The sequence below is a fragment of the Pseudomonas tremae genome (assembly GCF_001401155.1).
Taxonomy (GTDB): domain Bacteria; phylum Pseudomonadota; class Gammaproteobacteria; order Pseudomonadales; family Pseudomonadaceae; genus Aquipseudomonas; species Aquipseudomonas tremae.
The window spans coordinates 1-57,671 of sequence record NZ_LJRO01000278.1 but is presented as its reverse complement, the minus strand read 5'-3'; the positions used below and the strand labels follow the sequence as shown (position 1 = coordinate 57,671).

Sequence of the window (57,671 nt, the reverse complement as noted above, 5' to 3'; positions counted from 1 at the left end):
TCGATAACGTGGAAGAAGTGAACCCGCGCTGGGTTCGTGCGCTGCAACAGATGCACCAGCAAGGCGGTCGCATGCAGACGCTGCTCAACGACCTGCTGTTGCTCGCCAAGCTGGAAGCCACGGATTACCCTTCGGACAACAATCCGGTAATCGTCAAGACGCTGCTCAAGACCATCACGGCTGACGCCAACGCCCTGTCAGGCAGCAAGAACCAGCAGATCCACCTCAGCCTCGAAAGCGACATGCGCCTCAAAGGCAGTGAAAGCGAGTTGCGCAGCGCGTTCTCAAATCTGATTTTCAACGCGGTCAAATACACCCCGGCAGAGGGCGTCATCCATATCCGCTGGTGGGCCGACGAACGTGGCGCGCACCTGAGCGTGCAGGATTCCGGGATCGGCATCGAAACCAAACATTTGCCGCGCCTTACTGAACGCTTTTATCGCGTCGATACCAGCCGCGCTTCCAACACTGGCGGCACCGGACTTGGCCTGGCCATCGTCAAACATGTGTTGCTGCGCCACCGCGGCAATCTCGAGATCAACAGCGTTCTTGGCAAGGGCAGCGTATTTACTTGTCACTTTGCCAGCGGCCAATTGTCCAAACCCTCGAACGACGACTAGGCAATCGTGCTTTCAGCCGCTACATTGCCGGGTTCATGGCGTCTTGTGACGCGACAATACCCTCTTCCTGTCAATACGGACCCTGCAAAACCCCATCATGGACCCTTCCCCTAGTTTTAACCTGTCTTCACTCTTCGCCGACTTCGGCATGATTCTTTTTGCGCTGTTTCTGGTCCTGCTCAACGGCTTTTTCGTTGCGGCAGAGTTCGCCATGGTCAAACTGCGCTCGACCAAGGTTGAAGCCATCGCCGACAAGAACGGCTGGCGCGGACACATTCTGCGCAAGGTTCACGGCCAGCTGGATGCCTACCTGTCAGCTTGCCAACTGGGGATCACTCTCGCCTCGCTCGGATTGGGCTGGGTCGGCGAGCCGGCCTTTGCACACCTTCTGGAGCCGTTGCTCGCTGCATTGGGCGTGGACACTCCGGAACTGATCAAGGGCGTGTCGTTCTTCACCGCCTTCTTCATCATCTCCTATCTGCACATCGTCATCGGTGAGCTGGCCCCCAAATCCTGGGCCATCCGCAAGCCAGAGCTGCTGTCGTTGTGGACGGCGGCTCCGTTGTACTTCTTCTACTGGCTTATGTACCCGGCAATCTACCTGCTCAACGCCAGCGCCAATGCCATTCTGCGCATCGCTGGCCAAGGTGAGCCCGGCCCGCATCATGAACACAGCTACAGCCGTGATGAACTGAAACTGATTCTGCACTCCAGCCGTGGCCAGGACCCCAGCGATCAGGGCATGCGCGTGCTGGCTTCAGCGGTCGAAATGGGCGAGCTGGAAGTGGTCGACTGGGCCAACTCCCGCGAAGACATGGTCTCGCTGGATTTCAATGCGCCGCTCAAGGAAATCCTCGCCCTGTTCCGTCGCCACAAATTCAGCCGTTATCCGCTGTACGACGCCGAACGCGGCGAGTTTGTCGGGCTATTGCACATCAAGGACCTGCTGCTGGAGCTGGCGGCGCTGGATCATATTCCAGAGTCCTTCAACCTGGCGGAGCTGACTCGTCCGCTGGAGCGCGTTTCGCGGCACATGCCGCTGTCGCAGTTGCTGGAGCAGTTCCGCAAAGGTGGAGCACACTTTGCCGTGGTCGAAGAGGCTGACGGCAAGATCGTGGGTTATCTGACCATGGAAGACGTGCTCGAAGTGCTGGTCGGCGATATTCAGGACGAGCACCGCAAGGTAGAGCGGGGCATTCTGGCCTATCAGCCGGGCAAGCTGCTGGTGCGTGGTGACACGCCGCTGTTCAAGATCGAACGCTTGCTGGGCATTGACCTGGACCACATCGAAGCCGAAACACTGGCAGGCCTGATCTACGAAACCCTCAAGCGGGTGCCGGAAGAAGAAGAGCAGATGGAAGTCGAAGGCCTGCGCATCATCATCAAGAAGATGAGAGGCCCGAAAATTGTCCTGGCCAAAGTGCTGAAACTGGATTGATACACACAGCGTGAGAGTTCCACATTCTCGCGTGTAGCGCGGCACATATCTATATGACGCAGAGCGTCATGAACTGCATGCCAACGCGGAGCATTGGCACGATAGGGTTCTAACACCTATCGCTCCGCACGCTCCAGCGTGGGAATGCCGTTCTGGACGCGCTCTGCGTCCGACCTTGAACGTGCGTGAGGGCATATTTAGGACGCAGAGTTATGTGAGTGCAGGCAGCTCTGCGGCTAATTCCCGCCCACCGCAAAGTTGGGCAGGCTCTGCACCGGGGTGGCGAATTCGTAGGGGATCGATACCAGTTCACTGCCGTTATTGCGCTGTACGACAAAGTGCAGGTGCGGGCCGGTGCTGTTGCCGGTATTGCCTGAGCGTGCCAGCGCAGTGCCCACATTGACCCGCTGACCTTCACGGACGCTCACAGAACCCTGCATCAGGTGCAGATAAACGCCCATCGTGCCGTCTTCATGCAGGATCCGCACAAAATTGCCCGACGGATTCGAGCCACGCCCAGACTGGCTATTTTCGATCTTTACCACCGTGCCGCCACGCGCCGCGATGATCGGCGTGCCTTCAGGCATGGCGATGTCCATCGCGTAACGACCCTTGATCCCGAAATGACTGTATTTGCCATTCGGTCCCTGGGTCAGACGGAATGGACCGCCAATCCAGGGCAGTGGGTATTTATAGGCCTGTACCCTGCCTTTCGGGTCGCCCAGCGTCGAGGTCAGCATCGACGCGTAATTCATTGGTTTGCTCGCCACTTTGGGGCTCAGCACCACAACCCGCTGGTTGCTGCGTGCCGGAATCGTACGACGCAATGTCGTTGAAGAGCCAGCGACGCCCAGCACGTTGGTCACACTGGAGAGCCTGACCTCGACTTCGACCGGCGCATACAGGTCGTTGCGAACATACAGGCTGTGTATGCCCCGGTCGCGTCTGACACTCAAATGCACCTGCTGATCGATACGCTCGACCATGCGGTCGCGAAACACCATCACCGATGCACCTGGCGTAGGGCGATCCGAAAACGACACCACGCCACCCGCATCGGTAAATTTATAAATCGTGACAGCACCCACCGACTGGACAGTCAACGTCAGGGCAAACAGGACGAGCAGGCGTTCAAGCATCGGTGAGGGTCGGGTTCATGGGCACTGAACGCCAAGCCTATCAGCCTTGCCGGCAGAATAGGACTCGGCGGTATCAATCGGACATGAATAACGCGTCAACAAAGCCGCGCCAGCGATCAACTGCCCTGGTAGTCCTTCAGGTAGGTGACGGAAAACTGTGCCTCCGGAAAGTCCAGCTTCAAGCGAGGTAAAACGAATCCGCCACAGGAGCGGCACGTGTCCATCACAGTGAACACTTTGATATGCGTCAGACGGGTAGACGCCATGTCTTCCTTGAAAATGGTTGCGATAAGACGCTCTGAATCAAGGTGACGCTCGAATTTACTGACCACCAGTCGACCAGCATCGCGTATCACTGGCAGGCTGGTGAAACCCGGATCCGGCGCGCGTCCCGCCATCCGGGCCCGCGCATCTCGATAGATCACACCGTCAATGACCCGCTCGGTCTCATCGACAAGATCGAGCTTAAGCTTGAGGCTTTTCGCTCTGCGCCCCCCGGAAAGCGCGTAATACACGATCCGCTCACCGGCCTCGGTATGCGCCTGCAGGAAAGAAAGGTTGGCTCCCTTGACCTGATTCATGATGCTGCGTGCTGCCTTGGGCTTCACAATGCTCTCCAGGCCCAACCTCTCCCATCGGACCGGCGAGCCCTGTGCAGGCAGCAGATGGTTCAGGACCTCCACAATATGCTGCTGTTCCGGCAAGCTTCTTTGGATGACTTTCTGAAAGTCCGGAATGCTGTCTCTGGTCAGCTCCACGAATCGTTTCTGAATGAGCTCGCCAGAGAGGATATTGGCGGCGTACCCCATAAGCCTGTTTTTTTGCTGATTGGCGGTACACCACTCAGCGTACTCCTCGTAGCGGGTGATCTGTTTCCCCCAGGCAACGCTCCATGCTTCTCGCCCGGCGTCGTCCAGAAGATCAAACAGCAGCCGCGCAATGTTTTCCTGATCTTGTTCGGCATGTGGAAAGTCACGGACCAGTCGGTACTGTTCGGATAGGCGAAGGTATTCGCTAATCTCCTCAGCAACGGTCACGCGAGAAAACTTCAGCTCGGTCGAACCCTCGACAACGACTGGCGCCTTGTAGAACACCCCGCTGTCAGGTTCGATGAAAATCCAGGGCATCCCATCGGTGTCGAAACGGATGCCGCGCAATGTACGGGCATCGTTGATGCCGGAAGCGATGGGGCCAACCTCGACAACCGGCATGTGCTCATAGATCCATTGCGCATCAGAAACGACGAAATTCTCCGGCAGCCCCAGCAATCCTTCGCTTGCAAGCACGCCTGCAAGTTCGGGCAGGTACACAGGCGCTTCCGGCAGGGCAAACAGCGCCCGCTCAGCATCGGCAAGCGGCATGACCACTTTCCCGGCAGGCGCTTGCGTTGAAGTAGAAGCGACCACTTCTCCGGCATCGGCCCATTTGCAGATCTTGCCTTCGTTGACAAATACATCAATGGACTCGTTACCAGACTTCAGCCTGTCCAGCCTGAACTCGCGAGCGTCCATGGCGTTGCTGGGGTATTTGCCGGTACGTTTGGGTGAAGTCGAGCCATCTCTTACAGGCTCCGGTGTTGGTGTTTTCAGCCTTACACCATCGGTACACGGCAGCGAGATCAGATCGCGTCGGACCCGGCAGACGTTTTCGGCCTCAAGCAACCATTCCGAGCGTTGTGAAAGTTTCTCGGCCTTGAGCTTACGCAGCGCAGCATCGGGCGCATACGCGTCCAGGCGGTAGAGGTGATCATCGACACGTATCTGGAAAACACCCGCGTCTCTTTCGCTTGCAAGCACGTGGCTGTCTTCGGCAATACAGACCTCGTAAAAACCATCCTCAACTTCAATAAGCGGGGCGATAGCCGGGTAATGGTCAGGGCCAATGCGCTCCTGCGCTGAAAAAACCGAAAATTCGCTGAGATCGTGACCGGACAAAGGCGTCAGCCTTTTCCCGAACGGCGCATCAGACAGCGGATCGGATAACCTGAAATCAGGCTGCTCCGGCGTACCGGTATTGCGTACGACCACACCGGACTTGCCATCCACCTTCACAAGCAGGTCTGAAACCGCGACATCCGGCAGCAGTTGCTCTGCGTTTTCGGCAAGCCTGTACATCCCCTTGTCGAGATGCATACCGGCTTCAAGTGCGGACTGCGATGCAAACACATCACGCAGAGACGGCAGCTCGTCCAGCAAAGCAGCCCAGCTTCGCGCGCCTATTCTCAGGCCCGCCTTGCCAAGGTCGTGCAGGGCGAATATCGCGCTCTGTTTTGCCAGCCCGGTGATCAGCGTTTTGACCGCAGTAGCGGCAACTCTGGCGACTGATTCCACACTCATTTCACCGGCCCGCAGGATGATTCGGGCAGTCGATCCGGCAAACTGCCCCAAAGGAATGAGCAAGAAGGCAGCATCCATCACACAGCTTATGATCAGCCCGCCTGAGCGGCCACCGGCGGAAAGATCCTTGATGCACCCGTAGAACGGAATGACCAGACGAGCAGCGAGGTCAGCGTACTCGCGCTCCTTGGCCCAGGTCTTTTCCCATTCGGTCTCGTGCAGATGCAGCACTTTGCTTTGCTCAAGGAAGTCAGCCAGCAAATGTAACGCCGCTTTGTTCGCCAGGGCCTGCAAATTACCCGGCTCATCAGCCTGGGTGAAGTAGACCAGTTCGGCAGAAGGTACGAGCATGCCTTGCTGTGGCCTGTGGTAAGCCCGCGTGGAGCGGGAAACAGAACCCGAAAGGTAGGCGTCGCTGTCCATTGGAAGCAGTGGCGTGACCCGGGCCTCTTCGATACGTCGCTGATGTGCATCTTTAAGGTGGAACGCCTCGATGATCGAAACAGTGCCAGACCACGTGACGTCCTCGACTTCATAGGTGAACGCCTGATGGACTTCACCGGCGACGCCCGCTGCCGGGATCAGCTGGAAAAAACGCTCTACCACAGAATGACCCTGAAAATCATTGAGGTGGTCGCCTCGCTGACACCGGACAAAAAGTCCCTGCGTGCCTTCTTGCGATTCGAACCGGACCCGACTGAGTTCGCATGTCGAATTCAACAGGTCAGCCCGGTCTCGCGGCTGCATTTCCGATAGCAATCGTTCGATGATGCCAGCTTGCGCGCTGACCATAGCCCCCTGAAAAAGATCGAAAGCACTGGCATAGGCTTCAGGAACCGCAGGCTGCCCCTCGATATACACCTCACCCATCATCACCAGTTCGATAACCGACGCCTGTGGTCTACCCGCAGCCAGCAAGCGGTCGATGGAGTATGAAGCTGCAACCGTGAACCCGTGCTCCTGCAATATCGGCCAGTGCTCGATGCGAATGCTCTTGTCCCAAAGCCGCCAGTCGACACCCGCCTCTTTCAACATGTGCTGTGCCAGACGCTTGCGGTCCGGAGGGCTGGACCCAAGCAAGCTGTTCAGCTCGCGAGCATGCGCCGCCTGCTGCGCGTGCAGATAAGCCAGCGCCTGGCTGACCTGCTCGGCACCAGCCTGATGAATATCGTCATTAACCGGCTGCTGAACGACGCCCTGCGCAATCGCGTAACGCAACGCCGGGACAATCAGCGTTCTGGTCCACAGGGCCTGGACATTAGCATCGGTGGATTGGCCCAGGTCAACGCTGACCTTGATCAGCTCATCGTAGGGAGTGATCTGCGAAAGGCCCGGAGACAGCGCCTCGACCAGTGCAACGCCGTGAAGGAGAGCCACACTCTGCAACGAACGACCGTATTGAAGATGATCAGGAACGCCGCCTACCAGCAACTCAGGCATCGCCTCGCGCAGGAACAGGTAGCACATGATGTCGAGCGTGCTGGACGTAGCATCGGGAAAGCCGGTGTGCGTCAGCTTCACCAGCATGTCGTGCAACTGCGTATGGCTGTAATCACAGACCCAGCCACCGCGCAGAGCCTTTTCGAGTGGCTGGCCGGCGATCTGCACAGCGCCTGCCAGGTGATCGGCGATCACTCGTCCGGCCAGTGCCTGGGTGATGAACCATGAGGTCTGTTCATCACCCTGACCGCCGTACCAACCCATGTAATCGAGCAGCGGAGCAAAGGCGGACTTGAACTGTGCCGTCTGGCTCAGCGCATGCCATGTCTCCTGGGCACTGAACCGTAACGCGCTGCCATGAGTGCCGGGTTCACACAGCAGTTCAATGCCCGATTGCTGAAGCAAAGCGCCTACATCATGAACGGTGCCCCAGATGTCCAGTCGTGGGACATCAACATTCAGGCTCTGCGCAGTGGGCAGCGGCTGGTTCGCCTCGGTGCTCGAATCCAGCACAGGCATGAGCAATACGGCAGCAAGCGCAATCAGGGACTCGAACGATAATATCGAGTGCTCATGCCTGAGGCTGATGGCCAGCGAAAGCACGCGCATTCCCGACACTTCGGTTGCATTGTGAATCGCCGTCTTGAGCCAGGGGGCATTGCCCGGGTTGACGATGCGGGTCGCCATGCTGCGCAGGTACTCGGCTCGGTTCGCGGCTGCCATGGCAGTTGCCGGATCAACCTGCAAATCGCTGTCGGCCCATTCGTGTCGGGGAATCGCTGCCAGTCCGAGTGCAATCGACGCTTGCACGTCAGGCGAAGCCAGTTGTCGGGTGAGCGAACTCGACAGGGCTTTGTCACGGTACTCGGCAGGTGGCGTCAGCCTGCCAAGGGCCTGGCAGAAAAGACCCAGATCAGAGCGTATGTCGGTGACGGGGGCTGGCTGATCGGAGGCGGTGTTGCTGGCTGATTGAAGCGCTATTGGGGGCATTGAAGTGTTTTCCAGTGGTTATTTGCATTTTCATGCGACTGGAAAAACTAAATAGAACGGCGAGTTACGGCGATAGCGGAACATGCGCACCAAAGATGCGGGAAAAGCCGACGCGGGGTGTCGTCCTGGCGCAACAAAAACTCGTCATTTGCAACGCAGCCTTCCCTCACACCTTGCAGGACCAGGCCTGAGAGCCTCGTACCCAAGGCTCTACAGGACCTGTCGATGACGATAAGTCACCTATCTTCAGACTGACGCGGGTATCAGGCGCCCGGAATGAAGTGCTTCTGCGCCGTACCGCGTGCAATCAGGCGCGACAGGTAGTCAAGCTTCTGCGCATCCTGATCCACAAAGCGGAAGGACACTTGCAGCCATTCGCTGTCGGGTTTCTGCTCGAAGGCCGCAACCGAATGCAGATAACCATTCAGACGCGCCACTTCATTGCTCTCGCCCTGCTCCAGGTCCAGAACAGCACTTTCAAGGACCTGCGGCAGGTTGTCGCTGTGACGCACTACCAGCGTTGCTTCCTTGAGCGTCAGCGCCTTGATCACGCAGGGCTGTGTGCCACTTGGCAGGCGCAGCTGGCCTTGCCCGCGGCCAGTGGGCGCTGCCGACTTGATCGCAGCAGGCGCGGCTTTGGGCGCGCTTGCAGGCGCTGCAGCTGAAGCAGAGCGAACCACTTCAGCCTTGCCACCGGTCAGTGCGCTCAAGGAGTCATTGAGCGGCGAATTCATGCGCGCCGGCGCGGTGGACATGACCGCGTCCAGCTTGCCGACCTTGGCCAGCGCTTTCTTGACCTTGGTCAGCAACTGTTCGTTGGTAAACGGCTTGCCGACAAAATCGGTCACACCCGCTTGAATCGCCTGCACGACGTTCTCCTTGTCGCCACGGCTGGTCACCATGATGAAAGGGACGGTCTTCAGGTAGTTGTCTTGCTCACGGCACCATGCCAACAGCTCAAGGCCCGACATCTCGGGCATTTCCCAGTCGCACAGGATCAGATCGAACTCTTCTTTGTTCAATAAAACCTGAGCCTTGCGCCCGTTGACTGCATCCTCGGTATGGATCCCGGGGAAATAATTGCGCAGCCCTTTCTTGACCAAGTCGCGAATGAAAGTCGCGTCATCCACCACCAATACACTGACTTTACTCATCGACGCTCCTGCGGGCGTGTTCACCTGAGGGCGAACTGCGATATGCCAACACGCCCTTTGTTTCGGCAAGCATAGCGTTGACTGATAGCCAACAGCCATATTGATTGACTGCGCCGCGACTTTTTAACCCGCAGGCGACGGAAATATTGCGCTGCACAATGAAAAACGCCCAGCGCGTGCTGGGCGTTTTTCTCGCAGGCAATCTTACTTATCGTCAGCGGCGCCCGGAACATTAGCGGTTTCGCTCGAGATACCCTGCACTTCTTCCTTCATGCGCTTGAGACCCATGTGTCGCACGTCGGTACCGCGCACCAGATAGATCACCAGCTCGGAAATGTTGCGGGCGTGATCGCCGATGCGCTCCAGAGAGCGTAGCACCCAGATCACATTCAGCACGCGGGAGATCGAGCGTGGATCTTCCATCATGTAGGTCGCCAGCTCGCGCAGGGCGGTTTTGTACTCGCGGTCGATGATCTTGTCGTATTGCGCGACCGACAAGGCCAACTCGGCGTCGAAGCGCGCAAACGAGTCCAGAGCATCGCGCACCATGTTGCGCACCTGATCACCGATATGACGCACCTCCACGTAGCCGCGTGGCGCCTCGCCCTCCTCACAGAGCTGAATCGCACGACGGGCAATCTTGGTAGCCTCGTCACCGATGCGCTCCAGATCGATCACCGACTTGGAAATGCTGATGATCAGACGCAGGTCGGAAGCCGCAGGCTGACGACGAGCCAGAATGCGCAGGCATTCTTCGTCGATATTGCGCTCCATCTGGTTGATCCGGTCGTCGACCTCGCGAACGCGCTGCGCCAGGCCGGAATCAGCCTCGATCAGTGCCGTGACCGAATCGTTTACCTGCTTCTCGACCAGGCCACCCATTTCGAGCAAATGGCTGCGAACGTCTTCGAGTTCAGCGTTGAACTGCTGGGATATGTGATGCGTATGGCTGTCTTTGTGGATCATGCTGGGTGTCCTTGGAACGTCCGGTTTAATTGCGAAAACGCAGCGGTGGTTCAGGTCTGACGAAGCACGTCCTAGCCGTAACGACCGGTGATGTAGTCTTCAGTCTGTTTTTTGGCCGGGTTGGTGAACAAGGTATCTGTATCACCGAACTCGACCAGCTTGCCCATGTACATAAATGCGGTGTAATCCGACACCCGAGCCGCCTGCTGCATGTTGTGGGTAACGATCACAATGGTGTATTTGGATTTCAGTTCGTAGATCAGTTCTTCGACTTTAAGGGTCGAAATCGGGTCGAGTGCCGAACAAGGCTCGTCGAGCAGCAGAACTTCCGGCTCTACGGCGATGGTTCGGGCGATCACCAGACGCTGTTGCTGGCCGCCGGACAAGCCCAGTGCCGACTCGTGCAGCCGGTCCTTGACTTCATCCCACAATGCAGCGGCCTTCAAAGCCCACTCGACAGCTTCGTCGAGCACGCGCTTCTTGTTGATCCCCTGGATACGCAGCCCATAGACCACGTTTTCATAAATCGTCTTGGGGAACGGATTCGGCTTCTGGAACACCATGCCGACGCGGCGGCGCAATTCAGCAACTTCCTCGCCCTTGGTGTAGATGTTGTGACCGTACAGGTTGATCGCGCCTTCAACACGACAGCCATCGACCAGGTCGTTCATGCGATTGAAACTGCGCAGCAACGTTGATTTGCCACAACCGGACGGCCCAATGAACGAGGTCACTTTCTGCTTCGGGATGTTCAGGGCGATATCAAACAGCGCCTGCTTGTCGCCGTAAAACAGATTGAGACCGGGCACTTCGATGGCCACGGTTTCGTCGGCCAGATCCAGGCCTTGTTTGTGACGCCTCAGGGCCGACATGCTCATGCCGCGGGTCGGGCTTTCGTGTTGCATGGATTGCTCCTGTGCGAACCATTCGTTCATCGGGCCACCCTCCTTGAGAGGGGGCACACGGATCAGTTGTCGAGCGCCTTGTACTTTTCCCGCAAGTGATTACGGATGCTGACCGCCGACAGGTTGAGCAAGGCGATCACCAGCACCAGCAGCAATGCAGTGGCATAGACCAGCGGACGCGCCGCCTCGACATTAGGGCTTTGAAAGCCCACGTCGTAAATATGAAACCCCAAATGCATGATCTTCTGATCGAGGTGCAGGTAAGGATAGTTGCCATCCAGCGGCAGCGACGGTGCCAGCTTGACCACACCGACCAGCATCAACGGCGCGACCTCACCGGCTGCACGGGCCACTGCCAGTATCAGGCCGGTCATCATCGCCGGGCTGGCCATCGGCAACACAATCTTCCACAGCGTCTCGGCCTTGGTCGCTCCCAGCGCCAGTGAGCCTTCGCGCAATGACAGCGGAATCCGCGCCAGCCCTTCCTCGGTCGCCACGATCACCACCGGGACCGCCAGCAGCGCCAGTGTCAGCGATGCCCACAACAGCCCTGGCGTACCAAAGGTGGGCGCCGGCAGTGCTTCGGGAAAGAACAGACGGTCCACCGAGCCGCCCAGCACATAGACAAAAAAGCCGAGTCCGAACACGCCATACACAATCGCAGGCACACCGGCGAGGTTGTTCACCGCAATGCGGATCAGCCGGGTAACCGGCCCCTGACGTGCGTACTCGCGCAGGTAGACCGCCGCCAGCACGCCAAACGGCGTCACGATCACGGCCATGATCAAGGTCATCATCACCGTACCGAAGATCGCCGGGAAGATGCCGCCTTCGGTATTGGCTTCGCGGGGGTCTTCGCTGAGAAATTCCCAGAGTTTCTGGAAGTAGAAACCCAGCTTGGCCTGGGTGTCCATCGCGTTGGGCTGGTAGGCGTGCACCACCTTGCCCAGGCTGATTTCAATTGTTTTCCCGTTGGCATCGCGCGCGGTCAGGCTATCGCGATCAAAGGCTTTATGCAGCCCCTCAAGACGCTCTTCGATAACGTTGTAACGCGCATCCAGCTCGGCGCGCTCTGCTGCCATGTCAGCCTGAGCAGCGGCATCGAGGCTGCCGGCCAGTTCCAGTTTGCGGGCGCGCAATCTCAGGCGCTCAATGCCGTGGTTGATGGCGCCAATGTCTTTCTTTTCGAGGCTATACAGTTCGTCGGCGAGCTTTTCGACGCGCTTGATCCGCTCCTGCAGAGTCGGCCAGGCTGCTTCGCCCTCAGCCACGACCCTGCCGTCCTCCTTGACGTTGACCAGGTAGCCGTAGAAGTTGCCCCACTCGCGGCGCTCCAGTGTCATCAATGTTACGGGGCGGCTTTGTTCGGTCAACCACTCCCCGATTACCCAGGTGAAGTCACTGGGGTTGAGGTCACGGTTGCCGACCTTGAGCAGTTGGCGGGTCATGAACTCCGGCCCTTGATCAGGCACCGGCAGGCCTGCGCTTTTCAGTCGGGCACGCGGCACTTGCTCTTGCTCGACGCGCTCACCGACCAGAACATGGGCTTGCTGACCAGGCACCGCATATTGCGAGGCTATCAGATCGGAAGGCCAGAAGTGCCCCAGGCCACGCACGGCAATCACCGCCAGCAGGCCAATGGTCATGATGACAGCAATGGCAACGGCACCCGCGCTCATCCAGACGCCGGGGGCGCCGCTTTTGAACCAGTTCTTGAGGGAGTTCCGTTTCACGAACTTCTACCTTCCTTTACAGCGACGAGTATTGCTTGCGCAGGCGCTGACGAATCAGCTCTGCGAGGGTGTTCATCACAAAGGTGAACATCAGCAGCACCAACGCCGCCAGAAACAGCACCCGATAATGACTGCCGCCGACTTCCGACTCCGGCATCTCCACTGCGACGTTGGCGGCGAGGGTACGCATGCCTTCAAACAGGTTCATGTCCATGATCGGGGTGTTGCCGGTGGCCATCAGCACAATCATGGTTTCGCCTACTGCCCGCCCCATGCCGATCATCAACGCCGAGAAAATACCCGGGCTGGCAGTCAGGATCACCACCCGCGTGAGTGTCTGCCAAGGTGTCGCGCCTAGCGCCAGAGAACCCAGGGTCAGGCTGCGAGGCACACTGAACACGGCGTCTTCGGCAATCGAGTAGATGTTCGGGATGACCGCGAAGCCCATCGCGATACCCACCACCAGCGCATTGCGCTGATCGTAAGTGATGCCCAGTTCCTCGCGAATCCACATGCTCATGTCGCCGCCGAAAAACCAGCTTTCCAGATGCGGGCTCATGCTCAGCGAGAACCAGCCGACCAACAGCACCACCGGGATCAGAATCGCGCCTTCCCAGCCATCTGGAACACCCAGACGAATGGAGTCAGGCAGACGGGCCCAGCAAAACCCTGCCAGCAGAATCCCTATCGGCGTAAGCAGCAGCAGGCTGAAAATCCCCGGCAGGTGGCCTTCCAGATAAGGCGCCAGAAACAGTCCGGCGAAAAAGCCGAGAATCACAGTCGGCATCGCCTCCATCAGCTCGATCACCGGCTTGACCTTGCGGCGCATGCCCGGGGCCATGAAGTAGGCGGTGTAGATGGCCGCTGCAACGGCCAGAGGCGCGGCCAGCAACATGGCGTAGAACGCAGCTTTCAGGGTGCCGTAGGTCAACGGCGCCAGGCTCAGCTTGGGCTCGAAATCGGAATTGGACGCGGTGGATTGCCAGACGTATTTGGGCTCGTCGTAATTCTCGTACCAGACCTTGCCCCACAGTGAACTCCACGACACTTCGGGGTGCGGGTTATCCAGCGCCAGCGGCAACAGCTTGCCCGAGCTTTCGATCAGAATATGATTGGCGCGTGGCGACATCGCCAGAATTCCGGGGCCCTCTGCGACCTTCTCGACCAGCAGTGTGCGATGAGCCGTGCTGTGGAACACGCCCAGCCTGCCCGAGGTGTCCAGCGCGATAAACCCTTTGCGACGCTGCTCGGCCTTGATCTGATCGATCGGGGCGCTACTCATCTTGAAATCACGGATGCGCATGAGGCGCTGTTCGCCATCCGTATCACGTGCCATGAACCACTGGGCCATGCGGCCTCTGGAGTCGCCGATGATCAGCGAAATGCCGCCCACCAACTGGGCACTGGCAGTGATCTCGGCAGTACCGTCTTCCAGCAACTTGTAACGACCGTTGAGGGAATGATCCCGCAGACTGAACACATCGGCCTGCGCCCGGCCATTGATGACATACAGCCAATGCTGGCGTGGATCGATATAAATCGCCTTGATGACAGCGGAGGTCTGCGGCAACTCGATGCGCGTCTGCTCGCGGGTCATCTCGCCGGTCATCAGGTTTTCTTTTTGCGCGAGCGACATGACGTGCAACTGAGTGCCGGTGGAACCTGCCACTTTCAGGCTGTCCGCATCCGCGCTGACCGTCACATGCTCGACCGCACGCCCCGCCTCATCCAGCACCAGCGGCGCCTCGCCGTAGGGCCAGGCGATGCTCGGGGTGATGGTTTTCTGATTGTCCGGGTAGGTGGTCAGATAAGAATGCCTGAATATCAGCACCTGCCCGTTTGACAGGCCCAAGGCGATCAGCGGCGCACCCGGCTGATCCTTGCCGATGGAAGCGACGGACACGCCGGCAGGGAGCGGCAAGGCCACGCGATGCAGTTCGGTGCCGTCCTTGATATTGAAGAAGATCACCTCGCCCTTGTCGGAGATGCGCATACCGATCAGGTTCTGCTCTTCAATCGTGATCAACAGCGGCTTGCCGGCGTCCTGCATCCAGCCAGCATTAAGTGCAGGCTCGGTGGTCAGGCTTGCACCCTTGAACAGCGGCGCAACGACGTAGGCCAGATAGAAGAAGATCAGGGTGATGGCTGCCAGCACGGCCAGGCCGCCAATAGCGACATACCAGTGGGTCAGGCGATCCTTGAATGCACGAACACGACGCTTGCGCAGCATCGCAGGCGTGTTGAAATCGATCCGCTCGGGAGGCGAACTCTGATTCATCGAGGATTTGAACAGCTCATTCATGCGCACACACCGTAACCGCCTTGTATGACAAAAACATTACAGCAAGGTGACGCAAGAAAGCCCGCTGCCCGATAAAACCGGCAGCGGACTGTTCAAATTGTGCGCAGGCCAGTCCATTTAGCCTCGCTGAATCAGGATTATCTGGCCATCACATCACTCGTACCTTGCGACAGACCGAGTTCGGTCATGGTCCTTTCCACCACTCGGGCAGGCAGCGGGATGTAGCCGTCTTTCATCACCACTTCCTGGCCCTGCCTGGACAGCACCAGTTTGATAAATTCTGCCTCCAGTGGCGCCAAAGGCTGGTTGGGCGCCTTGTTCACATAGACGTACAGAAAGCGCGACAGCGGATAAGTGCCGTTCAGGGTATTGGCTTCGTTGTCTTCGACAAACTCGCCACCCTCCTTCCTCGCCAAGGGTACGGTTCTGACGTTGGAAGTCTTGTAGCCGATACCCGAGTAGCCAATGCTGTTAAGCGAATTGCTGATGGAGCTGACCACCGAAGCCGAGCCGGGCTGTTCATTGACGTTGGCTTTGAAGTCGCCCTTGCACAGGGCTTCTTCCTTGAAATAACCGTAAGTGCCTGACACCGAATTGCGACCAAACAGCTGGATCGGCTTACCTGCCAGATCGCCGGTCACCCCCACGTCACCCCAGGTCTTCGCATCAGCTCTTGCCCCACACAGCCGGGTTACAGAGAAAATCGCGTCCACTTGCTCCAGGGTCAGGCCCTTTATGGGGTTGTCCTTGTGGACGAACACTGCAAGTGCATCCACCGCGACCGGGATGGCCGTCGGTTTGTAGCCGTGTTTCTGCTCGAAAGCCGACAGCTCTCCGTCTTTCATCTTGCGGCTCATCGGCCCTAGATTGGCGGTGCCTTCGGTCAATGCAGGCGGGGCCGTAGAGGAGCCAGCCGCCTGAATCTGGATATTCACGCTCGGGTATTCCTTCTTGTAGGCCTCGGCCCACAGGGTCATGAGGTTGGCCAGAGTGTCCGAGCCGACACTGGACAGGTTGCCCGACACACCGGAGGTCTTGGTATAACCCTTGATGGCAGGATCGACGGCAGCGAACGCATTGGCTGCCGATACTGCGGCGGTCACCAGTGTCAGTGCTGTCATCAAACGCTTGAATGTCATGCCTTGCACTCCTGGCAGGGTGTGTCGGTGCCCACCAGCCTCACCGGCCAGCGTGTGACTACTGTATGAATTGATTATGACAAAAAGATGAAAAGGCCGTCCCCTCAACAAAGGGACAGCCTTTTCTGTATTGCCACGCAGGCCGTTATTTCAGACCGGTACAATCAACGCTTTCTGACCAGCAGGAACACGCCGATGGCCATGCCCAGGCCACACAGAATCGCGACATACCAGGCCGGCCCCATCGGGCTGCTTTTAAGCATGAACGTCACGACCATCGGCGTCAGGCCACCGAAAATGGCATAAGCAAGGTTGTAGGAGAACGACAACCCGGAAAAGCGCACAACCGGCGGGAAGGCCTTGACCATCACGTAGGGCACTGCACCAATGGTGCCGACAAACAGGCCGGTCACTGCGTACAGCGGAAACAGCACCTCAGGGTGACTGCCGAGGACGTGATAGAACGTCCAGGAGCTGACCAGCAGCCCGGCACTGCCCAGCAGAAACACCCAGCCGGCCCCGAAGCGATCCGCCAGTGCGCCCGCCGCGATGCAGCCGATGCTGAGGAAGACGATTGCCAGGCTGTTGGCCTTTAATGCGGTGGCCGCCGGAAAGCCATAAATGGTCTGCAGGATGGTCGGCGTCATCAGGATCACAACGATGATGCCGGCCGACAGCAGCCAGGTCATCAACATCGACAGTGCTACGGCACCGCGATGATCACGCAAAACCGCCTTGAGCGGCACCTCTTCGGCCAAAGCCTTGCGCAGTTGCAGTTCGGCAAATACCGGTGTCTCGTGCAGCAGGCGGCGCAGGTAAACCGACATCAGGCCGAAGACCCCGCCCAGCAGAAAAGGAATACGCCATGCGTAGTCGGACACTTCAACCGGGGTATAGATGCTGTTGATCGCGGTAGCCACCAGCGAGCCCAGCAAGATGCCCGCCGTCAGGCCGGCAGTCAGCGTGCCGCAGGCATAGCCGACGCGACGGGACGGCACATGTTCGGACACAAATACCCAGGCGCCCGGTACTTCACCACCGATGGCAGCGCCCTGAATGACCCGCATCAACAGCAGCAGGATGGGTGCCCACATGCCGATCTGCGCGTAGGTCGGCAGCAAGCCCATGATCAGAGTAGGCACGGCCATCATGAAAATGCTCAGGGTGAACATCTTTTTGCGCCCCAGCAGATCGCCGAAGTGCGCCATGATAATGCCGCCCAGCGGCCTTGCCAGATAACCGGCGGCAAAAATGCCGAACGTCTGCATCATGCGCAGCCAGTCAGGCATGTCCACCGGGAAAAACAGCTTCCCGACCACCGCCGCGAAAAACACGAAAATGATGAAGTCGTAAAACTCCAGCGCGCCACCCAGAGCAGACAGCGACAGGGTTTTATAATCACTGCGGGTCAATGGCCGCGCAGGTTGCGTGGAACTTGGAGGAACAGGGGACATGACAAGGCTTCTCTTTGCTTGTTCTTTGATAGGGCATGCGACAGCTGCGCTGGCTGCTGCGGGGTGGCGTGCAGAAGCGATTGTCCGGAGCAATTGTGCAGATAGGCACCAAAATTGCGTGTACAGGCAGTCTTGTTACCTGTAGAGGTCCAGCACGATAGCAAATTGATTCGAAAAACACATGGCAAGAACGGTTCAAGTACGAAATGAAAACCCGGTAGTCGTTCTATGACGCTACGCCCGATATACTCCCGGGTCGTCAGCCGCTCTGGGAAGTTGTGCGAAAACGCCTGAATCAGGGGGTTTCGCAGAGTTTCCCTTAAAGGCCACACCCGTGCTGAGCACACAATGTTCATGCTCGGGGTGTTGAATGGCCCCCTGCTAACCGCGGCATACAATAATGAGAGTCATGGGTCAGAGGCACCCTAGGCATGATCGAGCTCGAACAAGAAGATCCAACTCCGCAAGGTGACCTTGCACTGCAAATTACCGCCCTTCCCCGCGAAACCAATGGCTTTGGTGACATCTTCGGCGGCTGGCTGGTGTCTCAGATGGACCTGGCAGGCACCGCAATGGCCAGCAAAGTGGCTGGAGGGCGTGTAGCCACCGTTGCGATTGACCGCATGGCGTTTCTGGTGCCTGTGGCTGTCGGCGAGCAACTGTCCTTTTACACCCGCACCCTTGAAGTGGGGCGTACCTCGATCAAGATGATGGTCGAAGTGTGGAGCGATGACCCAGTCACCAGCGAGTGGCGCAAGGTAACAGAGGCAGCCTTCGTGTTTGTGGCCATAGACGCCAGCGGCCGGACACGCTCGGTTCCCGCGCGGCGGTAAATCATCGTTCGGCTAGAGATTGGCTGCACGGGTAAACTCATCGAACGTGGAGCGGTCTATTTTCGTCACGGTCCTTGAGTGAGAACTTTGCATGCCAACATCCCCCGTTGAACCCTCTGTTGAATCCGTTCAGTACGATGAGCTTAATTGCTGGCGCATCCGCCACGGTGAAGCTGAACTGCTGATCGCTCAGCAAGGCGCACATATTCTCAGCTATCAAGTGGCCGGACAGCCGCCGCTGGTGTGGCTGAATGAAGAAGCTGTGTTCAAGAAAGGCAAACCGATTCGCGCGGGCATGCCCATCTGCTGGCCGTGGTTCGGCAATCTCGAACGAAACCCGCAAAGCGTGCAAGCCATGCGCAACAGCAGCGAGCCCGCCAAGGCCCACGGCGAAGTACGCGCGCTGGATTGGCAACTGCTGGGTATTGGCGAAGATGGCGATGCGCTGCTGGTGGAGTTTGTCCTGCCCGAAGCCGAAGGCCACCTGCCGGGCTGGCCGCACAACGTCGCCCTCAAACTGAGCATCCGCCTCGACCACGCCCTGAATGTCAGCCTGGTCAGCTATAACTGCGGCACAGAACCCGTCACCCTCAGCCAGGCGCTGCACACCTACTTCGCCATCAGCGACATACGCCAGGTCAGCGTCGAAGGGCTGGACGGCCTGAACTACGTCGACACTCTGGAAAACTGGGAAGAGCGCGAACAAGCCGGAGACCTGACATTCACAGGCGAAACCGACCGCATCTACAAGGACACGCCGGGCGTGCTCAGCATCGTCGACCCAGAGTGGCAGCGACGCATCCATGTTCGCAGCCTTGGTTCGAAATCAGCCATTGTGTGGAACCCGTGGGTCGAGAAAACCGCCAGGTTCACCGACATGGCGGCGGACGGCTGGCAGCGCATGGTCTGCGTTGAAACCGCCAACGTACTGGACGACGTAGTGACGCTTGCGCCGGACCAGATGCATGTACTGGGTGTGAGTATCTGGAGCGAGGCGCTCTGATCAAAACCTGGCCATCAAAGGTCCGACTCGACCACCACGCGGACCTTTGATGCATCCATCGCGTACGCAGCGTCGGCCAGGTCGTTATTGACCTTCTCGATCTTCAGCGTGCCTTCGACCCATAGCGGGGTGTAGATGTCATCCAGCTTCAGCCCCTTGGGGTAACGCACCAGTACCAGCTGGTTGGGCGGCGGTGGCGGAACGTGGATGCAGGCACCTGGATAAGGCACAAGGAAAAACAACGTGCTGTGCCCTTTGGCGTCGGTTTCGAGGGGGACAGGATAACCGCCAAGGCGAATGGCCTTGTTATTCATGGCAGGGACGGTCTTGGTCGAATACATGACCGCAGGCAAACCTTTGCTTTGTTTCAAGCCACCCTTGCTGTCGAACGTGCCCATGGCTTCCGGAGAGTTATGGTCAATCTCGGGCATGGCTTCGAGGGCTTTTTGATCCGACTTGGGCATCAGCTCAAGCCAGTCTGTCTCCGGCAATTGCGCGTGTGCAAGCCCGGATACCAGCAGAAGAGTCATCAACAGATAGCGACGCATGATAAAGCTCGGCAATGGGGAAAGAGTTGCCGCGCATTCTAGCCCTCTGCGCTGTGCAGAACAGAGGGCTGAACATTAAACGTTATTTCTTTTTGATCATGCCGTAGATAACCAGCAGGATGATTGCGCCGACCAGCGCGCCCAGGAAACCTGCGCCCTCGCCTGCATGGTAGATACCCAGTGCCTGGCCGCCATAGGTGGCTGCGAGTGAACCGGCGATACCCAGTACGATGGTCATGATCCAGCCCATGCTGTCATCGCCCGGCTTCAGGAAGCGAGCCAACAGACCAACGATCAGGCCGATAAAGATGGTTCCAATGATACCCATGCCATTTCCCTCTGTATTAAGTGAACATGCCAGAGCCTAAAGCAGCCCTGACCTAATGCTATCTGAGAACAGTGACAGGGAATGGTTCCGGCGAAATCGCGAGTTGGGGTCGAGGTGGAAAATTCTTCATGAATGGTGGGGCTGAACCGATCAAAAGCTGAACGCAAAGGATTGGCACGACAGTTAAAAAGCTTGTTCCGCATGTTACAGCGTGGGAATGCAGTTCACGATGCTCTGCGTCGCAAGGGGACGCAGAGCATCGGCACGAGCGTTATGGTTTGATCAGCGCTTCGACCTGTTTCACCTGCCGATCCAGCGTGGTACGGTCGGCACTGCGAACAGTGGCGTGACCCACTTTGCGGCCAGCCTTGAACGCCTTGCCGTAGTGGTGCAGGTGACAATCCTCTACAGCAATGACCTTTTCCACCGCCGGCACTTCGCCGATGAAGTTGAGCATGGCGCTCTCGCCGACCTTGGCCGTCGAACCCAGCGGCAAGCCGGCAACCGCCCGCAGGTGGTTTTCGAACTGGCTGCACTCGGCGCCTTCGGTTGTCCAGTGGCCGGAGTTGTGCACACGGGGTGCAATCTCGTTGGCTTTCAGGCCACCGTCGACCTCGAAGAATTCGAAGGCCAGCACACCGACGTAATCCAGCTGCTTCAGGACTCGACCAGCGTAGTCTTCGGCAAGGGCTTGCAACGGGTGATCGGTGCTGGCAACGGACAGACGCAGGATGCCGTTGTCATGCGTGTTGTGAACCAGCGGGTAGAAACGGGTCTCGCCATCGCGCGCGCGAACGGCGATCAAAGACACTTCACCCGTGAACGGCACGAAGCCTTCCAGCAGGCAAGGTACGCTGCCCAGTTCCGCGAACGTACCGACCACATCGGCTGCAGAACGCAGAACCTTCTGGCCCTTACCGTCATAGCCCAGGGTACGGGTTTTCAGAACGGCTGGCAGCCCGATACTGGCCACTGCGGCATCCAGATCAGCCTGCGACTGGATGTCAGCAAATGCCGGTGTCGGAATGCCCAGATCCTTGAACATGCTTTTCTCGAACCAGCGGTCGCGCGCGATACGCAACGCTTCGGCGCTCGGATAGACCGGCACGAACTGCGACAGGAACGCGACCGTTTCAGCCGGGACGCTTTCAAATTCAAACGTCACCAGATCGACTTCATCAGCCAGTTGACGCAGATGATCCAGATCGCCGTAATCGGCACGCAGATGCTCGCCCAGCGCAGCTGCACAGGCATCCGGAGCAGGATCGAGAAAGGCGAAGTTCATGCCCAGTGGCGTACCTGCCAAGGCCAACATGCGGCCGAGCTGGCCGCCACCGATTACACCGATCTTCATGGAAAAACCTCAGGCGTGGCGCGGGTCTGGATTGTCCAGGACGCTGTCTGTCTGCTCAGCGCGGAATTTCTTCAGCGCTGCGTGGAATTGAGGATGCTTTGCACCAAGGATGCTCGCCGACAGCAGTGCCGCGTTGATCGCGCCCGCTTTGCCGATGGCCAGCGTAGCCACCGGAATGCCGGCTGGCATCTGCACGATGGACAACAGCGAATCGACACCCGATAGCATGGAAGACTGCACCGGAACGCCCAGCACCGGCAGGTGAGTCTTGGCCGCGCACATGCCCGGCAAGTGAGCGGCACCACCGGCACCTGCGATGATCACTTCAATGCCTCGGCTTTCCGCTTCGTCGGCGTACTGGAACAGCAGGTCCGGCGTGCGGTGGGCTGACACCACTTTGACTTCGTAAGGGATGCCGAGCTTTTCCAGCATATCGGCGGTGTGGCTAAGGGTGGACCAATCGGACTTGGAGCCCATGATCACGCCAACCAGTGCGCTCATCGTCGTGCCTCTCATCGGGCGCCCGCAGGCGCGTCTTAAAACAACAAGCCACGCGGGGGAACCGGCGTGGCTTGTTGTACGAATAGTGACCGATTTAGCCGGCCAAAGGCCGCGCAGTATACCGCAAAGTGGTGCGTTTAAAGCACCTCGGATCACCTTCCGTCAGCGGCAATGCCGGGCAGGGGCGCAAGCATTGGCTGCAGTCGGTATGCGAGCCTGATAACTACCAGGGTGAAACCGAAGATTCGTCGCGCAGGCGTTGCGTCTTACATCACGAGAATCCTTGTCCTGCTTATCGAAGCAGCCTATGCGACTGTCAGCGCTGGTCAGCGTTTGTTTAACTGTTTCCACGACATTGAAGTCGCCTTTTTGACCTGACTCTCAAGGATGAGAACGTACACATGCAAAAAAATCTGAACATCTTGCTGACCCTGGCAATCTTTCTTTACCTGCCGTTTGCCAGCGCGGATGAACCCAATCTGGGCCTCTTCGTGATCATGCACGATCAGCTGACACAGCGTGAACGCGCCGAACTGAAAGAAAGCTACCTGCCCTCCCTGCTCGCCCAATTACACGACATCACCGGCCGCAGGACGACCGTCACATTTATCAAGGATGAGCCCGGCCTTACAAACTTCCACTATCGCGGGGACAACCTGGAAAAACTGCTCTACACGTTGTTCCAGGCGAGTATCGAATACGCAAACGCCAAGAACCTGCCGCGCCCCTCGGAGCGGCATAAATACGTGCTGGTGACGTCCAATAAAATCAATGGCGTGACACATGGCGTCGCGGCAACAAACTATCACGTCGCCGTGACGTCCCTTAAAGACGACAACACGCTGGCGCACGAGGTAGGCCACCTGTTTGGCGCTGAACATGAAGATGCAACGGGTTTCCCCTGCCAGACCATCATGTGGGGGAACGCCAGCACCTCGATCATCCCCTGTCATTACTTCAGCAAAGCCAACAAGGCGCTGATTCGCAGTTATGTAGCCAAGCTGGCTGTTCGCTAGGCAATCGGCCTGGCGTGAAGTACCGCGCCAGCCCCCTCATGCCTCATTCAGAAGAAGCGGCGCTTTCCAGCTTGCGCCACAGCAGGCGAACATTGGCCTTGCGCACCAGTGCGCAACGGTAAAGCCTGATCTCCAGCGGCACATGCCATTGCGGTCCGCCACACACCACCAGCTCACCGCGTGCGAGCTCGGCGCGCACACTCAGGTGCGGCACCCAGGCGATGCCCAGCCCTTCAAGCGCCATGCTTTTCAGGCTGTCTGCCATCGCCGTCTCATACACCGTCGTGAAGCGCAGATTGCGCTGGCGCAGCAACAGATTCACCGAGCGCCCGAGAAAGGCTCCCGCGCTGTAGGCGAGCAGCGGCACGCTCGCCTCGCCTTCCATATCGAACAAGGGCCGGCCATTGGCATCGGCGGCACACACCGGCAGCATTTCGGTATGCCCCAGATGCAGCGAAGGGAAGATCTCAGCGTCCATCTGCAGCGCCGCGTCGGGGTCGTAGAATGCCAGCATCAGGTCGCATCCCCCTTCGCGCAACGCATGCACGGCGTCCCCGACATTGGTGGCGACCAGTCGCGTCGCAATGTTCAGGCCTTCGTTGCGCAACTGGGCGATCCAGCGCGGGAAGAATCCGAGCGCCAGGGAGTGAGCTGCCGCCACCTGCATGACTTCGCCCTGACCACCCTCAAGATGATGCAGGTGGCGCACCACTTCGCCCAGTTGCTCGATTACCGTACGCGCCGTGACCAGAAACAGCTGCCCGGCTGCAGTCAACTCGATCGGTGTGCGTGTGCGGTTGACCAGCGTGAGCCCCAGCGCAGCCTCGAGACTGCGGATACGTCGACTGAACGCGGGCTGGGTCACGAAGCGGCGATCGGCCGCCTGGGAAAAGCTGCGAGTGGCCGCCAGGGCGCTGAAATCCTCCAGCCATTTGCTTTCCAGATTCATCAGGTCCTCCCGGACAATGGATGACTGCCTCGACAGGCGACTGCGCGTGCCCTGCAAGCACCGGTTTGAAGCGACCTCGATGGGACGTCCGGTAACGCAGTGCAGATACATGACCTGACCATCACCCGACGATATTGAACCGCAAACCAGGTGCGACATTTTGCCCTCTTTACGCTACGAGAGGAATCCAGGTCACACACCCATTATGCCGTTATTGCATAGGCCAGCGTTTAACAGCATTGGTCAAGCCGGAACGGCAGGCCCACTATTCGTGGCGTTCCGGCATTGTCCGTGCCTTTTTTGAGACTCTTCTTATCATGTCCTCGCCTGCATCATCGCGCATCGAAAAAGACCTGCTTGGTGTTCTCGAAGTACCTGCCAACGCTTATTACGGCATTCAGACTCTGCGGGCAGTGAACAACTTCCACCTTTCGGGTGTGCCGCTGTCGCATTACCCGAAACTGGTGGTGGCGCTGGCCATGGTCAAACAGGCTGCAGCGGATGCAAACCATCAGCTGGGACACCTCAATGACGCCAAGCATGCGGCCATCAGCGAGGCCTGTGCCCGTCTGATTCGCGGCGACTTCCACGATCAGTTCGTGGTCGACATGATTCAAGGCGGCGCCGGCACTTCAACCAACATGAATGCCAACGAAGTCATCGCCAATATTGCGCTGGAAACCATGGGTTTCGAGAAGGGTGAATACAAACACCTGCACCCGAACAACGACGTGAACATGGCGCAATCGACCAACGACGCCTACCCGACCGCGATCCGCCTGGGCCTGCTGCTGGGCCACGACGCGCTGCTTGCCAGCCTTTCCAGCCTGATTCAAGCGTTTGCCGCCAAGGGCGAAGAATTCAACCATGTGCTGAAAATGGGTCGCACCCAGTTGCAGGACGCAGTTCCGATGACCCTGGGTCAGGAATTCCGCGCCTTCGCCACCACCCTGACAGAAGACCTCAATCGCCTGCGCAGCCTGGCACCCGAGCTGCTGACTGAGGTCAACCTCGGCGGCACCGCCATCGGCACCGGCATCAATGCAGACCCTGGCTACCAGAAACTCGCTGTGGATCGTCTGGCGCTGATCAGCGGCCAGCCGCTGGTGCCGGCTGCCGACCTGATCGAAGCGACTTCCGACATGGGCGCGTTCGTGCTGTTCTCCGGCATGCTCAAGCGCACCGCAGTCAAGCTGTCGAAGATCTGCAACGACCTGCGCCTGCTGTCCAGTGGCCCGCGCACCGGCATCAACGAAATCAACCTGCCAGCGCGTCAACCCGGCAGCTCGATCATGCCCGGCAAGGTCAACCCGGTGATTCCGGAAGCAGTCAATCAGGTGGCCTTCGAGATCATCGGCAACGACCTGTCGCTGACCATGGCAGCCGAAGGTGGCCAGTTGCAGCTCAACGTCATGGAGCCGCTGATCGCCTACAAGATTTTCGATTCGATCCGCCTGCTGCAACGCGCCATGGACATGCTGCGCGAGCATTGCATCGTCGGTATTACCGCCAACGAACAGCGCTGCCGCGAACTGGTCGAGCACTCGATTGGTCTGGTCACCGCGCTTAACCCATACATCGGTTATGAAAACTCGACCCGTATCGCCCGTATTGCGCTGGAAACCGGCCGTGGCGTACTCGAACTGGTCCGCGAAGAAGGCCTGCTCGACGATGCCATGCTCGACGACATCCTGCGTCCGGAAAACATGATCGCCCCTCGTCTGGCCCCGTTGAAGGCCTGACAGGAATGAGCTGCGCAACCTGCTCACCAGATTGAGGGCCTAGACACCCCTCAATTTTTTGAGGGTCTGGAAGTGATTCTCCAGGCCCTTTTTTTTGCCTCCGGCACAGGACTCAGATATTGGATCCAGAGCCTTAGGTCCCTTATTTCTGCGGCATAATTCGCAGGAATATTCATTCAGTGTCGCGAATGAAGAATCAGCCTCACAAGAACGCGACTACAGACGTAAAAACTTTGCACCGGTATAGTGCGCCCCCTCAAAAGTAGCGAGGAATAACAAAAATGTTGGAAATGATTAACGACTTTCTCTCCGGTAAGGTACTGATCGTACTTATCGTTGGCCTGGGTAGTTACTTCACGATCCGCTCGCGTTTCGTCCAGTTTCGACACTTTTTCCACATGTTCTCGGTTTTTCGCGACAGTCTGCGCAGTAGCGCCGGCCAGCTGAGTTCGTTTCAGGCCCTGATGCTCAGCCTTGCGGGCCGCGTCGGTGCGGGCAACATTGCAGGCGTCGGCATTGCCGTGACGCTCGGTGGCCCGGGTGCTGTGTTCTGGATGTGGGTCACCGCATTGGTCGGCATGTCCAGCAGCTTCATCGAGTGTTCGCTTGCGCAGCTCTACAAGCGCAAGGATTCCGAGGGCCAGTTTCGTGGCGGTCCGGCGTATTACATCCAGCACGGCCTAGGTAAACGCTGGCTGGGTATGGTCATGGCCGTATTGCTGCTGGTGACCTTCGGTTTCGCCTTCAACGGCCTGCAATCCCACGCAGTGACGGACTCGTTGAAAAGCGCATTCAACATCGACACCACGACCACCGGCCTGTGCCTGGTTGTGCTGCTCGGCCTGGCCTTCATCGGCGGCATCAAGCGTATCGCGGCTATTTCCGATCTGCTGGTTCCGGTCAAGACCCTGATCTACATCGCAGTCACCATCTACGTCATCGTTCTGCAGATCGATCACGTTCCAGCCATGCTGATGACCATCGTCCGAAGCGCCTTCGGCATTGATCCAGTGTTTGGCGGCCTGATCGGCAGCGCGATCGTGATGGGCGTCAAGCGCGGCGTCTTCGCCAACGAAGCTGGCTTGGGCAGCGCGCCCAACGTAGCTGCTGTGGCGCACGTAGAACACCCAGTGGCGCAGGGTGTGGTTCAGGCGTTCAGCGTATTCCTCGACACTTTCGTCATCTGCACCTGCACCGCCCTGCTGATCCTGCTGTCGGGTATCTACGACATCGGTTATGACGGCAACGGCATCGTACTGGCGCAAAACTCGCTGGCCGCAGTGGTCGGTGACTGGGGTCGAATCTTCATCAGCGTGGCGCTGGCGCTGTTCGTCTTCACCTCGATTCTCTACAACTACTACCTGGGCGAAAACAGCCTGCGGTTTTTGTTTGGCGAGAAGCTCAAGGCCATCGTGCTTTACCGTATCGCGGTTCTGGCACTGATCCTGTGGGGTGCCGTGGTCGATCTGAAAGACGTGCTGGCCTTTGCAGACATCACCATGACCATGCTGGCGTTCGTCAACCTGATTGCGTTGGCCATGCTGTTCAAAGTCGTCAAGCGCATCCTCAACGACTACGATGCTCAGCGCCGTGCGGGCGTCAAGACGCCGGTGTTCGACTCCAGTCAGTTCCCGGACCTGGACCTGGACCGCAACGCATGGCCGGCCAACCCGACTCGCCAGTCGACACACGACGCCGAAATGGCCGCCAAGCCGGCGCCTGAAGCACGATAAAACGCGACGTTACGCCGGAGAAGAACCATGACTCTTGATGCACATAAACCCGCTCGACGCGTGATGGTTCTTTACACCGGCGGCACCATCGGCATGCAAGCCAGCGCCAACGGCCTGGCTCCCGCCTCGGGGTTCGAGGCGCGGATGGCAGGGCAACTGGCAGAGCACCCTGAACTGGTCGTACCGCAGTGGCACTTTCGCGAGATGTCGCCACTGATCGACAGCGCCAACATGACGCCAGCCTACTGGCTGCGCCTGCGGGACGCGGTGATCGAGGCGGTGGATGTCGACGGTTGCGATGCGGTGCTGGTACTGCACGGCACCGACACCCTGGCCTACAGCGCTGCGGCCATGTGCTTCCAGCTGCTGGGGTTCGACGCCCCGGTGGTGTTCACGGGTTCGATGCTGCCTGCCGGCGTGCAGGACAGCGATGCTTGGGAAAACGTCAATGGCGCCCTGCTCGCGCTGGGCTCAGGCCTGGTTTCCGGCGTGCAGCTGTACTTCCACGGACAACTGATGGCGCCCACCCGCTGCGCGAAAATCCGCAGCTTCGGGCGTCAGCCGTTTGCGCCCCTGCAACGCTCGCGCGGTGGTTTCTCCGCCGTTTCGCTACCGGATGCGCTGGATTACCGTCAGCCCAGAACGCTGGCCAATGTCGCGGTGCTGCCATTATTCCCCGGGATTGGCGCTGCGCAGCTCGACGGCCTGATCAACAGCGGTATTCAGGGCCTGGTGCTCGAATGCTTCGGCAACGGCACAGGGCCGAGCGACGATCCGCAATTCATTGCCAGTCTGGAAAACGCGCGCGCGCACGGCATCTGCGTGGTCGCGATCACTCAATGCCACGAAGGCGGTGTCGAGCTGGACGTGTATGAAGCGGGTAGCCGCCTGCGCAGCGCAGGCGTGCTTTCCGGGGGTGGCATGACCCGTGAGGCGGCGCTGGGCAAGTTGCATGCATTGCTTGGCGCAGGCCTGTCGACCGAGGACGTTCGCCGCCTGGTCGAACTGGATCTGTGTGGCGAGTTGCGTTAAGCCGCTGTAGCGGCCCTGCGTTGTCCGAGGCGTCCCGCACATGCGGAACGCCTCATCCTCTTTACGAAGCCTTGCTTTCTTCCTGCGCGCATCTGAGCATCGAATCGAGGTTGCGTTCGATGTTGTTGCACAGCGCATTCGTCTGAATTACGTGTTCACTGGCACGAAACGGGCTTTGCAGGTCGGTGCCGATCTTCTCGATAGCCAACAGCATGAAGCCCACCACGGTGGACGCGAGCGGCGTGAACCAGCCCAGTGTTTCCACCAGACCGATCGGTACGATCACGCAGAACAGCGTGATGAACAGCCTTGGGAATGCAACGTACGGATAAGGCAAAGGCGTGTTGGCAATACGCTCCATGCCGCCCTGGCAATTGGAAAGGTCCACCATGGTCGACTCCAGACGCGCCAGCCGAATGCTGTCCAGACGCCCCGCCTGGTACTCCTTCGCCAACAGTGCAGCTGACACATTGAGCACGTCGTTGGGAAAGTTGTTGGTGTCGTGGCGGCGCTCGAATTCCTCGCGGGGGATCAGTTGCTGGATCTCTTCGCCACACTCGACACCTTTCAAATGTGCCGACAGACACTTCACGTAGGCCACGTGGCGGCGCAGCAGAATAGGCTTGACCGGGTTGATACCGTCATCGTCCTCGACCAGCGTCAAGACCTGACGAGCAAAGCTGCGCGAGCTGTTGACCATTGCGCCCCACAGCGTTCGCGCTTCCCACCAGCGGTTGTAGGCACTGGAATTACGAAAGCTGGTCAGCACCACCAGCGCTGAGCCGAGCAAGGTCAGGGGTAACGAAGGCAGGTTGATCTTTCGATCGAAAAACAGCATGAAATCAACAGTAACAATGACATCCCAGATCAGCAGCCAAAAAAGCGACCAACCTACGTAACCAATGGTCTTGCCGAGAAAACGTACTTTCGAAATGATCGTTTGCTGCACAGGACTACCCCATTGATGATTAAGCGAGCGCGCATTCGAATCGCTATTGCCTGGCGTTTGAATGCCAATTCGGCAGATGGTTCGCAAACGGCCCGCTTTATCTCGGGGTATGAAACGTTTCAGCAGCCAGTCAATGCTACTTCCGGCCGCTCTCCGGTAAAGAACAACGGACGCAACCGGACACCGACCACGTTGCCGATGTAGGCAGCGATCAGCCACAGCCAGCCGTGCAGGCTGCCGGACGCAATACCGCTGAAATAGGCGCCAATGTTGCAACCGTAAGCCAGTCGGGAGCCGTAACCCAGCAGCAGCCCGCCGACAACCGCGGCAACCAGCGACCGCACAGGGATATCCAGGCTAGGCGCAAAACGTCCGGCCAGTCCGGCTGCCAGCAAGGCGCCCAGCATAATGCCGATGTCCATCACACTGGTGATGTCTTCCCACACAGGCGCGGCCAGAGCCTTGGCATTCGCAGCGCTCTGCCAGAACACCCAACTGCCGACATCGACGCCCAGACCGCTGGCTGCTTTCGCGCCCCACAGGGCGAATGCCGAGGTGATGCCCCAGGGACGCCCCGCCAGTGCCAGCGTCGCGTAATTCAGAATCGCCAGCGCCACGGCGCCCCAAATCAGAACCCACGGCCCGCGAAACACACGAGAGAAACCACGATGTTCAGTGGTGACCGGCGCTTCGAGCTGACCATGACGGCGCTTTTCCAGCTTGATGGTCGCCAGAGCGATCAAGGCAAACAGCGCCAGATTGGCGATCAGCGCCGGCAGTACGCCGAAGGTCTTGACCACTGAAATCGGCGGCAACGACGGCAAGGCAAACCACCAGTCCACATGATGGGTGGCAATCAGCGAGCCCAGGATGAAAAACAGGAGCGTCACCAGCATTCGCGCATTGCCGCCACCTGCAGTGAACAACGTGCCGGACGCACAGCCCCCGCCTAATTGCATGCCGATGCCGAAAATAAACGCACCAACCACGACCGACACGCCGACCGGCGCGACAAGACCGGTAACAGGCTGGCCAAACAGTGTGCCCGCGCCCAGCGCTGGAAAAAACAGCACTACGGCGACGGCCAGCATCACCATTTGCGCACGCAAGCCGGCGCCACGCCGTTCACGGATGAAAACCCGCCATGCCGACGTGAAACCGAATGCTGCGTGGTAAAGCGTAATCCCCAGCGCGGCGCCCACGAGCCATAACATGACCTGGCGAGTGCCAACGCTGAGCAGCAGAAACTGGGCGCCCATCAGCAGCAGGAACAACGCAGCCAGCGGCGCGCCGAACTTGCGTCCGGGTGTTGCAGTAAGAGAGTTGTTCATGGGTATCTCGAAGACAGGTAGCAGAAAGTGCGGAGTATACGGGTACTGCCGACCTACTCCGACCAAGCCACGCGTAGCCTGTTCAATGCATCCGCAATCGCGGGTTCCGGCACTGCGGCGAAACCCAGCACCAACCCGGCACGGTTATCCATAGGCTCGCAGGAGTCGGGTAGCCAGTATTCACTTAAGGCGTTCATTTCGACACCGACGCTCATGGCCTTGGCAATCAGCGCTTGCTCACGCGCGACGCTGTCCACTTTGATCATCACATGCAGGCCCGCCACGACTCTGGGCATCGCCTGGCAGCCGGCAATATTCTCAGGCCAGCCGGCCAGCAGCGCATCTCGACGACTGAGCGCTGCACGACGCATGCGGCGGATGTGTCGTTGAAAATGCCCAGCTGCCATGAACTGAGCCATGACCGCCTGAACACTGATTTCGGTATGGCGCATGTCCACAGCCTTACGCTGGCTGAACGGCTGAACCAGGGCTGCAGGGAGAACCAGATACCCAAGGCGCAAAGCCGGAAAAGCAATTTTGCCAAACGTGCCGACATACAGCACACGGCCCGTCTGATCGAGTGCAGCCAGCGGCGCCAAAGGTGCGCCGCTGTAACGGTACTCACCGTCGTAATCATCTTCGACGATCCAGCTCTGGTTCTTTTCGGCCCAAGCCAGCAGTTCCAGCCGGCGCGCCAGACTCATGACCACGCCTGTGGGGTATTGATGCGAAGGCGTGACATACGCCAGCCTGCAATCCGACTGGTCTAGATCGGCGCAGCGCATACCCTCAGCATCGACAGCCACACCCTGCAATCGGGCACCAGCCACGGCGAACGCATGACCGGCAGCGCGGTAGCCCGGATTCTCGACGGCGACAGCCTCCCCCGGCGCCAACAGCAATTGTGCACAAAGGCTTATGGCATGTTGCGCGCCGCTGGTGATCACAATTTGCTCAGCACGACAGTGCAGCCCTCGCGAAGAACGCAGATAGACTGCAATCAGCTCTCGCAAATGCCACTCTCCCGCAGCAGCGCCATAGCCTAACTGGTGAAGATCAGGCCTACGCCAGAAAGCCGCATACAGCCTGCCCCACAGCGCAAACGGGAACAGATCGAACGCCGGAACGCCCACCCTGAACGCCTTGGGACCTTCGCCTGACGGGTCGCGCAACTGATGGCTTTCGATCAACTTCATTGCCCGGCTGTGGATAACTTGTTCGCCAATATCCGCAGGATTTTCTGCGCTTTCTGTGGACAAGGCTGTGCATAAGCCTGTGGGCAAACCTGTGGACAAGTTGGTGGATAGTTTTCTGCCAGGGTTGTCCTGAAGCGCAGGACGGCTGCTGGAAAGCTGCGCAACGTAAGTACCATCGCCCACCCGCCCCTCGATGAAACCTTCCGCGTAGAGCTGATCGTATGCACGCATCACGCTGTTGCGAGAAATAGCCAATGACTTCGCCAGGTCTCGGCTGGCCGGCAACCGCGTTGCACCGCTCAAGCGGCCGTCGAGGATGCGCTCACGCAGAACCGCATAAAGCTGTTTACTCAACCCCTGGCGCGGGTCCAGCTGCACACCGATGAGGGTAGACGGGAATACAACGTGGTCTGCGGGCATCCGATTGGCTCTATCAAATAGACTGAAAGTGGATCTTACAACGAACCAATACCTTGCCTAGGATGGCCCCGGTCTGCCAAGGAAAATCACCATGTATATACCGAATGCTTTCCAGGAAAACGAAACGCTCAACCTGCATGAGCAAATGGACCAAACCCGCTTGGCGATTCTCGTGACGCAGGGTGAGGACGGTCTGCATGCGACCCACCTGCCGCTGCTATTGCGGCGTAGCGAAGGCCTTCATGGCACTCTTTACGGGCATCTGGCCAAGGCCAACCCGCAATCGCAGCAACTGAGCGCCGGCGTCGAAGCGATGGTGATCTTCCCGGGAGATGATGCTTACGTCAGCCCGTCGTTCTACCCGAGCAAGGCTGAACACGGAAAGGTCGTACCTACCTGGAACTACCTGGCCGTACACGCTTACGGTCACGCCAGCGGCTTCAATGACCCGGAACGCCTGCACCGATTGTTGAGCGACCTGACCGATCGGCACGAGTCTGATCGTAAACAGCCATGGTCGATCACTGATGCGCCTGCGGACTACATCGCCAAAATGCTCGGCGCAATCGTCGGGTTTGCCCTTCCCGTGCAGCGCCTGCAGGGCAAACGCAAACTCAGCCAGAACCGCAATGCCCGGGACCTTGCCGGCGTGCGCGATGGCCTCGCTGCCAGCGAGCATGCAAACGACCAGCAAATCGCTCGCTGGATGAGCTGAAAGGAGAAATTCATGAAAGATATACGCATCCGCCCCGTCGCTGCCGAGCATCATCAGGCCTGGCTACCCCTTTGGCAGGCCTACCTAAGCTTTTACAAGACCGAACTCGCTGCTGGCGTGAGCGAAGTGACCTGGGCACGCATGATCGACCCGAACGAAGCCACCCATTCGGCGCTGGCATGGCTGGATGGCAAGGCGGTGGGTATGGTGAACTTCATCTATCACCGCTCCAACTGGAGCATCCACAATGCGTGCTACCTGCAGGACCTGTTCGTCGCCCCGGAGCAGCGTGGTACGGGCGTCGGCAGGCAGTTGATCGAGTTCGTCTACGCCACCGCCAAGGCCGATGGCTGTGACAAGGTGCATTGGCTGACCCATGAAAGCAACGCTACGGCCATTCAGTTGTACGAGCGGATTGCCGAGCGGCCTGGCCTAATCCAATTTCGCAAAGCGCTCTGAAACGGGAAGTAATCCATGTCTGACACGCTGCTCGACTGGCAGGCCGCCACACTGCCGACACCGCAAACACTGAAAGGCCGTTTCATTCGCCTGGAAAAGCTCGATGTCGCGCGTCACGGGGATGACGTGTGGGCCGCGCTTCAAGGACCGGGAGCCGACCCGAAGCTTTGGGACTATCTGCCTTATGGCCCTTTTATCGACCGCGATGCGTTTGATGCATGGCTGACCGGGCACCAAGCCACCAGCGACCCCTGGTTTTATGCCATCGTCGATCAACATACCTACAAGGCGCAAGGCGTCATCAGCCTGATGTCGATCGTGGCGGCGCACGGCCGGATCGAAATAGGCCATGTCACCTTCAGCGCAGCCATGCAGCGCACACCAAAAGGCACCGAGGCCATTTACCTGCTGGCCAAAGAAGCCTTTGCGCTGGGTAATCGACGCCTGGAATGGAAATGCAACGCCAACAACGCCCGCTCCAGACGCGCTGCCGAACGGTTCGGCTTCAGCTACGAAGGCACCTTCCGCCAGCACATGGTGGTGAAGGGACAGAGCAGAGACACGAACTGGTACTCGATAATCGACAGCGAATGGCCAGCCATGCAACGGGCATTTGAAAGTTGGCTGGCTGTGGATAACTTTGCGAATGGGCAGCAGATCAAGGGTCTTGAAGCGTTTCGATGAAGCAAGCGACCGGGCAGTTTCAGGGCAGCTTCGCAGCCCATCGTAACCTCCTGAAACTCCCACGCCCTGCGGGCATCAACTATCGTGCGACGCAGAGCGTCAAGAACTGCATTCCCACGCTGGAGCGTGCGGAACGAGAATCTCGACTATCGTGCCGGTACTCTGCATCCCCTTTGCGGCTGAGCCCGCCTGTAGAAAAAAAAGGGAAGCCACGAGTGCTTCCCTGAGGTAAACGGTTGAATTAGCCGAGGCGGCTGATCAGCTTTCGATCTCGACCAGTATCTCGCCCGGATTGACGCGGTCGCCCTTCGCAACATGGATTGCCGCGACCTTGCCCGCGACGGATGCCTGGACTTCGGTTTCCATCTTCATGGCCTCAGTGATCAGCACAGCCTGACCGGCCTTGACCATGTCGCCCTCCTTGACCAACACATCCACGATGTTGCCCGGCATGGCGGTGCTGACGTGACCAGGGGCGTTGGCCTGCTTGCGCTTGCTGGCGCCACCGCCGACAAATTCATTGAGGGGTTCGAACACCACTTCTTCCGGCATGCCATCGATGGTCAGGTAGAAATGACGCTTGCCCTCGGCCTTGACGCCCACACCGGTGATGTCGACCCGGTAGGTTTCACCGTGTACATCAATGACGAACTCGGTCGGCACACCCTCGCCGCCCGCTTTGGCAACGCTGCCGGCCTCGGGAATCGGCAGCAACACTTCCGGCGTCAGCGTTCCGGCCGCGCGATCTTCAAGAAACTTTCGGCCAATGTCCGGGAACATCGCGAAGGTCAGCACGTCCTCTTCGGATTTGGCCAGCGCGCCAACGTCGGCGCGCAGCTTGGTCATCTCCGGCCGGAGCAGGTCGGCGGGACGAACATCAATCAGTTCTTCATTGCCAATCGCCTGACGACGCAGCTTCTCGTCGACTTGCCCCGGCGCCTTGCCATACCCGCCTTGAAGATAGAGTTTCACTTCATTGGTGATGGTCTTGTAACGCTCGCCAGCCAGCACATTGAAGAACGCCTGAGTGCCGACGATTTGCGAGGTCGGCGTCACCAGCGGTGGGTAACCCAGGTCTTTACGCACCCTGGGGATTTCCGCCAGCACTTCGCTCATGCGATTGAGCGCGCCCTGCTCTTTGAGCTGGTTGGCCAGGTTGGAAATCATCCCGCCAGGCACCTGATTGACCTGCACACGGGTGTCCACTGCCGTGAATTCGCTTTCGAACTGGTGATACTTCTTACGCACTGCATAGAAATACAGACCGATTTCCTGCAGCAACTCCAGGTCCAGACCGGTATCGAACTCGCTGCCCTTGAGGGCCGCAACCATCGATTCGGTGCCAGGGTGGCTGGTGCCCCAAGCGAAGCTGGAGATTGCGGTATCGATATGGTCGGCGCCGCTTTCGATCGCCTTGAGCTGACACATCGCGGCCAGACCGGCCGTGTCATGCGAGTGAATGAACACCGGCAGCGACTGCTCGCTTTTCAGCGCCCTGACCAACTCGCCCGTGGCATAAGGCGTCAACAGGCCGGCCATGTCCTTGATCGCCACCGAGTCGCAACCCATCGCCTCCATCTGCCGGGCCTGCGCAACGAACGCCTCGATCGTGTGCACAGGGCTGGTGGTGTACGCGATTGTGCCCTGCGCATGCTTGCCGGCGGCTTTCACCGCCTCGATGGCAACGCGCAGGTTACGCACGTCGTTCATCGCATCGAAAATCCGGAACACGTCGATACCATTCACCGCCGCCTTGGCCACGAACGCCTTGACCACGTCATCGCTGTAATGCCGATAACCGAGAAGGTTCTGACCGCGCAGGAGCATTTGCAGACGCGTATTGGGCAACGCCGCGCGCAGCTGACGCAGGCGCTCCCAAGGGTCTTCCTTGAGAAAGCGCACGCAGGCATCGAACGTTGCCCCGCCCCAGACCTCCAGCGACCAGTAGCCGACCTTGTCGAGCTTGCCGCAGATCGGCAGCATGTCTTCAGTGCGCATGCGGGTCGCCAGCAGCGATTGGTGAGCGTCACGCAGGATGGTATCGGTTACGAAAATCTTCTTGGACATTTCAATATTCCTTACAGACCGGCGTGTGCGGCAATGGCGGCGGCAATGGCCAGAGCCAGCTCTTCGGGTTTGCGCTTGATCGAGTAATTGGTCAGCTCGGGGTGGCTCTCGACAAAACTGGTGTTGAACTCACCACTGCGAAATTCCGGGTTGCGCAGGATTTCCTGGTAATACGCCGCCGTGGTCTTCACCCCTTGCAGGCGCATGTCGTCCAGAGCGCGCAGGCCGCGATCCATTGCTTCTTCCCAGGTCAGCGCCCAGACGATCAGCTTCAGGCACATCGAGTCGTAGAACGGCGGAATGGTGTAGCCGGTATAAATAGCCGTGTCGGTACGCACACCAGGCCCGCCGGGCGCGTAATAACGAGTGATCTTGCCGAAACTGGGCAGGAAGTTGTTCTTCGGGTCCTCGGCGTTGATTCGGAACTGCAAAGCAAAACCGCGGTGGATAATGTCCTCCTGCTTGACCGACAGAGGCAGTCCGGACGCGATGCGGATCTGCTCGCGGACAATGTCGATACCGGTGATTTCTTCGGTAATGGTGTGCTCGACCTGCACACGGGTGTTCATCTCCATGAAGTACACCTCGCCCTCGGCGAGCAGAAACTCCACAGTGCCAGCGTTTTCGTAACCGACAGCCTTGGCGGCACGCACCGAAAGATCGCCGATGTAGGCGCGCTGTTCAGGCGTTAATTGAGGGCTGGGAGCGATCTCGATCAGCTTCTGGTTACGACGTTGTATCGAGCAGTCGCGCTCGAACAGATGCACCACATTGCCGAAGCTGTCGCCCAGAATCTGCGCTTCGATGTGCTTGGGGTTGACGATGCACTTTTCCAGAAAGACTTCTGCCGAGCCAAAGGCTTTGGTCGCCTCGGAAATCACCCGGGGGAACGCCTGCTCCAGCTCCTCACGGCTGTTGCAACGCCGGATGCCGCGCCCGCCACCGCCGGAAGTGGCCTTGAGCATGACCGGATAGCCAATGCGTTCGCCTTCGACCAATGCTTCCTGAATGTCGGCCACATTGCCCTCGGTGCCGGGCGTTACCGGCACCCCGGCCTTGATCATGCTGCGCCGCGCTTCGGTCTTGTCGCCCATGCGCCGTATCACTTCCGCCGAAGGGCCGATGAACTTGATGCCGCGTTCGGCGCAGATATCAGCCAGTTCGGCGTTTTCAGACAGAAAACCATAACCGGGGTGAAGCGCATCGCACCCGGTTTCCACGGCCAGATTGACCAGCTTGCGCGGGTTCAGGTAGCCCGCCAGCGGTTCGGCACCAATGCTGTAGGCTTCGTCCGCACGCTTGACGTGCAAGGCATGCCGGTCAGCATCGGAGAATATCGCCACCGAGCGAATGCCCATTTCGGCACACGCGCGCACGATGCGGACGGCGATCTCTCCGCGGTTGGCGATCAGAATTTTTGTTATCACTGATGATTCCTCGACCCTAAAGACCAAACCGGTCAGCACATCCAGGCAAGCGCTGTACCCGCACTTTTTTGTAACCTGGCATGTGACTCGATGTCGCAGGCACACCCTAGTCCGGATCAGGGATTAACAAAAATGAGTAAAAATTGGGTCGTACATAAGTAAAAGCTTATAGTTGCTTTTCCTACACGATCAAAAAGGCTTTTTGAATGCGTAAGTCCTTGATGCGCATGACATTGCGTCAGCTGCGCATTTTCAACGAAGTGTGCGATCTGCGCTCATACAGCCGCGCAGCCGAAGAAATGTCGCTGACCCAGCCTGCCGTCAGCTTGCAGATAAAGCAGCTTGAAGAGCTGATCGGCCAGCCGCTGTTCGAATACGTCGGCAAGAAGCTCTACCTGACCGAGGCGGCCGAAGCACTGCAGCTGGCCAGCCGGGATATTTTCGGGCGCCTGGAAAATCTGGACATGCAGCTGTCGGACATGCAGGGATCGCTGCAAGGCCAACTGAAGCTGGCCGTAGAGTCGAGCTGCAAGTATTTCATCCCGCACCTGTTCGCCGCGTTCAAACGTCGCTACCCGGAAGTCAGTCTCAGCTTGATGGTGGTCAATCGTGCGCAGATCATCAGGCGATTGTCGGATAACCGCGACGATCTGGTAGTGATGTCAGCAGTTCCACTAGACATGGGACTAGAGTTTCTGCCGTTCCTGAATAACCCGATAGTCGCCATCGCGCCACCGGATCATCCGCTGAGCAGTCGTGAAACACTGAACTTGAGGGATCTCGAGCCGTGGCCACTGCTGACCCGGGAAACAGGCTCGGGCACCCGTAGAGCCTGCGAGGAATACTTCAAAGAGAAACACGTGCATTTCGCCCAGACGCTTGAGGTGTCGTCCAGTGAGGCCCAACGCGAATGCGTGGTGGCTGGCCTGGGCCTGGCCATGCTGACGCGGCACGCAGTCTGCCACGAACTCGCCACCGGCACGCTCGTGGAGCTGCCCGTGGCGGAGCTGCCGTTATACCGAAGCTGGTGCGTGGTTCAGGCCAGAGACAAACGCCTTTCGCCTGTCGCGAATGCGTTTCTGGCGTTCATCCGCACCGAACGTGCGCAGATCACCCAGCTTGTCGAGCGCTTCGACGGTCGACCGCAGGCAACTTGATAGTCTGCCAGACGGCGCTGTGCATGCCTTCCATATAGTCGCAAAGCTCCTGATTGAGCTGACGCGCTTCACTGTAGCTCTCAATTGCCCGACGAAACTCCATGCGACGCTGATCTTCCTGCTGACGGCGGGTTTTCACGGTGCTGTTGGGTAAATCATCGTAATGCCGAGCCATGTCCTGTCTCCCAATACGTTTTACGGGAGCATCAGAATGAGGCGCACGAGTGACAGTCAGGCGGCACGCAGGTGACAAATCGATGAATTCTGCTCTGTCAGCGGTAATCAGTCTTCGTGGGTCTTGATCGACTTCGGCGACAGGCGCAAGCCGCGCAGGCTGCGCTTTACGCTCTTCAGGTGATTGACCAGGCTCGGGCCCCGCGCCATGGCGACACCCATCGCAAGCACATCGATGACCACCAGATGCGCAATGCGGGAAGTCAACGGCGTGTAGATTTCGGTGTCTTCATGCACGTCGATGGCCAGATTGACCGAGGACAGTTCTGCCAGCGGCGTCTGGCTGGGGCACAACGTGATCAGGGTTGCACCGCTCTCGCGAACCAGATTGGCCGTGATCAGCAAATCCTTGGAACGCCCCGACTGGGAGATACACACGGCTACATCGGTGGGCTTGAGCGTAACGGCCGACATGGCCTGCATGTGCGGGTCGGAATAGGCCGCTGCCGTCAGCAATAAGCGGAAGAACTTGTGCTGCGCATCGGCAGCCACCGCGCCAGAGGCACCGAAACCGTAGAACTCGACCCGGTTGGCACCGGCCATCGCTGTCACGGCCAGTTGCAGCGCGTGAGGGTCAAGGTTTTCACGCACCTCCATCAGCGTGTGCAGCGTGGTGTCGAAAATCTTCAGGCTGTAGTCAGCGACCGAATCGTCTTCATGAATCGCGAACTGCCCAAAACTGGCACCCGCCGCCAGGCTCTGGGCCAGCTTGAGCTTGAGGTCCTGAAACCCGGTGCAACCGATGGCGCGGCAGAACCGCACAATGGTCGGCTCGCTGATCCCGACGCTGTGCGCCAGATCAGCCATGGAACTGTGCATCACGGCCGCAGGGTCAAGCAGCACATGGTCGGCTACCTTGAGCTCCGATTTGCGAAGCAGATCACGTGACTGGGCGATGTGTTGCAGCAGATTCAAGAGGCAGACTCGGCAAGAGGATTATGGGCTGGGTGTAGCTTTCTTGTAGTTATACTACATGACCTGCAAACCGCCCAGTTAAACGACGCTGAGACGCACTGCACAGGCTTTGAAAGGATAATTCGCAAAAAAATGTGGGAATAATCCTACATCATGGGAAAGGACGAACCCACCTGGCGGGCTGCTCGATAAGTAAAAGTAGCCGGGGCACATCCGACGCGCACCGCAGGCGATGACCGGTCGTCTGCACCGTCTGTTTTTTGTTGTCTGACGCAAAGCATGGTTTGCCGACCTTGGCGCAGCACCCTAGAATGCGCCGATGCGCGATGATCTCTCTCTTCTTCTTAATTCTCTCAACGATGCCCAACGTCAGGCCGTAGCCGCCTCATTGGGTCGTCAGTTGGTCCTGGCCGGTGCAGGCTCCGGCAAAACCCGTGTGCTGGTGCATCGCATCGCCTGGCTGATGCAGGTCGAGCAAGCCTCGCCGCATTCGGTGCTGTCGGTGACGTTCACCAACAAGGCGGCTGCCGAGATGCGTCACCGCATCGAACAGCTGATGGGCATCAGCCCGGCCGGCATGTGGGTGGGCACCTTTCACGGCCTGGCACACCGCCTGTTGCGTGCGCACTGGCAGGAAGCCGGGCTGGTGCAGACCTTCCAGATTCTCGACAGCGATGACCAGCAACGCTTGGTCAAACGTGTGATGCGCGAGCTTGGCCTGGATGAGCAACGCTGGCCCGCGCGTCAGGCCCAGTGGTTCATCAACGGTCAGAAAGACGAGGGTCTGCGCCCCAAGCACATTCAGGCCAGCGGCGACCTTTTCCTGACCACCATGAAAAGCGTCTACGAAGCCTACGAAGCCGCCTGCCAGCGGGCCGGCGTCATCGACTTCTCCGAACTGCTGCTGAGAGCGCTCGACCTGTGGCGCGACAATCCGGGCCTGCTCGCGCACTATCAGCGTCGCTTCCGCCACGTATTGGTCGACGAATTCCAGGACACCAACGCCGTGCAGTACGCTTGGTTGCGTCTGCTGGCCCAAGGTGGCGACAGCCTGATGGTGGTCGGCGACGATGATCAGTCCATTTACGGCTGGCGCGGCGCGAAGATCGAGAATATCCACCAATATTCATCCGATTTCCCGGACACAGAAGTCATACGTCTGGAGCAGAACTACCGTTCCACGGCGAGCATTCTCAAGGCCGCCAATGGCTTGATCATCAACAACAGCGGTCGTTTGGGTAAAGAGCTGTGGACCGATGTCGGTGATGGTGAGCTGATCAATCTGTACGCCGCCTTCAACGAGCACGACGAAGCGCGCTACGTGGTCGAGACCATTGAAAGCGCATTGAAAACCGGTATATCGCGCAACGATATCGCCATTCTCTACCGCTCCAACGCCCAGTCGCGAGTGCTGGAAGAAGCACTGCTGCGCGAGCGCATTCCATACCGGATCTATGGCGGGCAGCGCTTCTTCGAACGCGCCGAGATCAAGAACGCGATGGCGTACATGCGCCTGCTGGAAGGCCGCGGTAACGATGCGGCGCTGGAGCGGGTGATCAACGTACCGGCGCGCGGCATCGGTGAGAAAACCGTCGAAGCCATTCGCGAGCATGCGCGTCATGCCGACGTTTCCATGTGGGAAGCCATGCGTCTGCTGGTCGCCAACAAGGGCCTGACCGGCCGCGCGGCCACTGCGCTGGGCGGGTTTATCGAACTCATCGAGAACCTGTCCGCCAAGGTCATGGAAATGCCGCTGCACCTGATGACCCAGACGGTCATCGAACAGTCCGGGCTGATCGCGTATCACGAACAGGAAAAAGGCGAGAAAGGCCAGGCTCGCGTAGAAAACCTTGAGGAACTGGTCAGCGCTGCACGGGCCTTCGAGAACCACGAGAGCGAAGAAGATCTGACACCATTGGCGGCCTTCCTGGGCCATGCGTCACTGGAAGCTGGCGATACGCAGGCGCAGGAACACGAAGACAGTATTCAGTTGATGACCTTGCACAGCGCCAAGGGTCTGGAATTCCCGCATGTGTTTCTGGTGGGCATGGAAGAAGGGCTGTTCCCGCACAAGATGAGCCTGGAAGAACCGGGTCGCCTGGAAGAAGAACGCCGTCTGGCCTACGTGGGCATTACCCGCGCGATGAAACAGCTGGTGATGACCTACGCCGAAACGCGTCGCCTGTACGGCAGCGAGACCTACAACAAGGTCTCGCGATTCGTGCGGGAGATTCCACCTGCGCTGATTCAGGAAGTGCGCTTGTCCAACAGCGTCAACCGTCCGTTCGGTGGCACGCCGAAGTTCAACAGCAGCAGCCTGTTCAACGGCACCGGCATTCCGGAAACCGAGTTCACCATGGGCCAGCGTGTGCAGCACGCGGTGTTTGGCGAAGGCGTGATCCTCAACTTCGAAGGCGCAGGCGCTCAGGCGCGCGTGCAGGTCAACTTCTCCGAAGGCAGCAAGTGGCTGATGATGGGGTATGCGAAGCTGGTGCCGTTGTAGGCCGAACGGCATGGACGTGAATATCGTTCCCACTCAGCGTGGTAATGCAGTTCCAGACGCTCTGCTTAGGGCTGGAATGCGCGGTGCAACGCAGATTTATGACGCGAAGCGTCACCCAACGCATTCCCACGCTGAAGTGATGAACGATAACCCTCATGCACATCTTACGAAGCGCGCTGAAAAGTCCTACGCTATTTGTGTAAAAGTCCGAAACACTAACGCGCTGGTCACACAGGCCTCTGCTGTGCAACATGGCGCGCATGCAATCACAAAACGGGAATACCCTTATGCAACGTTTTCTAAGCATCGCGATGGCGCTTTGCATCGGGCTCACCATGAGCCTGGATGTGAATGCCGCGCGCTTCGGTGGCGGCAAGAGTATGGGCTCGGCGCCTACGCATCAGGCACGCCAGACCGCACCGGCGGCTCCGGCCGCTGCACCTAACGCTGCTGGCCGCCCTGCCCCTGCCGCAAGCGGCGCCTCCCGCTGGCTAGGCCCATTGGCCGGTATCGCTGCCGGTGGCCTGCTGGCGTCGATGTTTATGGGCGACGGCTTCAACGGCCTGCAGCTGTTCGACATCCTGATCATGGGCCTGATCGCCTTCCTGATCTTCCGCTTCATCGCGCGCCGTCGTCAGCAGCAACAGCCTAAAATGGCTCCTGCCGGTGCGCCATACCAGCGTGAAACCAGCCAGCCGACACAGAACCCGATTTTTGGCAGTTCGTCGCCGGCTTCTGCCCCACCAGCGATCAATGCACCGGCCTGGTTCAATGAAGAACGTTTTCTGGAAGCCGCTCGCGGTCACTTCCAGTCATTGCAGCAGCATTGGGACGCCAACGAGATGGACAAGATTGCCGAGTTCGTCACTCCGCAAATGCTTCAGTTCCTGAAAAAAGAACGTGCCGACCTGGGCGACGGCTTCCAGTCGACCTACATCGAGAACCTCAATGTTCAGCTGGACGGTGTCGATGATCGTGCCGACAAGACTATCGCCACGCTGACGTTCTCCGGTGTCTCCAAGACGTCACGCTTTGATCAGGGCGAAGTGTTCAGCGAAAGCTGGAACATGGAGCGACCGCAAGGCGATAACCAGCCCTGGCTGGTAGCAGGAATTCGCCAGAACGGTTGAACCAGATACCGTTCTCGCGTTCAGAACCCCGGACATGTCCGGGGTTTTTGTTTATCCGTTCGGATAGTTATTTTGAGAAAGGCTTTACGCTACTGTATAACCCGCGCCATCAAGTGAGAGGATCCGTGTCGTGGAAGAAGTCATCGAACAATTGCGTGAAGCTAACGAGCCGGTCCCTGTTCCGCTCGAGTTGCCTGACGAAGACCTGCTGGTCGAGATCGAGGAGCAGCTGTTCATCAACATCCCGTTCGTCTTCAAGGAGTTCCTCCTGACAGTCAGCGATGTGGTGTATGGCAGCCTGGAGCCTGTCACCGTTACCGATCCGCAGTCACACACCTACCTTCCGGAAGTGTGTGCAACTGCCTGGGATCTGGGCGTGCCGCGCGAGCTGATCCCTATCTGCCAGGACGGTGACGACTACTACTGCGTCGAGGAAGACGGCACTGTATTGCTGTGGTCCGCCGAAGAAGAACTGGTCACCGAAGACAGCTGGGAATCGGTCTGGCACTGGGCTCGGGATGTCTGGCTGGAAAGCTGAGACACCTTGCTGCGCAGTCTGAGAATCGCCGGGCTCAATGCCCGGATGATTCCTGATTGTTTCCGAGGGTTTCGAGCAGGGCGATCTGCATTCGCGTATGCACGCGGATAAGCCAGCGCCACAGCAATGCAGCGACAAGCGCAGCAACCAGAGCAACCACCAGCAGCAATTCGTTGGCCGGCAGAATACTCGCCGACAACGCCGCCAGCATGATGAAAATCACCACCAGCGACAGCAGCGGAATCACCTCCGCCACCACCTTGCGCACCCGTACGGTGTGTCGACCCGCCATTTCAGGTTTGACTCCCATCTCTGCCAGCAACATCGAAAGCGCCTTGAGCTTGCGGTACGCCGCGATCAGAAAAGGCAACGACAGCAACAATGCCGCGCCGCAGATCCAGGCTTTCTGGTGGCTGGGGTCACCCGCCCATTGGTTCATATACCCGCCGAGACGTTCAGCGAAGTAGCCGCCGCTGAAGAAGATCGCCATCACCAGTGCCAGGTTGACGCCCACCTGCAGCAGGATCCGCCGGATCATCGCGGCAAGCACTGCGCCCTGTCCTTGTGGCTGAATGCTGCGTAACCATTCGCCGTACATACCGAATACCCGCGCCACGCGTCCGGGCATGATCGCGGCCAGTCTGAGCGAGAGAGGGTCGGCGCCGCGAATGAGGTACGGCGTCAACAACGTGGTGATCGCCGATACGGCAACGGCCACCGGGTACAGGAAGTCGCTGGTGACCTGCAGGGTCATGCCTAGCGCTGCGATGATGAAGGAAAACTCGCCAATCTGTGACAGCCCCATGCCCACGCGCAGTGAGGTGCGGCCATCATTGCCTGCGATAAAGGCCCCGAGGCCGCAGGAAATCATCTTGCCCAACACCACTGCGACGGTGATGACCGCAATCGGCCAGGCATATTCCAGCAGGATTTTCGGGTCGATCATCAACCCGATGGCGACGAAGAATATTGCACTGAACAGATCACGAATCGGCTCGATCAAGCGCTCGATCTTCAGCAGTTCACGCGACTCGGCCATAATTGCGCCGATCAGGAACGCCCCCAGCACCATGCTGTATTCCAGCTTGACCACCAACAGGCAGAAGCCGAAACACAAGCCCAGCACAGTGATCAGGAGCATCTCGTTGCTTTCGAATCTGGCGACATAGGACAGCAATCGCGGGACCAGCAGAATACCCACGACCAACGCCACGATCATGAACAGCGACAACTTGCCGACGGTGGAAAAGACCTCGCCCGAACTGACCGAGCCGCTGACCGCAATACCGGACAGCAGCGCAATGATGCCGATGCCCAGGATGTCTTCGACGATCAGCACGCCGAAAATCAGTTGGGCAAAATGCTGGTTCTTCATCTTCAGGTCGTTGAGCGCCTTGACGATGATGGTGGTCGAGGAGATCGCCAGAATTGCGCCGAGGAATAACGAATCCATCGTCTTCCAGCCAAAATACTGGCCAATTTCATAGCCGATCCAGATCATCAGGGCTATTTCGAGAAACGCTGCGATGAAGGCCGTGGCACCGACTTTGAACAGCTTGCGCAGGCTGAACTCCAGCCCCAGGCAGAACATCAGGAAGATCACCCCCAGCTCGGCCAGGATCTTGATGGTGTCCTCATCGTGGATCAGGCTGACCGGAGGCGTGTGCGGGCCGATGATGAAGCCGGCGACGATATAACCGAGCACCACCGGCTGACGAAGGCGATGAAAGAGAATGGTCACCACGCCCGCCACCAGCATGATCACTGCCAGGTCTTGAATGAAATTGATGGCATGCATGGTGGCGAAGCTCCTTTTTGGTGATGACGTTCGCAACCGACATCGCCACACCTTGTAAGGCGTGAGCCACCCGGTTCGTCATCGAAATCCGATTAAAACGTAAGAAAAAACCCGATCCGCGGTTTTTTGCAGGTTATCACTGCCCCCTTCGACATAAAGCCGGTGCAATATATGGAAACAGATAGTTATGGTGCGTGACGGTCACCTGCTGGCCAGCGTCCCGATAACTGTTGCAAGCCCTTCTGAGCGCCAGCATAGGCGTCCCTTGAACAACTTGACCGTGTGAGTACGCTATGGAACCCGGAAACGCCCAGCTGTCGATGACTGTATTGATGACCCCGGACATGGCCAACTTCTCTGGCAACGTACACGGCGGCACGCTGCTCAAATACCTGGACGAAGTGGCCTACGCGTGCGCGAGCCGCTACGCCGGCCGCTATGTGGTAACGCTGTCGGTGGACCAGGTGATTTTTCGCGAGCCGGTACACGTCGGCGAGCTGGTGACCTTTCTGGCCTCGGTCAACTACACCGGCAACACCTCGATGGAGGTCGGTATCAAGGTGGTCACCGAAAATATTCGTGAGCGCTCGGTTCGTCATTCCAACAGTTGCTTCTTCACCATGGTCGCCGTGGACGACAACCGCAAACCCGCCAGCGTGCCGCCTCTGGAACCTGAATCTGCCGATGCTAAGCGTCGTTATATCCAGGCGCAGCAACGCCGCCAGATTCGCCAGGAACTGGAAAAGCGTTATCAGGACATCAAAGAAGAAGCGCTTTGATCAGCGGGCTCAGGCAAGGATGCCCAAGCCACTGACAACGCGCCGGGCTCAGAGCTTTACTGCTTCAAACCTGACCCTGGGGTGAGCGATACGATCCTGAGCGCGCACCAGTTCCAGCTCGTAGCTGCCGCAGGCCTGGGTCTCCAGCAGTACTTCATGGACGGCTGCCGCGGCGAATTCGAACGCTTCAACCAGGTCGTCACCCAATAGGACCCGTGCCAGAAACAGCCCGGACGTAAGGTCGCCCACGCCGACCGGCTGACGAGGGAACGCCAGCAGCGGACGGCGCAGATGCCAGCTTGCCTCGGCAGTCACCAGCAGCATTTCAAAGCCGTCGGCGGCCTTGCCGGGATAATCCAGGTGCTTGACCACCACGGCTTCTGGGCCTCTTGCCAGCAGCGCGCGGGCCATTGCGAGGCAATCGAGCAGGGACTCCGGTTTGCGGCCCGAGAAGCTGTCCAGCTCCAGCTGGTTGGGGCACATGAAGTCCGCCATGGCGGCGGCTTCCTGGAGCAGAAAGTCACCGACTTCCGGCGCAACGATGCAGCCTTTTTCCGGATGGCCCATCACCGGGTCGCACAAGTACAGCGCCTTGGGGTTGGCGGCCTTGATACGCGCCACACCGGTCAGAATGGCCCTGCCCTGCGCCGCACTGCCCAGATAACCCGACAAGACGGCATCGCAGTTGCCCAGTTCGCCGATCGCAGCGATACCGTCGATCAGTGCGGGGATCTGCTGCGGGGCCAGCACCTCACCCGTCCACTGCTTGTACTGGGTGTGGTTGGAGAACTGAACCGTGTTGAGCGGCCAGACATTGACCCCGATACGCTGCATCGGGAACACCGCTGCGCTGTTCCCGGCGTGGCCGAATACCACATGGGACTGAATGGCGAGCAAGTGGGGCGTACGTTTCATGGCGGGTAGAATCCTGAACACGATGCAAGTGCAGTAATGATAAATATAAGTCGCGCAGTATGGCTGTAAATCCCTCCGGGCAGTTAAGCTGGTCACTCCTTTGTTGGAGCACTCCGTCATGCTGACCCTGGGAAACATTTTCGTGCTGATGCTGTTCGCGAGCGCCGCGGCCTGGTGGTGGCACGCCCACGGTTTGCGAGAAAAAGCGCTGGCACGTGTGAAGCAGCATTGCGCACGCCTCGAGCTCCAGTTGCTCGACGATGCCGTTGCCCTGCGCCGCCTGACCTTTGCCCCCGACGCTCAGGGCCGCAAGCGCCTGGCTCGGGTGTATGGCTTTGAGTTCACCGTCACAGGCGAACAACGCCACCCCGGTACGATCACCATGTTCGGCGCGCACACCGCGCACATCGAACTGGCGCCCTACCCGTTCGAAATCAAGACACCACCGCCCAGCGCAGAAGTCATTCAGATGAGCGAATGGCGTCAATCGCATCAGAAGTGGAAGCAGTAGCGGGCTATTCAGCTTTGACGTCTGGATGAGCGTGAGCCAGCGCGCAGCGTCATCGCAGACAAGCCCGCTCCGACGAAAACTCATTTTGCAGGTGTTTCAGGACTTGCTGGTGCCACTCGGCGCTAGCGTGCAGCTTTGTGCTGAGCGCGCATCACACCAGACACTCCGCCATCTGCGCCTGCAACTTATCCACATCCTGGGGCACCGAGAAAATCAATTCCAGGCGTGAGTCCTTGCGCCATTCGCTGACCTGCCAGGCAATCGGCGCGCCGTTTGCGACGTTGCCGGAATACCAGCCGCCCTCACTGTGGATAACCATCTTCGCCCTTTGCCAGATCAGGCTTTCCAGCCAATGCATCAGCCGTTGCAGATCGAACTGTTGCGACGAGTGCCAGCGCCAGCCGACGCTCCAGCCGTCAGGGCTGCTCTGACTCAGGCATATTGGCACACGCGGGCTGGCCCAGAGCGCAGGCAGCTGGCCAACGCTTTCGGGTAACGCAAGGTTATCCACAGACTGTTTATCCACAGCCGAACCGTCGACAAACCCTGGCAAGCAGTGCAGCGGCAGTTCGCCGTGGCGGGTCCACAGCAAGGCATGCGGCTTGAGTTGCGCGGTCAGTGACTGACGCGACGGCAGGTCCAGTTGTTCGGATTTGTTCATCACCACCAAGCCTGCTTCAACCAGCGCCTCGCGTTGCGTGACAGGTAACGGGAGCCCCGCAGCCATTGCTTCCGAGTCCAGCACCATCACGCTGCGCTGAACCGAAAGCACGCCACGCCAAGGCGCTTCGCGCAGTTGCGCCATCAGTTGCGCCGGGTGCCCAAGGCCTGAGGGCTCGATCAACAAGCGATCAGGTCGGGCCTGACGCAACAATCGTCCCAGACCGATCTGAAACGGCACACCGTTGACGCAACACAGGCAGCCGCCAGCCACTTCGCCAAGTGCGATACCATCGGCGGCGGTGTTCAACAATGCGGCATCCAGGCCGATCTGACCGAACTCGTTAACCAGTATGGCCCAGCGCTCATTGGCAGGCTTCTGCGCCAGCAGGCGTTTGATCAGTGTGGTTTTGCCGGCACCCAACGGGCCTGCGATGACGTGCGTGGGGATGTTCTGCAGCATGGGATCACTTTTGACGAATGCGTGGGTCATTGAAGAGCAAGGGAAGGTTACGATGCAAGTAATACGGTGGGCTGTTCGCTTGGCTCTTATGCTGCTGGCGATGTCTTCAGGCCAGGCGCGGGCGCAGGCCTGCCTGGTACACAGCCAGGCAGAACGGCTCGACATCAAAGTTTGCCAGGAAAATATCAATATCCCGGCCAACCTGTTCAAAGACAGCTTCTGCCAGCCACAACTGGCCGGGCAGAAGACTGAGACGACCTACTCTGCGCAATGCCCGAGCGGTGCGTTCGGCATCTGCCGCAATGCGCAGGTCGCCAACATGCCTTACCGCGAGAACATTCACTATTACGGCGTCGCCAGTGATTCGCTGTACCTCAAGCCCTTTTGCGAAGGCCAGAGCAAAGGCCAGTGGGTAACGCCGTAAAGCGCCTTACGCCAGCCAGTCAAGGGTCAGAATAAGCCTGCGCTCGTTATTCGCCAGCGGCGGCGAACGGTGGATAAGACCGAAGCCTTCATTGCCATGCCAGCGCTCCCCCTTGAGCAGCGCCACGTCGCCGCTGCCCACCTGCTGGATGATGGCGGCATCGTTCGGCTCGGCTTCAGGACGACCGAGCTGCGTGCGGTCCATCACATCCTCGTGCAGCCACTGACTGCCCACACCGCCATAGGTGGTAATCAGGCGCACCGGCACATGATCGACATGGAAGCGCGGGCACATGGCCTTGTCGAGCACCCTGAGACGCAGCCCGACACATTCGGCCCCCAACAGGCAGGCGTAGGCGCTCACCAGCCAGGAAACGTCAGCGATGAAGCCCTGATAGCCATGCAGGTCGGCATATCCCGGTGCAAGCATGCTCAGATTCGGCTCGACGTCGCCGCCCTTCACCTCAAGGGTCATTGATTCGGCAAGCGGCTCGTTCATCGACAGCAGCAAAGCGCTGAAGTCCTCGATGTGCGCAGGCAGGCGGCGTTGCCAGACCGCAAGATTGACATCGTTCTCCAGTACCTCGCTCAACACGCCGGGCGTATCGCCCTGAACCTGACGCACGGATGACTGAAAGTTCAGAAGAGGCGCGAGCATCAGGCAGCCACCTCTTCCATGTGCCACGACCCGAACGGATCCTCCAGCTGGCTCCAGGACTCGACGCTATCTGCCATTTCGGCGTCGCTGAGCAGGCACCCGTCCAGCTCGGAGGTCAGCAGCGCAAAATCAATGTTTTGCCCGATGAACACCAGCTCCTGACGGCAGTCTCCGGTTTCGGCGGACCAGTTTTCAAGAATCGAAGCAACGCTTTCCTTGTCCTGAGGCCAACTGTCACGGCCCACAAAGCGCCACCAGCGCCCGGCAAAACCATGCCGCATCAGCCCGCCCGCCTGTGACCAGCTGCCCGCGTCCTTGTATTTGCTGGCCAGCCAGAAGAACCCTTTGGAGCGCAGCAGTTTGCCGTTGGTCCATGGGCGATTGATGAAATCGAAGAAGCGTTGCGGATGAAAGGGGCGACGAGCGCGATAAGCCGTCGAAGCGATACCGTACTCCTCGGTTTCCGCTACGTGCTCACCACGCATTTCCTTCAGCCAGCCCGGGGCCTGGGAAGCACGCTCGAAGTTGAAACGCCGGGTATTGAGGATCTTCGTCAGAGGCACCTGACCCATGACCATCGGTACAATTTCGGCATCGGGATTCAGGCGTTTCAGAATCGCCATCAACTCCTCACGCTCGCTGGAGCTGATCAGGTCGATTTTGCTGAGCAGAAGCACATCGGCAAACTCGATCTGCTCGATCAGCAGGTCGGTAATCGAGCGGTCGTCGTCCTCGCCAAGAGTTTCACCGCGCGAGGCAAGACCTTCTGCAGCCTCGTAATCAAGCAGGAAGTTCACTCCGTCGACCACGGTGACCATCGTGTCCAGCCGCGCCAGGTCGATAAGACTCTGGCCGGCTTCGTCGCGGAAGGTGAAGGTTTCCGCGACGGGCAGCGGCTCGGAAATGCCGGTGGACTCGATCAATAAGTAGTCAAAACGACCGTCCTGAGCGAGTCTGCTGACCTCCTCAAGCAGGTCCTCGCGCAAGGTGCAGCAGATGCAGCCATTGCTCATCTCGATCAGTTTTTCTTCTGCGCGGTTCAGGCTGACATCACGCTGAACTTCGCTGCCATCAATGTTGATCTCGCTCATGTCATTGACGATGACGGCCACGCGCAGATTTTCACGATTGCGCAGTATGTAATTCAGTAAAGTGCTTTTACCGGCACCGAGAAAACCGGAAAGAACGGTCACAGGAAGGCGGTTGGGCATCAGGATTCTCCAGGCGGTGCAAGGCTCGGGCCTTGTTCATGTCGGCTGCAACGAACCCCTGAAGCAACCGACTCTAATCACTTTGCGATGTTATAGTATAACAACACGAAATAGCTATCAGCCTTGATGACGGGTTTTTCATGAAAGAACTGGCAATGGGCTTGATCATGCTTGTGACACTGAGCAGTACAGCCGCGATGGCGGCTGCCCCCGACCTCGCACGCTGTACGCGCAGCGCAACGGTGCTGGCCTGCCACGACGCGCTGGGCAACAGCTACAGCGTGGTGACAGCCGGGTCGACAACCTGGTTGAGGGGCTACGAGCGGATAGACAACCGCCGCTGGGCTCAGACCAATAGCCGCTATGGGCAACTGACGTTTTTTACCGGGTTGGCCTCGAATGGCGAAGCCTGGGTTGGCAGCGTGCAGCGTGTGGGCTGGACGACGATCACGCGGGTATCTAGCTCAAGCGGCACGCGCAGCAAAATCACCTGCAGCCGGTTGAACGGCTGCCGCTGATAAAATCAGGCTTGCTGTTCGCGCTTCTGCGCCTGCACCCAGGCCATGTGCGAATCCACAGGCGGGTTGCGCTGGAAGTAACGTTGCAGCCCCTCGAACAACCCGTCGGCAACGGCTTGCTGATGGCGCGCTGTGACAAGGCGCTGGCTGTCGCGGCTGTTGGAGATGAACCCGGTCTCGACCAGAATCGACGGCACGTCAGGCGACTTGAGCACCGCAAAGCCTGCTTGTTCAACGCGCTTCTGGTGCAGCGTGGTGATGCCTTCCAGGCTGCCCAGAACGGTATGGCCCAGTTGCAGACTGGCAGCGATGGTAGCGTTCATCGACATATCGAGAATGACCCCCGCCAGCATCGGGTCCTTGTCCTTGAGGTTGAGCAGCGAAGACGCCCCCAGCAAGTCTGCGCCGTTCTCGCGCTGCGCCATGAAGCGCGCAGTCGCCGACGTTGCTCCGCCTTCGGACAAGGCAAACACCGAAGCCCCCGAAGCAGTCAGACGAGGCGCAGCGTCGGCATGCACCGAGATGAACATGTCGGCGTTGGATTTATGCGCGAACTCGACGCGCTTGCGCAGCGGCACGAAGAAATCATCGTTGCGCACCAGGCGCACATCGAAGCCCTTCTCGCGTTTCAGGCGTCTAGCCAGCAACTGAGCGATGGACAGCACGACATCTTTCTCGCGTTCGCCACGAGAACCGACTGCGCCAGGGTCCTTGCCGCCATGACCGGCGTCGACCACGACCATGATGTCGCGGCCGGTGTGCGCCTTGCTGCTCTGAATCGGAACCGGCACGGGTGGCGGCAATTCGGCCATCTGTACGGGGGCGCGCGCGGTGGAACTCATGTCCAGCACCAACCGATGACCCTGCGCACCTTCCGGGCCGAGCAGGAAGCTGTTGAGCTGCACAGGAGCGGTCAGGTCCAGAACAATGCGCGTGTCATCGCCTGTACCGTAGTGCCCGGAGCGAATCGATTTGATAACTGTGCGATCTAGCGCTAACTGACTGAAGTCGCCGGTCAGCCGAGAACCGCTGACATCAATGATCAGCCGGTCAGGTGCAGTGAGCGTGAAAGTCTTGTATTGCACGGGGCCGCTGAGGTCGAGTACCAGCCGCAGCTTGTCGTTGGTACGCCACAGGCGTGCATTGCTGATTTGCGTGGCATAGGCGCCCAACGGCAGCGTCAGGGCGGCGCTGGCCAGCAGCATATTGAGCAACACTTGGCGTCGGTGCATGGAATGTCTCAAAGAGCAAATCGAGCATCCCGGCTCACGAAGGGTTCATCCACATTATTAGTAACAATATAACATGCAGTTACGCGTGAAAGATGAAGCCCTTCATGAAGATTCCGTCATGAAACACAGGTAGATAACGACAAAATCTCATCGTTTTCATGAACTGTGTTCCACGTGGAACATAACTCTATGAATTTGATCAGGTACGCGGCGCAACGTTGCCACATTGCGGGCCTAGCCAGACCGCACGGGTGTCCATGCTGCCGTTCTGTTGCTGGCCAGTCGCATTGAAAGTACCGACCACTTTGGTCGTGAACTCACGGTCGCTAAGGAACTGCGCTTGCCCTGTACCTTGCGCTTTAGGACACGAGAACTGGAAATTCCAGGTCTTGCCGTTGCGAGCGGTGATCTTCTGCGTGCAGCCTGAAGCAGGATCGGTCAGCGGAATGTCATCCGACTGCACCTGAGCTTGAGTCAGGCAGGCACGCACGCCTTTACCGCCGAGCGTGACACCCTGCTTCTTCATCATCTGTTCCATCATGGCACGCTGCTCAGGTGGCAGGTTCTGCAACTGCCCCAGCATCAATTGCATGTCCGGCAATTGCTGGCCATCCACCTTCATATTGCTAGAGGTCAGTTCCCAAAGGCCCGGCTGCAGCATTTGCGCCTGAGCCAACGGGGTCGCCAGGCAAAACATCCAAGCCAACATGCGTTTGTTCATTTCAAGTTTCCTGATCAGGCATTTGCAAGTGCGGACAAGGCCGGAGCAAACCAGCCGAAAGATAAGCCTTAGACGACACAAGCGTCGTCCAGTTGCACGGCTAATAAAATAGCGACATTCCCGCCCAGCTGTGGTCTTTTAGGCGATCAAGGCGAGGAGCATTGTTCCACATGGATTATCACGACCCGTATTTTTTCGGTTATGTCATTGGCTTCATACACCTGCTGGGCACAATTGCCGCCATTCACGCCTTGTTGACCGTACGCACCTCCCAAGGCGCGATTGCCTGGGCGATGCCGTTGCTGTTCATTCCCTACTTCACTTTGCTGCCCTATCTGATATTCGGACGCAGTTCATTCGACGCCTACATCAAGGCGCGCCGTGAGGCCAACAAAGAGATGCGTGCAGCTATCGGCAATCTCAATTGGCGGCCGTGGATCGAAGAAGCCGTGGCAGCGCGTCGGTCGGATGCCTACGAGAAGCTGCGCGCGATGCCCAAGCTGGGGAACATGCCTGCGTTGGCCAACAACAAGGTCAGGTTGTTGATCAATGGCGAAGAAACCTTCGGAGCGATTTTTCAGGCGATCCGCGAGGCGAAACAAACTATTCTGATTCAGTTCTTCATCATTCATGACGACAAGCTCGGTCGGCAATTGCAAACACTGTTGCTTGAAAAGGCCGCCCAGGGCGTGGCGATCTTTGTGCTGTATGACCGCATCGGCAGCCATGCGCTGCCGTGGTCCTATATCGAGAAGTTGCGCAACGGCGGCGTACAGGTCAAGGCATTCGCCACGCGCAGTGGCTGGCTTAACCGTTTCCAGATCAACTTCCGTAATCACCGCAAGATAGTGGTTGTGGATGGTCTCAAGGGCTATATGGGCGGGCACAACGTCGGCGACGAGTACATGGGCTTGAAACCGCCGCTGGCACCGTGGCGAGATACTCATGTGGAAGCCATCGGGCCGGTGGTCGCCTGTCTGCAGGAATCCTTTGCCGAAGACTGGTTCTGGGCCACCCGTGAGTTGCCGCCACTGAGCCTGCCCGACGAATTTCCCGAAGATGGCGTACTCTGCCAGTTGCTGACCACAGGCCCGGCAGACCCGCAGGAAACCTGTTCGTTGTTCTTCGTCGAAGCTATCCACGCTGCCGAAGAGCGCGTGTGGATCACCAGCCCCTATTTCATCCCCGATGAAGCGGTTACGGCAGCGCTGACCCTCGCGGTACTGCGCGGCGTCGACGTGCGACTACTGCTGCCTTCGCGCCCTGACCATTACGTGGTTTACGCGGCCTCCAGCCTTTACGCGTTCGATGCCGTGCGTGCAGGCGTCAGAGTATTCCGCTACGGCCCGGGTTTTCTGCATCAGAAGGTGGTACTGGTGGATAACGAAATCACCGCCATCGGCAGTGCCAACCTCGACAACCGCTCGTTCCGCCTCAACTTCGAACTGATGCTGTTGACCGTGGACAGCGACTTCTCCAGTCAGGTCGAGGCCATGCTCGTCGCCGACTTTGCCGTGGCGCGGGAAATATCCTTGCAGGAAAGCCACGAAACCCGACGCCTGCACCAGCTCGGCATGCGCGTGGCGAGGCTCATTTCGCCGATCTTGTGAGGTGCCTGAAGCCCGCGTTGCAGGTCAGCGATAAATATCCTCGCGCGTCAGAGGAAGCCCTGTAGACCCATCGGCGAAGGGTTTCACGGCAAGTATCTGATGCAGATTGATCCAGCCTTTGGTGAAGCCGTAGGCACACCCCGCCAGGTACAGACGCCAGATGCGCAGGGTATGTGCGGGAACGATGTCAGCGGCTTCACTGAGCCGCTCTTCAAGACGCGCGCTCCAGTGCTCCAGCGTCTTGGCATAGTGCGGACGCAGACTCTCGACGTCGACCACTTCCAGCCCGGCGTCGCTGATGTGGGCAGTCATCATCGCCAGATGCGGCAGCTCGCCGTTGGGGAACACGTAGCGGTCAATGAACTCTCCTGCACCGCGCCCCACCGGACGGCCATCGGTATGCAGTGCAGTGATACCGTGATTCATCACCAGCCCGCCCGCCTTTACCGCGCCGAACAGGCATTGCGTGTACAGCGACAGGTTGGCGTGCCCGACATGCTCGAACATGCCGACACTGACGACCTTGTCGAAGCGCGCGTCCTGCGTCAGATCGCGGTAATCAAGCAGTTGCAGATCAACCTGATCCTGCAGCCCTTCGGCACACACTCTCTCGCGGGCAAGCGCAAGCTGCTGCTGACTGAGGGTGATACCGAACACCTTCACACCGTATTCGCGAGCGGCAAACCGTGCCAGCCCGCCCCAGCCACAGCCGACGTCCAGCAAGTGCTCGCCTGGTTTGAGGCGCAGCTTGCGGCACAGATGATGGAATTTGTCCCGCTGCGCCTGTTCCAGAGACTCACTGCCGGTCTTGAAATACGCGCAGGAATAGACCATCTCCCGGTCAAGCCAGAGCTGATAGAAGTCGTTGGACACGTCGTAATGGTAGGCGATCGACGCAGCATCTGTGTCCTTGTCATGGCGAACCCGTGACGGAGAACCGTCGCTGTCGTCATCCTCTACCAGCGCGTGCGTCAGCTCATCGCAAACGCGCACGACTTCGCTGATCGAGCCTTCGAGTTCCAGACGTCCTTCGACAAATGCGCTGCCCAGCAAGCCGAGGCTGGGGTGCGTGAAATCGGCCACCAATTGCGGATCCTTTATCACGATGGTGACGCTGGGCGCAGGGCCGAGATCCATCTGATAACCGTCCCACAGCTTGAGCCGCAACGGTAAATGCAGGTTTTGAAAAGCCGTTGGAAGTTGAGTATGCATTCAAAATCACCCCTTTATCCAGAAACTCAAAAAAGAGTAATCCAGCGAGACCCCTGCTAAAGGGCCAGTAAAGGCTATCGGCGACGGCATAACTGCGATGAATCGACTTCGGGGGAACAGCCTTGTGCCCAATGATTCGAGCCGGGTAACAGCCTGAATTCGGATCACGCATTGAAGACTAGCGCTTAATTTGTAACAGAACGCTTCAAAGCTCAAGCCATTTTCAAACCTGATCAGGTTCGTCGGCTAGAGCCTTGGCACAGCGCATAACATGCTTAAAGCTTGAGCAGAGGCTCCTGAAAGCGCAGCAAACGCCCGGCATTGCCTAACACCAGCAGCGTGCTGAGATTGTGCAGGATAGCCGCGACCATGGCGCCTGCTGCGCCAAGCAGACCAAAGGCCGCCAGCGCTACGATCGCCAGGGTCCAGCCCAGGCCAATGATGACGTTGACCTGCAATGTCTGGCGGCACTGGCGGCTCAGTCGCACACATGTGCCCAGTCGACGAAGATCGCTGCCGATCAGCACGATGTCGGCAGAGGCCAGGGCGATGTCCGCCCCGCCCGCCCCCATCGCAACGC

General features: G+C 58.8%; 49 protein-coding genes and 1 pseudogene (1 of these 50 running past the window's edge). 20 read left to right on the top strand and 30 right to left on the bottom strand.

Features of this window, described 5'->3' with window-relative positions; all coding sequences use genetic code 11:
* Positions 1 to 620: the 3' end of a phosphate regulon sensor histidine kinase PhoR gene (gene phoR / locus ALO43_RS16550; RefSeq protein ID WP_230855615.1), read on the top strand. Its footprint begins 658 nt before the window's first position; 620 of the gene's 1,278 nt are visible here — the last part of the coding sequence; the start codon falls outside the window, past its left edge; its stop codon occupies positions 618 to 620.
* A 97-nt stretch (positions 621 to 717) separates the two neighbouring features.
* Positions 718 to 2,058, top strand: coding sequence for a hemolysin family protein (locus ALO43_RS16545; protein ID WP_005895122.1), 1,341 nt, complete (start codon positions 718 to 720; stop codon positions 2,056 to 2,058).
* 236 nt (positions 2,059 to 2,294) lie between these two features.
* Here the strand turns inward: ALO43_RS16545 and ALO43_RS16540 are convergent, their stop codons facing one another.
* The 9 genes from ALO43_RS16540 to ALO43_RS16500 all read right to left on the bottom strand — a co-directional run bounded on the left by ALO43_RS16540 (position 2,295) and on the right by ALO43_RS16500 (position 17,616).
* Entirely contained in the window at positions 2,295 to 3,197 is a 903-nt protein-coding gene (locus tag ALO43_RS16540) for a peptidoglycan DD-metalloendopeptidase family protein (RefSeq protein WP_054997818.1), read from the bottom strand.
* A 116-nt stretch (positions 3,198 to 3,313) separates the two neighbouring features.
* Positions 3,314 to 7,963 carry a deaminase domain-containing protein gene (locus tag ALO43_RS16535; RefSeq protein ID WP_054997817.1) on the bottom strand — a complete coding sequence of 1,550 codons (4,650 nt, stop codon included), beginning with the start codon at positions 7,961 to 7,963 and terminating at the stop codon, positions 3,314 to 3,316.
* 263 nt (positions 7,964 to 8,226) lie between these two features.
* A complete protein-coding gene (locus ALO43_RS16530) occupies positions 8,227 to 9,117 on the bottom strand; it encodes a response regulator (RefSeq protein ID WP_005895116.1) in 891 nt (296 codons plus the stop codon).
* 204 nt (positions 9,118 to 9,321) lie between these two features.
* Positions 9,322 to 10,083 carry a phosphate signaling complex protein PhoU gene (gene phoU, locus ALO43_RS16525; RefSeq protein WP_005895114.1) on the bottom strand — a complete coding sequence of 254 codons (762 nt, stop codon included), beginning with the start codon at positions 10,081 to 10,083 and terminating at the stop codon, positions 9,322 to 9,324.
* 71 nt (positions 10,084 to 10,154) lie between these two features.
* Entirely contained in the window at positions 10,155 to 10,988 is an 834-nt protein-coding gene (gene pstB / locus ALO43_RS16520; protein ID WP_005895112.1) for a phosphate ABC transporter ATP-binding protein PstB, read from the bottom strand.
* 62 nt (positions 10,989 to 11,050) lie between these two features.
* Positions 11,051 to 12,667, bottom strand: coding sequence for a phosphate ABC transporter permease PstA (pstA, locus tag ALO43_RS16515; protein ID WP_174518509.1), 1,617 nt, complete (start codon positions 12,665 to 12,667; stop codon positions 11,051 to 11,053).
* 70 nt (positions 12,668 to 12,737) lie between these two features.
* The gene (locus ALO43_RS16510) at positions 12,738 to 15,023 is read right to left on the bottom strand and encodes an ABC transporter permease subunit (RefSeq protein WP_053931748.1); all 2,286 of its coding nucleotides are present in this window, start codon (positions 15,021 to 15,023) and stop codon (positions 12,738 to 12,740) included.
* Positions 15,024 to 15,160: 137 nt separating this feature from the next.
* Entirely contained in the window at positions 15,161 to 16,162 is a 1,002-nt protein-coding gene (locus ALO43_RS16505) for a phosphate ABC transporter substrate-binding protein PstS family protein (RefSeq protein WP_005895103.1), read from the bottom strand.
* A gap of 164 nt (positions 16,163 to 16,326) precedes the next feature.
* Complete coding sequence (locus tag ALO43_RS16500) at positions 16,327 to 17,616, bottom strand: MFS transporter (protein WP_005895101.1); 1,290 nt, start codon at positions 17,614 to 17,616, stop codon at positions 16,327 to 16,329.
* A 431-nt stretch (positions 17,617 to 18,047) separates the two neighbouring features.
* Here ALO43_RS16500 and ALO43_RS16495 point away from each other — a divergent pair, with 431 nt between their 5' ends.
* Both ALO43_RS16495 and ALO43_RS16490 read left to right on the top strand, forming a co-directional pair.
* Positions 18,048 to 18,449: an acyl-CoA thioesterase gene (locus ALO43_RS16495; RefSeq protein WP_005895099.1), complete on the top strand. Its 402-nt coding sequence runs from the start codon at positions 18,048 to 18,050 to the stop codon at positions 18,447 to 18,449.
* 91 nt (positions 18,450 to 18,540) lie between these two features.
* Positions 18,541 to 19,452 (top strand): D-hexose-6-phosphate mutarotase, encoded by a 912-nt coding sequence (locus ALO43_RS16490; protein ID WP_054997815.1) that lies wholly within the window; start codon positions 18,541 to 18,543, stop codon positions 19,450 to 19,452.
* A gap of 14 nt (positions 19,453 to 19,466) precedes the next feature.
* On the opposite strand, the gene ALO43_RS16485 is transcribed toward ALO43_RS16490, so the two are convergent.
* The 4 genes from ALO43_RS16485 to purE all read right to left on the bottom strand — a co-directional run bounded on the left by ALO43_RS16485 (position 19,467) and on the right by purE (position 22,183).
* Entirely contained in the window at positions 19,467 to 20,000 is a 534-nt protein-coding gene (locus tag ALO43_RS16485) for a DUF3299 domain-containing protein (protein WP_024669526.1), read from the bottom strand.
* Between the two features lie 82 nt (positions 20,001 to 20,082).
* The gene (locus ALO43_RS16480; RefSeq protein WP_003378385.1) at positions 20,083 to 20,328 is read right to left on the bottom strand and encodes a GlsB/YeaQ/YmgE family stress response membrane protein; all 246 of its coding nucleotides are present in this window, start codon (positions 20,326 to 20,328) and stop codon (positions 20,083 to 20,085) included.
* Between the two features lie 271 nt (positions 20,329 to 20,599).
* Positions 20,600 to 21,682: a 5-(carboxyamino)imidazole ribonucleotide synthase gene (locus ALO43_RS16475; RefSeq protein WP_054997814.1), complete on the bottom strand. Its 1,083-nt coding sequence runs from the start codon at positions 21,680 to 21,682 to the stop codon at positions 20,600 to 20,602.
* Between the two features lie 9 nt (positions 21,683 to 21,691).
* Positions 21,692 to 22,183: a 5-(carboxyamino)imidazole ribonucleotide mutase gene (gene purE / locus ALO43_RS16470; RefSeq protein ID WP_024669528.1), complete on the bottom strand. Its 492-nt coding sequence runs from the start codon at positions 22,181 to 22,183 to the stop codon at positions 21,692 to 21,694.
* Between the two features lie 401 nt (positions 22,184 to 22,584).
* On the opposite strand from purE, the gene ALO43_RS16465 reads away from it, so the two are divergent.
* On the top strand, positions 22,585 to 23,199 hold the full coding sequence (locus tag ALO43_RS16465; protein ID WP_005895089.1) for a M12 family metallo-peptidase: 615 nt from the start codon (positions 22,585 to 22,587) through the stop codon (positions 23,197 to 23,199).
* A gap of 43 nt (positions 23,200 to 23,242) precedes the next feature.
* Here ALO43_RS16465 and ALO43_RS16460 read toward each other — a convergent pair whose 3' ends face one another.
* Positions 23,243 to 24,148 (bottom strand): LysR substrate-binding domain-containing protein, encoded by a 906-nt coding sequence (locus ALO43_RS16460; RefSeq protein ID WP_005895087.1) that lies wholly within the window; start codon positions 24,146 to 24,148, stop codon positions 23,243 to 23,245.
* Between the two features lie 317 nt (positions 24,149 to 24,465).
* Between ALO43_RS16460 and aspA the strand changes: the two genes are divergently transcribed.
* The 3 genes from aspA (at position 24,466) to ALO43_RS16445 (ending at position 28,655) form a co-directional block, all read left to right on the top strand.
* A complete protein-coding gene (gene aspA / locus ALO43_RS16455) occupies positions 24,466 to 25,890 on the top strand; it encodes an aspartate ammonia-lyase (protein ID WP_003432831.1) in 1,425 nt (474 codons plus the stop codon).
* A 281-nt stretch (positions 25,891 to 26,171) separates the two neighbouring features.
* Positions 26,172 to 27,623 (top strand): alanine/glycine:cation symporter family protein, encoded by a 1,452-nt coding sequence (locus ALO43_RS16450; protein WP_005895082.1) that lies wholly within the window; start codon positions 26,172 to 26,174, stop codon positions 27,621 to 27,623.
* A gap of 27 nt (positions 27,624 to 27,650) precedes the next feature.
* Positions 27,651 to 28,655, top strand: coding sequence for an asparaginase (locus ALO43_RS16445; RefSeq protein WP_024669529.1), 1,005 nt, complete (start codon positions 27,651 to 27,653; stop codon positions 28,653 to 28,655).
* Between the two features lie 61 nt (positions 28,656 to 28,716).
* Here the strand turns inward: ALO43_RS16445 and ALO43_RS16440 are convergent, their stop codons facing one another.
* The 3 genes from ALO43_RS16440 to pdxR all read right to left on the bottom strand — a co-directional run bounded on the left by ALO43_RS16440 (position 28,717) and on the right by pdxR (position 32,551).
* Positions 28,717 to 29,604 (bottom strand): bestrophin family protein, encoded by an 888-nt coding sequence (locus tag ALO43_RS16440; RefSeq protein WP_005895078.1) that lies wholly within the window; start codon positions 29,602 to 29,604, stop codon positions 28,717 to 28,719.
* A 119-nt stretch (positions 29,605 to 29,723) separates the two neighbouring features.
* Positions 29,724 to 30,935, bottom strand: coding sequence for a YeeE/YedE family protein (locus tag ALO43_RS16435; RefSeq protein WP_054997813.1), 1,212 nt, complete (start codon positions 30,933 to 30,935; stop codon positions 29,724 to 29,726).
* A gap of 53 nt (positions 30,936 to 30,988) precedes the next feature.
* Positions 30,989 to 32,551 (bottom strand): MocR-like pyridoxine biosynthesis transcription factor PdxR, encoded by a 1,563-nt coding sequence (pdxR, locus tag ALO43_RS16430; protein ID WP_024690209.1) that lies wholly within the window; start codon positions 32,549 to 32,551, stop codon positions 30,989 to 30,991.
* Positions 32,552 to 32,642: 91 nt separating this feature from the next.
* Here pdxR and ALO43_RS16425 point away from each other — a divergent pair, with 91 nt between their 5' ends.
* The 3 genes from ALO43_RS16425 to ALO43_RS16415 are packed head-to-tail and all read left to right on the top strand — an operon-like array spanning position 32,643 to position 34,409.
* On the top strand, positions 32,643 to 33,266 hold the full coding sequence (locus ALO43_RS16425; RefSeq protein WP_024669532.1) for an FMN-binding negative transcriptional regulator: 624 nt from the start codon (positions 32,643 to 32,645) through the stop codon (positions 33,264 to 33,266).
* 12 nt (positions 33,267 to 33,278) lie between these two features.
* Positions 33,279 to 33,725, top strand: a complete 447-nt coding sequence (locus tag ALO43_RS16420; RefSeq protein WP_054997812.1) for a GNAT family N-acetyltransferase — start codon at positions 33,279 to 33,281, stop codon at positions 33,723 to 33,725.
* A gap of 15 nt (positions 33,726 to 33,740) precedes the next feature.
* Positions 33,741 to 34,409 carry a GNAT family N-acetyltransferase gene (locus tag ALO43_RS16415; RefSeq protein WP_053931741.1) on the top strand — a complete coding sequence of 223 codons (669 nt, stop codon included), beginning with the start codon at positions 33,741 to 33,743 and terminating at the stop codon, positions 34,407 to 34,409.
* A gap of 258 nt (positions 34,410 to 34,667) precedes the next feature.
* Here the strand turns inward: ALO43_RS16415 and oadA are convergent, their stop codons facing one another.
* Positions 34,668 to 36,476, bottom strand: a complete 1,809-nt coding sequence (gene oadA, locus ALO43_RS16410) for a sodium-extruding oxaloacetate decarboxylase subunit alpha (RefSeq protein ID WP_005895057.1) — start codon at positions 36,474 to 36,476, stop codon at positions 34,668 to 34,670.
* 11 nt (positions 36,477 to 36,487) lie between these two features.
* Positions 36,488 to 37,903, bottom strand: coding sequence for an acetyl-CoA carboxylase biotin carboxylase subunit (locus tag ALO43_RS16405; RefSeq protein WP_005895054.1), 1,416 nt, complete (start codon positions 37,901 to 37,903; stop codon positions 36,488 to 36,490).
* 206 nt (positions 37,904 to 38,109) lie between these two features.
* Here ALO43_RS16405 and ALO43_RS16400 point away from each other — a divergent pair, with 206 nt between their 5' ends.
* Positions 38,110 to 39,060 (top strand): LysR family transcriptional regulator, encoded by a 951-nt coding sequence (locus ALO43_RS16400; RefSeq protein WP_005895051.1) that lies wholly within the window; start codon positions 38,110 to 38,112, stop codon positions 39,058 to 39,060.
* Here the strand turns inward: ALO43_RS16400 and ALO43_RS16395 are convergent.
* Both ALO43_RS16395 and hexR read right to left on the bottom strand, forming a co-directional pair.
* Positions 39,014 to 39,199, bottom strand: coding sequence for a PA3496 family putative envelope integrity protein (locus ALO43_RS16395; protein ID WP_005895046.1), 186 nt, complete (start codon positions 39,197 to 39,199; stop codon positions 39,014 to 39,016). The genes ALO43_RS16400 and ALO43_RS16395 overlap by 47 nt on opposite strands.
* A 143-nt stretch (positions 39,200 to 39,342) precedes the next feature.
* Entirely contained in the window at positions 39,343 to 40,209 is an 867-nt protein-coding gene (hexR, locus tag ALO43_RS16390; RefSeq protein WP_005895044.1) for a transcriptional regulator HexR, read from the bottom strand.
* Between the two features lie 319 nt (positions 40,210 to 40,528).
* On the opposite strand from hexR, the gene uvrD reads away from it, so the two are divergent.
* The 3 genes from uvrD (at position 40,529) to ALO43_RS16375 (ending at position 44,380) form a co-directional block, all read left to right on the top strand.
* Positions 40,529 to 42,712 carry a DNA helicase II gene (uvrD, locus tag ALO43_RS16385; protein ID WP_005895041.1) on the top strand — a complete coding sequence of 728 codons (2,184 nt, stop codon included), beginning with the start codon at positions 40,529 to 40,531 and terminating at the stop codon, positions 42,710 to 42,712.
* A 287-nt stretch (positions 42,713 to 42,999) separates the two neighbouring features.
* Positions 43,000 to 43,842, top strand: coding sequence for a Tim44 domain-containing protein (locus ALO43_RS16380; protein WP_024669536.1), 843 nt, complete (start codon positions 43,000 to 43,002; stop codon positions 43,840 to 43,842).
* Between the two features lie 130 nt (positions 43,843 to 43,972).
* On the top strand, positions 43,973 to 44,380 hold the full coding sequence (locus ALO43_RS16375) for an SMI1/KNR4 family protein (protein WP_005895035.1): 408 nt from the start codon (positions 43,973 to 43,975) through the stop codon (positions 44,378 to 44,380).
* A 34-nt stretch (positions 44,381 to 44,414) separates the two neighbouring features.
* Here ALO43_RS16375 and ALO43_RS16370 read toward each other — a convergent pair whose 3' ends face one another.
* A complete protein-coding gene (locus ALO43_RS16370) occupies positions 44,415 to 46,178 on the bottom strand; it encodes a cation:proton antiporter (RefSeq protein WP_053479800.1) in 1,764 nt (587 codons plus the stop codon).
* A gap of 293 nt (positions 46,179 to 46,471) precedes the next feature.
* Between ALO43_RS16370 and ALO43_RS16365 the strand changes: the two genes are divergently transcribed.
* Positions 46,472 to 46,957 carry an acyl-CoA thioesterase gene (locus tag ALO43_RS16365; RefSeq protein WP_005895029.1) on the top strand — a complete coding sequence of 162 codons (486 nt, stop codon included), beginning with the start codon at positions 46,472 to 46,474 and terminating at the stop codon, positions 46,955 to 46,957.
* A 48-nt stretch (positions 46,958 to 47,005) separates the two neighbouring features.
* Here the strand turns inward: ALO43_RS16365 and pdxY are convergent, their stop codons facing one another.
* Positions 47,006 to 47,872: a pyridoxal kinase PdxY gene (gene pdxY / locus ALO43_RS16360; RefSeq protein ID WP_005895026.1), complete on the bottom strand. Its 867-nt coding sequence runs from the start codon at positions 47,870 to 47,872 to the stop codon at positions 47,006 to 47,008.
* A gap of 118 nt (positions 47,873 to 47,990) precedes the next feature.
* Here pdxY and ALO43_RS16355 point away from each other — a divergent pair, with 118 nt between their 5' ends.
* A complete protein-coding gene (locus ALO43_RS16355) occupies positions 47,991 to 48,383 on the top strand; it encodes a DUF3301 domain-containing protein (RefSeq protein WP_005895025.1) in 393 nt (130 codons plus the stop codon).
* Between the two features lie 151 nt (positions 48,384 to 48,534).
* Here the strand turns inward: ALO43_RS16355 and ALO43_RS16350 are convergent, their stop codons facing one another.
* Entirely contained in the window at positions 48,535 to 49,506 is a 972-nt protein-coding gene (locus tag ALO43_RS16350; protein ID WP_054997824.1) for a CobW family GTP-binding protein, read from the bottom strand.
* A 52-nt stretch (positions 49,507 to 49,558) separates the two neighbouring features.
* Between ALO43_RS16350 and ALO43_RS16345 the strand changes: the two genes are divergently transcribed.
* Positions 49,559 to 49,930: a hypothetical protein gene (locus tag ALO43_RS16345; RefSeq protein ID WP_054997811.1), complete on the top strand. Its 372-nt coding sequence runs from the start codon at positions 49,559 to 49,561 to the stop codon at positions 49,928 to 49,930.
* A 6-nt stretch (positions 49,931 to 49,936) separates the two neighbouring features.
* Here ALO43_RS16345 and ALO43_RS16340 read toward each other — a convergent pair whose 3' ends face one another.
* On the bottom strand, positions 49,937 to 50,587 hold the full coding sequence (locus tag ALO43_RS16340; protein WP_005895016.1) for a DUF1826 domain-containing protein: 651 nt from the start codon (positions 50,585 to 50,587) through the stop codon (positions 49,937 to 49,939).
* On the bottom strand, positions 50,587 to 51,798 hold the full coding sequence (gene zigA, locus ALO43_RS16335; RefSeq protein ID WP_053931738.1) for a zinc metallochaperone GTPase ZigA: 1,212 nt from the start codon (positions 51,796 to 51,798) through the stop codon (positions 50,587 to 50,589). Before zigA ends, ALO43_RS16340 begins: the two co-directional genes overlap by 1 nt.
* Positions 51,799 to 51,938: 140 nt before the next feature.
* On the opposite strand from zigA, the gene ALO43_RS16330 reads away from it, so the two are divergent.
* Positions 51,939 to 52,316 (top strand): hypothetical protein, encoded by a 378-nt coding sequence (locus ALO43_RS16330; protein ID WP_005895009.1) that lies wholly within the window; start codon positions 51,939 to 51,941, stop codon positions 52,314 to 52,316.
* 5 nt (positions 52,317 to 52,321) lie between these two features.
* Here the strand turns inward: ALO43_RS16330 and ALO43_RS16325 are convergent, their stop codons facing one another.
* Together ALO43_RS16325 and ALO43_RS16320 are read right to left on the bottom strand one after the other, a co-directional pair.
* Positions 52,322 to 53,548 carry an N-acetylmuramoyl-L-alanine amidase gene (locus ALO43_RS16325; RefSeq protein WP_024669543.1) on the bottom strand — a complete coding sequence of 409 codons (1,227 nt, stop codon included), beginning with the start codon at positions 53,546 to 53,548 and terminating at the stop codon, positions 52,322 to 52,324.
* 199 nt (positions 53,549 to 53,747) lie between these two features.
* The gene (locus ALO43_RS16320) at positions 53,748 to 54,269 is read right to left on the bottom strand and encodes a DUF3617 domain-containing protein (RefSeq protein ID WP_024690214.1); all 522 of its coding nucleotides are present in this window, start codon (positions 54,267 to 54,269) and stop codon (positions 53,748 to 53,750) included.
* Positions 54,270 to 54,439: 170 nt separating this feature from the next.
* On the opposite strand from ALO43_RS16320, the gene cls reads away from it, so the two are divergent.
* Positions 54,440 to 55,879: a cardiolipin synthase gene (cls, locus tag ALO43_RS16315; protein WP_005895001.1), complete on the top strand. Its 1,440-nt coding sequence runs from the start codon at positions 54,440 to 54,442 to the stop codon at positions 55,877 to 55,879.
* A 24-nt stretch (positions 55,880 to 55,903) separates the two neighbouring features.
* Here the strand turns inward: cls and cfaB are convergent, their stop codons facing one another.
* Both cfaB and ALO43_RS16305 read right to left on the bottom strand, forming a co-directional pair.
* Entirely contained in the window at positions 55,904 to 57,091 is a 1,188-nt protein-coding gene (gene cfaB, locus ALO43_RS16310) for a C17 cyclopropane fatty acid synthase CfaB (protein WP_054997810.1), read from the bottom strand.
* A 275-nt stretch (positions 57,092 to 57,366) separates the two neighbouring features.
* Positions 57,367 to 57,671 (bottom strand): annotated as a pseudogene (locus ALO43_RS16305) (cation-transporting P-type ATPase); the annotation flags it as partial.

Excerpts from the sequence above, each read along its gene's own strand:
- ALO43_RS16340 (WP_005895016.1), bottom strand. The coding sequence starts at position 50,587 with ATGCTCGCGCCTCTTCTGAACTTTCAGTCATCCGTGCGTCAGGTTCAG.
- ALO43_RS16485 (WP_024669526.1), bottom strand. The coding sequence starts at position 20,000 with ATGCGTCGCTATCTGTTGATGACTCTTCTGCTGGTATCCGGGCTTGCA.
- purE (WP_024669528.1), bottom strand. The coding sequence starts at position 22,183 with ATGAGCGCACTGGTTGGCGTGATCATGGGCTCCAAGTCCGATTGGTCC.
- pdxR (WP_024690209.1), bottom strand. The coding sequence starts at position 32,551 with ATGCCCGCAGACCACGTTGTATTCCCGTCTACCCTCATCGGTGTGCAG.
- ALO43_RS16370 (WP_053479800.1), bottom strand. The coding sequence starts at position 46,178 with ATGCATGCCATCAATTTCATTCAAGACCTGGCAGTGATCATGCTGGTG.
- ALO43_RS16495 (WP_005895099.1), top strand. The coding sequence starts at position 18,048 with ATGATCGAGCTCGAACAAGAAGATCCAACTCCGCAAGGTGACCTTGCA.
- ALO43_RS16420 (WP_054997812.1), top strand. The coding sequence starts at position 33,279 with ATGAAAGATATACGCATCCGCCCCGTCGCTGCCGAGCATCATCAGGCC.
- ALO43_RS16400 (WP_005895051.1), top strand. The coding sequence starts at position 38,110 with ATGCGTAAGTCCTTGATGCGCATGACATTGCGTCAGCTGCGCATTTTC.
- ALO43_RS16505 (WP_005895103.1), bottom strand. The coding sequence starts at position 16,162 with ATGACATTCAAGCGTTTGATGACAGCACTGACACTGGTGACCGCCGCA.
- ALO43_RS16465 (WP_005895089.1), top strand. The coding sequence starts at position 22,585 with ATGCAAAAAAATCTGAACATCTTGCTGACCCTGGCAATCTTTCTTTAC.
- cls (WP_005895001.1), top strand. The coding sequence starts at position 54,440 with ATGGATTATCACGACCCGTATTTTTTCGGTTATGTCATTGGCTTCATA.
- ALO43_RS16325 (WP_024669543.1), bottom strand. The coding sequence starts at position 53,548 with ATGCACCGACGCCAAGTGTTGCTCAATATGCTGCTGGCCAGCGCCGCC.
- ALO43_RS16365 (WP_005895029.1), top strand. The coding sequence starts at position 46,472 with ATGGAACCCGGAAACGCCCAGCTGTCGATGACTGTATTGATGACCCCG.
- ALO43_RS16480 (WP_003378385.1), bottom strand. The coding sequence starts at position 20,328 with ATGGGTATCATTGGAACCATCTTTATCGGCCTGATCGTTGGTCTGTTG.
- ALO43_RS16545 (WP_005895122.1), top strand. The coding sequence starts at position 718 with ATGGACCCTTCCCCTAGTTTTAACCTGTCTTCACTCTTCGCCGACTTC.
- ALO43_RS16460 (WP_005895087.1), bottom strand. The coding sequence starts at position 24,148 with ATGAATCTGGAAAGCAAATGGCTGGAGGATTTCAGCGCCCTGGCGGCC.
- ALO43_RS16540 (WP_054997818.1), bottom strand. The coding sequence starts at position 3,197 with ATGCTTGAACGCCTGCTCGTCCTGTTTGCCCTGACGTTGACTGTCCAG.
- phoU (WP_005895114.1), bottom strand. The coding sequence starts at position 10,083 with ATGATCCACAAAGACAGCCATACGCATCACATATCCCAGCAGTTCAAC.
- zigA (WP_053931738.1), bottom strand. The coding sequence starts at position 51,798 with ATGCCCAACCGCCTTCCTGTGACCGTTCTTTCCGGTTTTCTCGGTGCC.
- ALO43_RS16380 (WP_024669536.1), top strand. The coding sequence starts at position 43,000 with ATGCAACGTTTTCTAAGCATCGCGATGGCGCTTTGCATCGGGCTCACC.
- ALO43_RS16490 (WP_054997815.1), top strand. The coding sequence starts at position 18,541 with ATGCCAACATCCCCCGTTGAACCCTCTGTTGAATCCGTTCAGTACGAT.
- pdxY (WP_005895026.1), bottom strand. The coding sequence starts at position 47,872 with ATGAAACGTACGCCCCACTTGCTCGCCATTCAGTCCCATGTGGTATTC.
- ALO43_RS16475 (WP_054997814.1), bottom strand. The coding sequence starts at position 21,682 with ATGAAGATCGGTGTAATCGGTGGCGGCCAGCTCGGCCGCATGTTGGCC.
- ALO43_RS16320 (WP_024690214.1), bottom strand. The coding sequence starts at position 54,269 with ATGAACAAACGCATGTTGGCTTGGATGTTTTGCCTGGCGACCCCGTTG.
- ALO43_RS16415 (WP_053931741.1), top strand. The coding sequence starts at position 33,741 with ATGTCTGACACGCTGCTCGACTGGCAGGCCGCCACACTGCCGACACCG.
- uvrD (WP_005895041.1), top strand. The coding sequence starts at position 40,529 with ATGCGCGATGATCTCTCTCTTCTTCTTAATTCTCTCAACGATGCCCAA.
- ALO43_RS16445 (WP_024669529.1), top strand. The coding sequence starts at position 27,651 with ATGACTCTTGATGCACATAAACCCGCTCGACGCGTGATGGTTCTTTAC.
- aspA (WP_003432831.1), top strand. The coding sequence starts at position 24,466 with ATGTCCTCGCCTGCATCATCGCGCATCGAAAAAGACCTGCTTGGTGTT.
- ALO43_RS16500 (WP_005895101.1), bottom strand. The coding sequence starts at position 17,616 with ATGTCCCCTGTTCCTCCAAGTTCCACGCAACCTGCGCGGCCATTGACC.
- pstA (WP_174518509.1), bottom strand. The coding sequence starts at position 12,667 with ATGAGCGCGGGTGCCGTTGCCATTGCTGTCATCATGACCATTGGCCTG.
- ALO43_RS16450 (WP_005895082.1), top strand. The coding sequence starts at position 26,172 with ATGTTGGAAATGATTAACGACTTTCTCTCCGGTAAGGTACTGATCGTA.
- ALO43_RS16535 (WP_054997817.1), bottom strand. The coding sequence starts at position 7,963 with ATGCCCCCAATAGCGCTTCAATCAGCCAGCAACACCGCCTCCGATCAG.
- ALO43_RS16435 (WP_054997813.1), bottom strand. The coding sequence starts at position 30,935 with ATGAACAACTCTCTTACTGCAACACCCGGACGCAAGTTCGGCGCGCCG.
- ALO43_RS16510 (WP_053931748.1), bottom strand. The coding sequence starts at position 15,023 with ATGAATGAGCTGTTCAAATCCTCGATGAATCAGAGTTCGCCTCCCGAG.
- ALO43_RS16425 (WP_024669532.1), top strand. The coding sequence starts at position 32,643 with ATGTATATACCGAATGCTTTCCAGGAAAACGAAACGCTCAACCTGCAT.
- ALO43_RS16530 (WP_005895116.1), bottom strand. The coding sequence starts at position 9,117 with ATGAGTAAAGTCAGTGTATTGGTGGTGGATGACGCGACTTTCATTCGC.
- ALO43_RS16345 (WP_054997811.1), top strand. The coding sequence starts at position 49,559 with ATGCAAGTAATACGGTGGGCTGTTCGCTTGGCTCTTATGCTGCTGGCG.
- ALO43_RS16350 (WP_054997824.1), bottom strand. The coding sequence starts at position 49,506 with ATGCTGCAGAACATCCCCACGCACGTCATCGCAGGCCCGTTGGGTGCC.
- oadA (WP_005895057.1), bottom strand. The coding sequence starts at position 36,476 with ATGTCCAAGAAGATTTTCGTAACCGATACCATCCTGCGTGACGCTCAC.
- pstB (WP_005895112.1), bottom strand. The coding sequence starts at position 10,988 with ATGCAACACGAAAGCCCGACCCGCGGCATGAGCATGTCGGCCCTGAGG.
- ALO43_RS16330 (WP_005895009.1), top strand. The coding sequence starts at position 51,939 with ATGAAAGAACTGGCAATGGGCTTGATCATGCTTGTGACACTGAGCAGT.
- cfaB (WP_054997810.1), bottom strand. The coding sequence starts at position 57,091 with ATGCATACTCAACTTCCAACGGCTTTTCAAAACCTGCATTTACCGTTG.
- ALO43_RS16355 (WP_005895025.1), top strand. The coding sequence starts at position 47,991 with ATGCTGACCCTGGGAAACATTTTCGTGCTGATGCTGTTCGCGAGCGCC.